A 56175-nucleotide genomic window follows, 5' to 3' on the forward strand; every position below is an offset into this window, starting at 1 on the left:
CCGTGCCGTCCGCCTTCACGCGAACCTTCACGTTATAGTCGATCACGCGCTTGACAGGTACCACTACCTTCATTTGCGTCGGTCTCCTCTGTTGTATGGGGCCGGCCTCAGGAGGCCAGAATGCGCGCCGCGCGCGCCAGCACCGGCTTGTCGATCATCTGCCCCTCGAAGCGGAAGGCGCCGCCCTGCGCCGCGGCGGCCTGCAGCACGCGGCGCGCCCAGTCGGCCTGTTCGGGGCGGGGGGCGAAGGCGGCGTTGACCCTATCGGCCTGTTTGGGGTGGATGCACATCATGCCGCCGAACCCGCAGGCCCGGGCATGGGTGGCAGCGGCGGTGAGCCCCGCCGTATCGCCGAGATCGGCAAAGACCCCGTCGGCGGGCGCCGCGAGACCGGCGGCGACGGAGCTGGCGACCAGATGATACCGCGCACTGTCGAGCATCGCCTGTCCGCCCGGATGCGCGGCGTCGAGGGCCATGTCGAGGGCCAGGTCGATGGTGCCGAGCAGCATCCGCGCGACACCGGGCATCGGCGCCATTCCGTGCAGATCCCGCAGCCCCTGCGCGGTTTCGACCAGGGGCCAGAGGGGGGCGGCGGTGCCGGCGCGCGCACGGGCCAACGCGGCCGCGTTGGCCTTGGGCAGAACGACCCCGGCAATGCCGGAATGGGCGGCAAGCGCGATGTCCTCGCCATACCATTCAGTCTCAGCCGCGTTGATGCGCAGCAGCACGCAGCCCGCCGGACGGCCGCCGAGAAAGGCCGCCACCGCACGGCGCGCGCGCGGCTTGTCCTCGGGGCGCACCGCGTCCTCGAGATCGACGATCACCGCATCGGCGCCGCTGGCCAGCGCCTTGGGGATGCGGTCGTCGCGCTCGCCCGGCACGAAGAGCAGGCTTTTGGCGTTGAGAAATCGGTCCGTCATGGCTGGGTCTCCCGGATCTGATCGCGCGCCGGGCGCGGGTCGTTGCGGTATGGGCAGAGGCCGCCCATAAGGCAAATATCCAAATTCCCTAAGTGATATAACGATCCCGTATACCGGAGCGACAGGGCGTGACCGGGCGCGCCCGCAGGCGAAGCCGCCTTCCCGGCTATCTCAAGTCGTTATAACCGGTTGCGCCCGATGGGATTGGAAAGGGAATTCGCCGACTGACATCCTGACGGCGGCATCGGCACAGATGCCGCGCGGTCCTTGCAGCGGGGGCCGCTGTGGAAATCCGACGCTCGCGTCGCCAAACGTCAGGACAGACTATGGACGATCTCTCGCCGCCGCCTGCGGCACCCCAGGCCGCGATGCAGGCCAATCCCCGAATACCCTACCGGCTGGCGAACCGGCAGAAACCGCTGCGCGGACCGGGCGGCAAGCGCCTGATCGTCCATCTGGTGGTGAACATCGAGCACTGGCCGTTCGACCGGGAGATGCCGCGCAAGCTGCTGACCGCGCCGCATGGGCGCGAGCAGGTGCCCGATGTGCCGAATTTCTGCTGGGCCGATTACGGGATGCGGGCGGGGATGGCGCGGCTGCTGGCCCTGCTGGCCGGGCGCGGACTGCCGGTCTCGGCCAGCATCAACGCCACCGTGATCGACAGCTATCCCGACTGCGCCGCGGCGATCCGCGAGGCGGGCTGGGAATTCATCGGCCACGGCATGCATCAGACCAGCCTGCAGGGCGGCGCGGGCGAGCGCGACGTGATCCGGCGGGCGCTGGAGAAGCTCACGGCGTTCACCGGCAAGCCGGTGCGCGGCTGGCTCAGCCCGGGGCTGCGCGAGACCGGGGCGACGCCGGATATCCTGGCGGCCGAGGGGATCGAGTATCTCTGTGACTGGAGCGTGGATGATGTGCCGCATTGGATGCAGGCCCGGCCGCGCGACCTGATCGCCATGCCCTATACGCTGGAGCTGAACGACTCGGTCGTCTACGCGGTGGAAAAGCACAGCTCGGCCGAGATGCTGCGGCGGCTGGAGACGACGCTGGCCTGTTTCGACAGCGCCACCGAGCCGGCGGGCGCCAAGGTGCTGGGCATCGGGCTGCACCCGCATCTGATCGGGGTGCCGCACCGGCTGCCCTATCTGGCCGAAATGCTCGACCTTTTGCAGGCGCGGGGCGACGTGGCCTTCCTGACCGGGTCGCAGATCGCCGACTGGTTCGCCAGGGAGGCGGTGGAATGAGCCTCTATGAGCCGCCGATCCTGACCAATTTCGCCGCGCGTTTCGCGCCTGCGCATACCGCGCTGCTGATCATCGACATGCAGAAGGATTTCTGCCTCGACGGCTATGCCACCAGCCGGGCCGGGCGGCCACTGGATGCGGCGCAGGGCATTGTCCCGGCGCTGCAGTCGCTGTTGATCGCCGCCCGGCGCGCCGGGGTGCTGGTGTGCCATGTGGGGTTCTGGACGCTGGAGCATCATCTGAGCGACACCGCGCCCTGGCTGGCGCAGCGGCGGCGGGCCACCTATGCCTCGGACCGGATCGCGATGGAGGGCAGCGAGGGGGCGGAGTTCATCCCCGAGCTGGCCCCCGAGCCGGGCGAGCCGGTGATCCGCAAGCACCGTTACAGTGCCTTCAAGGGCACCGATCTGGATATGGTGCTGCGCGCGCGCGGCATCCGCTCGGTGGTGCCCACGGGCGTGTCAACCAACGTCTGCGTCGAAAGCACCCTGCGCGACGCCTTCGAGACCGGCCATTACACCGCCCTGCCCCGCGACACCTGCGCGTCCTGGGACATGGAACTGCACGAGGCCACCCTGAAAACCGCCAACGCCCGCTTCGGGCTGGTCTGCGACAGCGCGGACCTCATCCATGCGTGGAACGGAGAGACCAGATGAAAGACATTAATGTAACAGACCGGTCGCTGACCGGGGACGCGGCGGGCTTTGCCGCCGGGCTGGCCTTTGAGGACATCCCGGCGCACACGCTGCATATCGCCAAACGCTGTATCATCGACGGGCTGGGCGTGATGCTGGCCGGGACCGAGCAGGAGGCGCTGGATGTCGCCGAACGCTATCTCGCCGGGACCGGGGCGACACCTGTCGCGCGGCCGGTGGGGAACCGCAAACTGAAGGTATCGCCGCAACAGGCGGCGTTCTGGAACGGGCTGGCGGGCCATGCGATGGACTGGGATGACACCCAGGTCGCCGAGGGGCCGGACCGGCCATATGGCCTGCTGACGCATCCGACGATCCCGCCGCTTTCGGCGGCGCTGGCGCTGAGCGAGGCGGAGCCCGGTGTTTCCGGCCGGGATTTCCTCACCGGCTTCGTCGCCGGTGTCGAGGTGGAGTGCAAGATCGCCGAGGCGATCAATCCCGACCACTATAACCTGGGCTTTCACACCAGCGGCACGATCGGCACCTTCGGCTCTGCCGCCGCCTCGGCGCGGATCCTCGGGCTGAACGCGGAACGCACCGCGCAGGTGCTGGGCGGGGCGGCCTCGATGGCCGCCGGCATCCGCGCCAATTTCGGCACCATGGGCAAGCCGATGCATGTGGGCCGGTCGTCGGAGAACGGGGTGACCAGCGCGCTGCTGGCGCGAGAGGGGTTCACCTTCAACGACGCCGCCTTGGACGGCAAATGGGGCTATCTCTCGGTCGCCGGACGCGGCGGCGAGCCCGAGCTGGTGCTGGGCCGGTTCGGCGATCCGTTCTCGCTGTCCGAACCCGGGGTCAGCATCAAGCCCTATCCCTGCGGCGTGCTGACCCATCCGTCGATGGACGCGATGAAGGCGCTGATGCAGGAGAACGGGCTGTCGCCCGAGGACATCGACAGCGTCACGCTTTATGCCTCGAACAACATCCTGCATCCGATCCGGTTCCGCACCGCCCAGACCGAGCTGGAGGGCAAGTTCTGCATGGCCTTCCTGCTGTCGGCGATCATCCTGGCCGGGCGCGCGGGCAAGGCCGAGTTCACCGACGCCTTCGTGCAAAGCCCGCAGTGCCAGGCGATGCAGCAGCGGGTGGAGACCCAGTTCGACCCCGATATCGCCGCGATGGGGCATGACAAGATCCTGTCGCGGATCGAGGTGGTGACCAAATCGGGCGGGATCATCCGCAAATTCTCTGACGACCGCTATCGCGGCGGACCGCAAAACCCGCTGTCGGACGCCGAGGTCGAGGGCAAGTTCCTGGACTGCGTCGCGGGCATCCTCACCGACGCGCAGGCGCGCGGAGTGCTCGACGCGATCTGGTCGCTGGAGGATCAGGCCGATGCGCGGGTGCTGCTTGACCGTGTGAACGGCTGAGCCCCGGTCCGGCGGTTTCTTTGCACGGCCCCTGTTCTGGTCTAATGTGGCGCGGGCCGGGTCGCCGACCTGCGCCGCAAACCGTTACAGAGACACAGAAACCGCCGGACCCGTAGCCCCATGGAAATGCGCCAGCTTCACTACTTCGTTGCACTCGCGGACGAGGCCAGCGTATCGCGCGCTGCGGTGAAGCTTTCGGTGGCGCAACCGGCGATCAGCCGGCAGCTGCGCCTGCTGGAGGAGGAGCTGGGCGTGACCCTGTTCCATCGCACCGGGCGGGGGATGAAGCTGACCAGCGCGGGGCGGTTCTTTGACGACCGGGTGCGCAAGATCCTGGGCGATCTGGGCGATCTGGAACATGACGTGCGGGCGCTGAAGGGTGTGGTCGAAGGCAAGGTGACGCTGGGCGTGCCGCCGACCGAAAGCCATATCCTGCTGCCGCCGCTGCTGGAGCGGCTGCGGCACGAACATCCCGGCGTCGACCTGCGCACTGTCGAGGCCTTCAGCGGTGATGTGAGCGAGCTGTTGACCACCGGCCATATCGACGTTGCCCTGTTCTACAAGGCACCGCGCACCCGGCATTATGTCGCCGATGAGTTGTTGCATGAAAGCCTGTTTCTGCTGCAGCCGGCGGGCGCCGCCGCACCGGAGAAGTCCCCGCTGGAGATCGCCGACCTCACGGTCTATCCGATGGTCCTGCCCAGCCGCCGCCACGGGCTGCGGGCGTTGCTCGAGCAGGTCGGCAATGAAATGGGCCGCAAACTGACGGTGGAGCATGAGGTGGATTCGCTGATGACCATCGTCCGAATGGTCGAGGCGGGCAGCGTCTCGACCATCCTGCCGTACAACGCGGTGCAGCGGGAGGTGGCCGAGGGAAGACTTCAGGCGACCCAGATCGATCCGTTGCAGTTGCGGCGGACGCTGGTTCTGGCCACCACCACCCACCATCCGGTGCGCACGGCGATGCGGATCGTCGCCCAGTTGTGCACCGAAATCGTACAGAATATGGCCGCAAACGGGGAGTGGAAGGGCATCATCCCCAAACGCTAGGGGATCGCGCCCTCAGCCTGCCTGCGGACAGGCCAGGTCCATCAGGTTCCGCACATCGTCGAGCCGGTCCAGCGCCGCGATGCCATCGGCCAGGGCCGATGCCTGATCTTCCGACAACGGGATCGCCGCCGCCCGGCAATTGGCGCGGAACTTGTCCAGGCGCTGTGCGTCGGTGACCGGGTTGCCCGGATGACCAAGCGCCTGGCCGACGGTTTCCTGTGCCGTGGTGCCGTCGGCATAGTCCAGCACCACGCGGCTGGGGCCAAAGGCGCTGGGTTCGGCCATGTCGAACGTATCGACCTCGATTTGCGCAGCCAGCGCCAGCGGCTCGGCCTCGGCCAGCGCGGCCGGGGTGAAATGATCGACCCCGACCCGCCCGTCGAGCAGGCAGCGCGCGACACTGTAGGACAGGCAGAGGCGGGCGTAATTGGCGGGCATGTCGGACCTCGCCGGGCGTCCGACCAGCGTGAAGGCCACCGGCGAAACGGTCACCGCGATACGGCGCAACTCGACGGGCGCGGCTGGGCGGCGGGCCAGCAGGCGCATCGCCGCCTCGATAGCGCCATGGGTCGCGCGCCCGGTGGGAAAGGGTTTTTCAACCACCTCCTCGATCCGGCGCACCTGCGGCAGCGCGGCCAGAACCGGGGCGAGATCGACGGCGTCCTCGAACAGGTTGAAATAGCCGAACCGCCCCTCCAGCGTGTGCTGCGTGGCGCGCAGACCCGCGCCGGCAAGGTCCACCGCCTCGACCGCCGCGCGGGCGTTGAAGCCGATCTGAAGGGCGAGCAGCATGGTGCCCTCCTCATGCGCCTGCATCGAGCCGCCGGACTGGGCGTATTGGGCGCCGAAGGCGTTGATCAGGCCCTCGCGGTCGAGACCGGCGATCTTGCCCACCGCCGCCGCCGCGCCGAAGCCGCCGATCACGGCAGGGCGGAAAAACTTCATCGGCGCGGTGCCGGCAAGGCCGATGGCGGCAGCCACGTCGACGCCGGCGACCACCGCCTCGATCAGCCGCGCGCCGGAGATGCCGCCGCGCTGCTCAGCTGCGGCCAGCGCGGCGGGCAGGATCGCGGTGAGCGCATGGACCACCGCATCCTCGTGCAGGCAGTCAAACTCGGAGTTGTGCACGCAATAGGCGTTCATCAGCGCGGCGAGCCCGGCGGGATAGCGCCCGGCGCGGCCAAAGACACGGGCCGGGCCGCCCCGCCCCCAGGCATCGCCCGCGCCGGACAGATCGCCCGCCCACTGGCCGGCGCTGCCCGCCAGTCCGACACCCATCGTGTCGAGGATCAGCCGCCGCGCGGCGGCGCGGGTCTCTTTCGACAGGTCCGCGTGGCGGGTGGCGATCACGTGGTCGGCCAGATGTTCGATGGCATCCATTCTCAAGACTCCAAAACTGTACGGCGGGGTCTAGCGGAGCAGGCCCGGCAACCAAAGCGCAATGTCGGGGACGGCGATGACAAGGCCGATCATCACCAGCAGCATCCCGACAAAGGGAATTGCCCCCACCATCACATCGTTCATCGAGCCGCGCGCCGGACGTATGCTTTGCACCACGAAAAGGTTGAGGCCGATGGGCGGGGTCACCAGCGCGGTTTCCAGCAGCAGCATCAGCACGATGCCGAACCAGACCGGATCGAAGCCCAGCGAGACCACGATGGGGGTGACGATGGGCACGGTGGCGATCATCATCGACAGCGTCTCCATGAAACAGCCCAGCAGAATGTAGAAGGCGGCGATGACGAGGATCGTCTGGTAAGGGCCAAGGCCCAGCGTGGTCACGAAATGCTCCATCGCGTCGGCGATGCCGATGGCGGCGAAGACCAGGTTCAGGAAATAGGCGGCGATGATGATCAGGATGATCATCGCGGTGGTGCGCATGGTGCCCTCGAAGGCGGTCAGCAGGACGCGCAGGCTGAGCGCGCGGAACATCGCGGCCAGGATCAGCGCCGCGATCACGCCCAGCGCCGCCGCCTCGGTCGGGGTGGCGAAGCCGGCATAGATCGAGCCGACGACGACCGCGAAGATGGCGGCGGGCGGCATCAGATGCGGGATGCTGCTCAGCCGGGCGCGCCAGCTCGTCTCGATGCGCCGTCCCCCCCACCTGGGGTTGATCAGGCAGGCCGCCGCGATCAGCGCCATAAACAGGCCCGCCAGCAGCAGCCCGGGCAGGATGCCCGCCAGATAGAGGCTGGGCAGCGAGGTATTGGTCATCACCGCGTAGATGATCATGTTGATCGACGGCGGGATCAGAATACCGAGCGTGCCGCCGGCGGCCAGGGTGCCCAGGAACAACCGCTCGTTATAGCCATGCACCGGCACCTCGGGGAGCGCGACGGTGCCGACAGTGGCGGCGGTGGCGACCGAGGAGCCGGAGGTTGCCGCGAACAGCGCCGAGGTGCCGATATTAGAGTGCATCAGCCCCCCCGGCAGCCAGCCCAGCCAGTGCGACAGCGCCATGTACATCCGCGCGGAGACGCCGGTGCGCAGCAGGATTTCGCCCAGCAGGACGAACATCGGGATCGCCACCAGCAGGTTGTTGGTGCTGGTCGACCAGGCGATGTCGCCCAGCGTGCGCACCAGCGGCATCGGCGAGAACAGTTCCGCCAGCACCAGCCCGAGTACGCCCATGACGGCGGCGACCGGCAGGCTGAGGAGGATCAGGACGATCAGGGTGGAAAGGGCTGTGGCCAGCATCGGTCTTATCCTTGTGTCGCGGGGTCCAGGGGGGAGAGGGCGGTTTGCTCCTCGATCTCATCCTCGACCGATTTGATGCCTGCAATCCGCGAGATGCCGGCAGCATCGCCGCGCAGCAGATAGCTGATGGCGCGCAGGCACAGCAGCACCAGGGTCAGCGAAAAGAACACAAGCCCGCCGAGCCAGAGCGATTGCGGCAGCCAGAGCGGCACCTGTAACGCGGTGTTGGAGGTGGCGCCGAATTTCAGCGTGCTTTTCAGCAACTGGCCCGCCCAGTAGGTCACCAGCAGCATGAAACCCGTCATCGAGGCCAGGCTGATCAGGTCGAGAGCGGCACGCGCCTGCCGGTTTGCCAGATTGTACAGAACGTCGATCCGGATATGGGCCTGCTCGAACAGCGCGAAGGCCAGCGTCCAGGTTACCGCAACCGCAAGCACGTAGCCGGTGATCTCGTCCATACCGCCCAGTGTCACGCCGACAAACTTGCGCAGCAGCACCTCGGCCATGACCAGGACACAAACCGTGATCAGGGCAAATCCGGATACCCAGGTGGCAAAGCGGCCCAGCCTGCCGCACAGGCGCAAGGCCCGGTCCAGAGGCGCGAGCGCCCCTGGTCCCTTGCGAGGGTCGGTCTCGGAGAGAGACATATCAGTTCACTTCCGTCGTGGCGCCAATGATCGGGCCGATCGCCTGGTTGAACTCGGCGACGCAATCGCCGCCACAGCGTTCCGCCCATTTGGGCAGGATGACCTCATGGGTGATCCGGTCCAGCAGCGCCCGGTCGCCGTCCGAGACGGGCACAAGGGTCATCCCGGCCTTGACGCCCACGGTGCAGGGATCGGCGCCCACGTTGCAGTTGATGCCGTCCTGGGTTTCCTCGCCCGCACCCTTCCAGATTTCGTCCTCGAGCGTATTCAGCTCGGCCTGGAGAAAGTCCTGCGTTTCCCGGTTGAGACCGTTCCAGAAATTCAGGTTGGCGGCGGTCACCATCGTGCTCCAGCCCACGGGCAGGGCATAAAGATGGGTGGCGACCTCGAACCATTTTGCGGAATTGCCGGACAGCGTTCCGGTGATCGCGCAATCGACGACGCCGGTTTGCAGCGCGGGAATGACATCGGCAAAGGCCATCGTGACGCCGGTGCCGCCCAGCGCGGTGACGAATTCGGCCAGCGTGCGATTGCCCGTGCGGACCTTTTTGCCGGCGATGTCGGAGAGCCCGTTGATCTCGGTGTTGCAGTAGAAGACCTGCGCCGGATAGGGCCAGGTGGCCAGCACCTTCACCCCGTATTTGCCGGCGAAATAGGAATCGAGAACCGGCTCATAGGCCTCGGCGATGGCGTGGGCCTGTTCGACAGTGGGGGCGAGACCGGCCAGATCCGCGGCCTCGTTGCGGGGATCGTCCGACGCGGTATAGCCCAGCACCGTGGTGCTGATGTCGACCACACCCTGTCCGGTCAGGCGCAGAACCTCGCCGCCCTTCAAGCCCATCTGGTCGAAGCCGCGCGCGGTGGCCCGGATGCGACCGCCCGATACCTCGGGCAAGCGGTCGTTCCAGAACGCCTGCTCGTAGTTCTCGTAGGAAGAAAGGAAGGAGACCGACCCGAGAACGTTCAGATCCACGCTCTGAATCTCAGCCGGGGCCGAGGTTGCGGCCACCGACGCGACGGCTATCGCAGCTCCGACCCTGAACACCGTGTTTCTGTAAGTCATTTCAGCGTACTCTCTGTTGGCTATCCGGCAGCGCAGGCGGTGACCCGGAGGGCATTGGCCGGCTGCCGTTTGTTTCGTTTGTGATCGACTGCGCCATGTTCTGGCGACCATCAAATCTTATCGCCAATCTTATTTTGTGGGTAAAAGAACCAGATATGCCGATTTGTTATATCTCGGCCGGACACGGTCGGACCGGCGGCGAACCGCGAGAGCCTGCCGCCGGAAGCGCGGTCACGGGCCCGGCGAGATACAGGATGTTGGTCCGATGGCCGCGGGCGTCGCAGGCCGCAACGATGATGTCCCCTGGCCCCGCCCAGACCCGGCCAATCGGCGAGAGCGCCGGCGCGATTGTTCCTGAAATCCGCTCGTGAGGTGAGCCGAGGGCCGTTGTGGGCACCGCTTGTGTCCGTCCCGAAACCGCCCTGCCCGCCTCTGGCCAGGGTCATTTGACAGTGCCGTTCGTTCTGACCGCGCCGCGGTCAGGCCGCGCGCCCGGGTGTCAGGGGCAGTGCCTTGAGCGGCAGGGTCGGGTCGGCCACGGCCCCGGCCACCGGCGATTGCCCGGCCTCGATCAGGCGCTTGCCGGTCATATAGGCACGCGGGTCGTTCATCGCGTCCACCGCAAGCAGGTCGGCGCCGCGGAAATACCAGTGGCTCTGGCTGCCGGGCCTGTCTCCGGGGCGGATGACGACACGGTCATAGCCGGTGTTGAGACCGGCAATCTGAAGCTTGGTCTCGTATTGGTCCGACCAGAACCATGGCCGTGCCATATAGGGCGCGCCCTGCCCCAGCATCGTGGCCGCCGTCGCCTCGGCCTGATCGATCGCGTTGGGCACACTTTCAAGCCGGATGCGCCGCCCCTTCCATGGGAAAGAGGCGCAATCGCCGGCGGCGAAGATATTGTCGTGGCTGCTGCGTCCCTGCTCATCCGCCTTGATTCCGTTGTCGATCTCGATCCCGGCCGCCTCGGCCAGGGCGGTGGCGGGGCGCACACCAATCCCGCAGATGACGAAATCGACCCCGATCTCTGCCCCTGTGGTCAGTCGCGCCGACAGATGCCCCTCCGGCGCACGGCTCAGCATCTCGAGCCCGCAGGTCTCGCGAATATCCACGCCATGCGACGTGTGCATCGCGTTGATCCAACCCGCCGTCTCGTCGCACGCGACCCGGGCAAGGATGCGCGGCGCCATTTCCACCAGCGTCACCGCGACCCCCTGCTGTGCCGCCACCGCCGCGGCCTCAAGACCGATATAACCGCCGCCGACGATCAGCGCCCGCCGACCGGGGCGGAATTCATGCGCGGCCGCGTCGGCATCGGCCAGTGACCGCATGGTGTAGACATTGCCCAACTGCCCGCCGACGTCGTCGGGCAGGCGGATCGGGTCGGCCCCGGTGGTCAGGGCGATCATGTCGGCGGCGATCTGCGCGCCGTCTTCCATCCGCAGCGACATGGCCTGCGGATCGAGCGCGGCCACCCGCGCGCCGGTGATCAGCTCGATCCCCTGTTCGGCATAGAACGTCTCGGGGCGCAGAAACAGGCGCTCTGTCTCCAGCGCGCCCAGCATGTATTTCTTCGACAGCGGCGGACGCTGGTAGGGCGGCACCGGTTCGGCGCCAATCAGGGAGAGGCGGCCGTCGAAACCGAGGCTGCGAAGCTTTGCGGCCAGGGCGGACCCCGCCTGACCGGCGCCTATCACGGCGATATGTGTCATGTCGGAAACTCTTTTCAGGCGACGGGCGCGCCGAGGATTGCGCGCCCGTCGCGGGGATCAGTACATCTTGTAGGGCAGGAACTTGCCGTCGAGCACGATCTTCACCCGGTCGCCGGCCGGGTTCTCCTCACGCGAGATGTCCATGGTAAAGTCGATGGCCGACATGATGCCGTCGCCGAACTCTTCCTCGATCAGCGCCTTCATGGTGGTGCCATAGACGTTCACGACCTCGTAGAGGCGATAGATCAGCGGATCGGTCGGCACCGCCGTGGGCAACGATCCGCGATAGGGCACCGTCATCAACAGGGCGGTTTCCTCGTCCGAGAAGTTCAGACCCAGGGCGTTGCACGCCTGTGCGATCTGGTCCTTGCTCAGGGAGATCTGGCCCATCAGCGCGGCCGTCACCCATTCCTTGGACTGGCCGACAGCGGCGGCGACGTCGGCCCATTTGATGTCGTTGAAGGTCTTGTGCGCGACGATTTTCTCGGTCAGCTCTGCGCGGGTTGTCATCGGGTATTCTCCATTCAGTGAGTTGCAAAACTTGGTGGGTCAGGCGCCGAACGGCAGGCCTTCCTCGATCGGCAGGGACGGATCGCGCGACCATTCGTTCCACGAGCCGAAATAGATCGACACGTCCTTCACCCCCGCCTCTTTCAGCGCCAGAAAGGTGTTCGACGCGCGCGCCCCCTTGAAGCAGTAGATCTTCACCGGCGTGTCGGGGGTGATGCCGACGGTGGCGCATTCGGCCAGAACCTCATCCGCGGACTTCAGCATCGGGCCAAGCGCGGTGGGCTTCATCATGCGGTACCATTCGATCCAGACGGCGCCGGGAATGCGGCCCTTGCGCGGGCAGAAATCGACCCCGTAGGGCGAGGAGGAGGTGGCGATCCATTCGTCGATGTCGCGCACATCGAGGATGACGGCGCCGTCGTCCCCGATGGCCGCTTTCATGTCCTCGACATCCATCATGATGGACGCCGCCGACTCGTCGATGTCGAAGCCGGCCGGCGTGGGCGCCACCGCTTCGGTCGACACCGCCATCCCCTCGGCCTGCCAGGCCGCGAAGCCGCCGTGCAGAACCTTCACCTTGGGATAGCCAAGGAAGCTGAGCAGGTAGAACCCGCGGCACGATTGGCCGAAGCCGGTGGTCATCGCGGCCTCGTAGATCACGGCGGTCTTGTCGCCATCGAGCCCCGCCGCACCGAATTCAGCGGCGAATTTCTCCTTCAGTTCCGACATGCCCGAGGCGTCGGACGTGGCCAGAAATGTGAAGATGTCGTGCATGTTCACCGCGCCGGGGATATGGCCGGCGGCGTAGCTTTCGGGATCGCGGGTGTCGATCACCACGGCGACCTCGCCGTCGATCATGGGCTTGAGCTCTTCGGGGGAGACGAGTGCGGAAGTCATTGGCTGGTGTCCTTTTTCTGGTCCCTGTTGGCGAAAATTCTGACAATCGTTATCCGTCCCCGTGGCGCGGCGCGCACGCCACGGGCAAGTCGCGCTCCTCCCTCGAAACTTCTGTTCAGCCCAGTTCGGCCAGCATCTTGCGCAGGTGCTTGGTCGCCGGGGTCACGATGGCGACGAAATAGGCCTCGCGCAGGCGGCGCTGTGCGACACCGTGGCTGACATAGCCGCGCGCCCCGCAATGCAGCATGGCGTAATGCGCGGCCTCCACCGCCAGCTCGCCGCCCTTGAGGCGCGCTTCGAGGACACGCTTCCAGTACTCGGGGCTTTGGTCGTAGGGCGTCTTCGACATCTCCAGCACGTCGGCCACCAGCGCGTCGTATTCCGCCTGGAAATCCTCGGGCTGCTTGTCGAGGAACTTGTTCACATGGCCCAGCGGGCCTTTGACCTGCTGCATCTGGTCGATCGCGCTCTTGATCATGCCGGCGGCCATGCCGCATTGCAGCAGGACGAAACCGCCACGGATGCGCCGGATGAAGGCCGGGGCCGGATCGCCGACGACCTGTTCGTCGGGGATGTACACATCGCGGAACTGCACGTTGCAGGTTGCCGTGCCGCCCATCGCGACAAACTCGTGATCGAGCTTCAGCCTTACGCCCTTGGCCTCGTCGGCATGGGCGATCGCCATCACGCCCTTGGTGGTATCGCCGTCCTCGACCGAGAACATGATGCCGAACCAGCCGTCCTCGGACAGGTTCGAGACCCAGGGCAGCAGCCCCTTTACTGAATAACCGCCCTCGACCCGCTTGCCCTTGAGGCGCAGCGGTTCGATTTCGGCGATGGCCTTCATCGGGTTGGACATTCCGGTGCCACCCAGCACCTCGCCGGTGGCGACCATGGGCAGAATGTTGGACTTGAGCCAGTCATTGTCGGAGCTGGCGATGTACCAGGCCAGCGTATCCTGGCACCACATGCAGAAACCGGTGGACAGGCAGGCCTCGGACGCCTTGGCCATCGACAGGATGGCCTCGGACAGGTCGGTGGCGGCGTCTGTTCCGCCGATGTGGGTGCCATAGGCCCCGGCGGCCCCCATGGCGCGCATGATGTCTTCGGGATAGATGCGCTCTTCGTCGATCTTGCGCGCGATGGGGGCAAGGGTCTGGTACGAAATCCGCTCGATTTCGTCCATTTGGATCACGTTCAAAGGCGTCGCTATATTCATGGCGGGGCTCCTGGGCAGGCGTCGGGGAAAGAGGGGCGATGGTCCTGCCCCCCGGCTTCGCGCGACCGGGGAACAGGGTCCGGATCAGACGGATTCGGCGATCATGTTCACCGGGCGGGAGAAGGTGTTGAACACCGGCGACCACTGGGTCACGTGCTGGATCAGGGCGTCGATCTCTTCCTTCGGACAATCCGCCTCCATATCGACCTTGATACGGACATCGGTAAAGCCGACGGGTTTCTCCGAGGTGTCGCCGGTGCCCCAGACGGCGGTGATGTTCAGATCGCCTTCCAGTTCCAGCTCCAGCTTCTGGATGGCGATGCCGCGGGCAACGGCGTTGGCGTGCAGGCCGACCGCGACGCAGGAGCCCAGCGCCGCCAGCGAGGCCTCCGACGGGTTCGGCGCGGTGTCATCCCCGAGCAGCGCGGGCGGCTCGTCGACGATATAGGGGGCGAGGTTGCGGATATAGCTGGCGTGGCGGAACCGGCCCTCGGCAACGGTCTTGCACTTCAGCGTCTTGATCGCCTGGGGGTTTTCCTTGCCCTTCGCGATGAGGCCTTCAAGGCCGCTCTTGTCGATCGGATCAAGGCCTTCGGGGGCGAGGCAGCCGGTGAGCGCAGTTGCGGGTTCAGACATGGAATATCTCCTTTGTTTGTCTGGTTTTAGGGTCAGTGCGCGGTTTCGCGCACCCAGTTGAACTTGTTGATGGCCAGCATGCAGAGCCAATCGAGCAGGAAGCCGATGACACCGATCACCACCACGACGGCGGCCAGACGCGAGTAGTCGAGGATGTCGCGGGCATCGTTGATCGCGTAGCCTAGGCCGGAGGTGACGCCGAGGTATTCGGCCGGCACCAGCACCACCCAGGCCACGCCCAACGCCAGCCGGATGCCGGTCAGCACATCCACCGCGATGGCCGGCAGGATGACGACAAAGAGCATGTGAAACGGGTTTGCGCCGAGGTTGCGCGCGACCTTGAGCCAGCTCGGATCGATCCGGCGCACGCCCGAGGCGGTGCTGAACAGGATCGGCCAGACCGCGGCCACGGCGATCAGAAAGACGATCGCGCCGTCCCAGGTGTCGTAGACCATCACCGCGATGGGCATCCATGACAGCGGAGAGATCATCCGCAGGAACTGGAAGGGCACGTTGGTGATCTCGCGAAGCCAGGTCGTCCGGCCCACGGCGATCCCCAGCGGCACCCCCAGCGCCGCCGCGATGGCCAGCCCCGATCCCACCCGGTACAGCGACGGCCCGGACATCGACAGAACCTCGCCCGTGGACAGGATGTCCCACAGCGCAGCCAGCGTGGGGCCGGGTGCAAAGTCGGAAAAGGCGAACATGTCCGGGTCGTTGGCCACCGCCCGGCCGCCCAACCACCACAGCCCCATCAGGAGCGCGATGCCGAGGACCGCGTTGAAGAGGCCGCGAAAGCGCCCCAGCCGGGGCAGACGGAATGCGCCTGCGGGGGTGTCGGGGATCGCGGTCACAGCTTCAGGACCTCCTCGCGCGCGAAGGGATCGCCGGCCGAGACCGAGGGGTCGTTCTTCCACTCAGGGAACCGGTCGAGCGCGGCCTTGACGTATTCGTAGTTGACCAGGTCGTCGGCCACGAATTGCGGGTCCAGATCGGCAAGGAAGGTCGCATCGCCGGAGACGACGGTCTTGTTCATCTCTTCGACGATCAGCTTGGTCGCCGAGGGATAGGGCCAGGGCTGGAAGTCGATGCGCCCGTTTTTCCATTCAGCGGCGTTCTGGTTGGCGCCGCTTTCGGTATAGGCCGGATCCTCGTAGTGGGTCATCGCGCGTTTCACGACGGCGGCCGGCGCCGGCAGGTAACCCCAGCCGTCCTTGGACAGAAGCCCTGCGACCTCCTCCTTGTTCTGCGACGAGTAGATCGCGCCGCGGACGACCGCGTTCATGACCTTTTGCGTCCAGACCTTCTTTTTCTCGGTGACCTCTTCATGCATGCAGACCACGCAGCAGGGGTGGTTTTTCCAGATGTCGCCGGTAAAGCGGAGCATCCGGGCGCCCGCCTTCAACTCGCCCAGCGCGTTGAACGGCTCGGCCACGATATAGGCGTCGATCTTTTTCGCCGCGAGCGCGGGCGGCATTTCCGGCGGCGGGAGCACCTGGAGGTTGCATTCGTCGGGCGCCAGCGCCTCGCCCTGGGCCTTGATGACGGGGGTCACGCCCGATTGCCGCAGCGCGTACTGGAGCACCACGTTGTGCATCGAGTACCAGAACGGAACCGCGACCTGTTTGCCGCCCAGCTGGCTGAAATCCGTGATGTCGGTATGCCGGCCCACCACGAGTCCGGAGCCATTGGTATGCGCCCAGGACATCACCTTGACCGGAAACTTGTTGTTGTAGCGCATCCAGACCGGGATCGGCTTGAGGAAATGCACCAGGTTGAACTTGTTGGCGGCGAACCCCTCGATCAGCGGCGACCAGCCCCGGATCAGCGTCGGCCTCTCCGCCTCCAGACCTTCGTCCTCGAAATACCCCATGCCATGGGCCACAAGCAGCGCGGTCGCGTCGGTGATCGGCAGGTACCCGATGCGCACCACCTCGTCCTCTTGCGCGTAGGACATGTTCGGCATGCCGCCGAGCATGGTGGCCAGCGAAGCGAAGAGGCCACCCTTGGCCAGCATGTCGAGCGTCTGCCGGCGGGTGAAGTCGGAGGCAAAATACTCTTCGTCGTCCCAGGTGTTTTTCGTCATGATCTCAAATCCTCTGTGTCGGGTGGTCGGGGCGTGTTGGGTCGTGTCAGCCCAGCGGCGTGGTGGCGTCGCCGTGGGCCACATCGGTGTAGAGCTGCATCAGCCGGGCCTGTTCCTCCTGGAAGGCGTCGGAGCCCGCGCGGCGGGCATCCTCCTTCAGCGTGATTGTGACATCGTGCGCCACGCGGCCCGGGTTGGCGTCCAGCACCAGAACCCGGTCGGCCATCAGAACCGCCTCGGAGACGTCATGTGTGACCAGCACCATCGTCAGGCCCAGGCGCCTGGCGATCTCGCGCACATCCTGCTGAAGCGAGCGGCGGGTGAACGCGTCGAGCGCCGAGAAGGGTTCGTCGAGCAGGAGCATCTCGGGCCGGGTGGCCAGGGACCGGGCCAGCGCGACCCGCTGTTGCTGCCCACCCGACAGGTCCTGGGCGTTTCGTTCGGCAAAGGCGGCCAGATCGACGAGGTCCAGAACCTCTGGCACGCGCGTGGCTATCTCATTGGTCTTGCGGGAAAACCGCAGCCCCAACGCCGCGTTCTGCGCCACCGTCATCCAGGGGTACAGCGAGGGCGCCTGGAACATCATCACCCAGCGCGGGCTGGGCGCGCGGACCCCGCGACCGTTGATGACAACCTCTCCTTCGCTGGGATGGGTCAGTCCGGCCATCATGTGCAACAGCGTGGACTTGCCGCACCCGGATCGGCCGAGAAGCGCGACAACCTCGCCCTGGTGGATCTCGAAATCCATGTCCCGCAGGACCGGCCCATCGGAGCGCCGGTAGGTATGCGAGAGGGCGCGGATGGCGACATGCGCGCCCCGGATGGGCTTCACCGTGGACTCTGCGGAGGCGGCTGCAACCTGATCTGCGCCAGTCTCGTTCAATCGCGTCACGATCATTTCATCCCCTCTCGCATCAGGTCAATCAAGCGGCACTGAACATACCGTTCTGTCTATCTCAGCGAATCCTCTCGACCTGCGTCAATCTTGCGCCGCGCGAAATGCGCGATAATCTCGGTTTGCTGGTTATTTTGGCAAAAACTCAGGTAGAATGCCCGCATTACAGCGGTTTTTCGTCCTATCCTGTGCCGACGCCACCCTATCGCCAATCACGACGGCGCCGGCAGGAGCGCGCAGGAGCAGCAGGACGACTCATCAAAATGCCTCGAAAAATAAGACAAATCTGTCTTGATTTTCGGCCTTTTATATGGGAGGCAACATATAAGAGACGTCTTGTTGCCGACTTGGGATCCGCCGGATCGCCGGACATCATGGGACGCATTGGGAGAGACGTTGCCGATATGGACGATGGTTTGAACGACATTTGCCTGCGGGACACTTCCGGCTGGAGCTTTGCAGCCCTTCCTGCGGTGTCCGCGCGTGACAAGATCATGAGCGCGGCGTCCCACCTGTTTTGCAACCACGGCTTCGCCGCCACCGGGATCGACACCATCCTGTCCCGGGCCGGCACCGCGAAGGCCACGCTCTACCATCACTTCCGCTCGAAAGAGGATCTGATCTCAGCTGTGCTCGAGGTCGAGGGGAAAACCTGGCGCAACTGGTTCTTTGGTCGGCTGGCCGAGGTCGACGGCCCGGCGCAGGCGCGCCTTCTGGCGGTATTCGACGTGCTGGAAGAGTGGTTTTCGGATCCGGGTTTTTACGGCTGCCCGTTCATCAATGCCGTCGCCGAATTCGACACCGGCAACGACGCGGTCCGCCGCGCGGCGGATCTGCACAAGGAATACCTCATCACCTGGCTCAAGGCTCAGGCCATGGAGATGAAGATTGCCGATGTGACCGAAACCGCCCGCAGTCTCGCCGTGCTCATCGACGGCGCGATCGTTGCGGCCCAGCATTCGCGGGATCCCAGCTTTGCCAGAACCGCCCGGCGGCTGGCCGAATGCCACCTCGCCTCTGTGCAGAGCGGCGCGGAAGACGGCCGAAGTGCGAAACGACTGAAATAGGCCGGAGCCGCCCCGGTCCGGGTTCGGAGCGGTCTTGCGCCAGTCTGTTCGCAAGAGTCGCTTGGATGATCTCCGGGCTCGACTTGAAGAAACGGTATCGGCCGGCTCGCCTCACCGGATGACGCATCTTTGCCCCTGCCCCCCCCGACTGCGCCCGCGGCGGGGTTGTCGCACATCCGGCATGGCGGCGGTTTCTTATCGTGACGCCGTCAGGCAACAAGCGGGGCTGCCTCCGCCGGAATCCCCGGGACTGCGGTCCGGATGACGAACGCCCCCCGCCCGGCGGATCAGCGGATCGTCGGATCGAGCTTGTCGCGCAGCCAGTCCCCGACCAGCGAGATAGAGAGCGTGGTCAGCATGATCGCGGCAGCCGGCGCCAGCATGACCCAGGGCGCGGTGGTCAGGTATTCGCGGCCGAAGCCGACCATGTTGCCGAGGCTGGATTCGGGCGGCTGCACCCCGAGGCCGAGAAAGGACAGGCCCGATTCCATCAGGATGATCTCTGGAAAGGTCAGGGTCATCGACACGATCAGGGTCGAGGCCACGTTGGGCAGAATGTGGTGCAGGTAGACCCGTCGCGGGGTCGCGCCAAGCTGAACCACCGCGGCGGCATAGCCCTGTGCCCCGGCCGAAATCGCAAGGCCCCGGGCGATACGGGCATAGCGCTCCCACCCGTAGAAGCCCATGAGGCAGACCAGCAGAACCATGGACGAGCCGAAGAAGGCAAGAACAGCCAGCGACATGATCAGGAACGGCAACGCCGCCTGGAAATCGGCCAGCATCACGACGAAATGCTCCACCACGCCCCGGAACTGCGCCGCGAGAAAGCCCAGGGTCGTGCCGAAGACCGCCGAGAGGATCGTGGCGCCGAAGGCAATCACCAGAGACACCCGCACCGACTGAATCAGGCGCGAGAGCACATCGCGGCCCAGCTCGTCCGTGCCCAACCAGTGCCCGGACGTGCCGGGTGGGGCGAGGCGCGCGCCCAGGTCCATCCGGGTGATGTCATACGGGCGGAGCAGGTCGGCGAAGGCGGCGCAGATCACCATCAGCGCCAGCCAGAACAGGCCGAAGGCAACCGCCGGGGGAACCCGCGCGAACAGCTGCCGGCGCCGGGCGCCGGAGGCGGCGGTATTCAGGGGGTTGGCGAAAGTCATGGGCGTATCCTTGCGTCAGTGTGCGGCGCCGGCGCGCAGGCGGGGATCGAGCCAGCCATAAAGCAGGTCGACTGTCAGATTGGATACCACCATCACCGCCGCGATCAGCAGCAGGATGCATTGCACCACGGCCAGGTCGCGGTTCGAGACCGACACGATCAGCAACCGCCCGATGCCGGGCCAGGAGAAGATCGTCTCGACCACGACGGCCCCGGCGATCAGAGCCCCGACCATGAAACCGACGATGGTGACGATGGGAATGGCGGCATTGGGAAGGGCATGGCCGCGCACCACGTCGCGCCATTTCACCCCCTTGGCCGAGGCGGTGCGGATATAGGGCTGGCCCATCACCTCGATCATCGCTGAACGCGAAAAGCGGGCGAGGATGCCGATGCCGCCAATGGACATGGTGAGGGCGGGCAGGATGGCGTGCTGCCAGCCGCCAAAGCCGCCCGAGGGCAACAGGTTCCACGTCACCGCGAAGATCAGTACCAGCACCAGCCCCATCACGAAGGACGGGATGGTGAACCCCAGAATCGCCAACAGGATCACCCCGCGATCGAGGGCACTGTCACGGTGGAGCGCGGCGTAAATGCCCGCGGGAATGCCCAGCCCGATCTTGAGCAGCAGCGCCGGCACGGTCAGCATCAGCGTCGCCGGAACCCGTTCCAGCACCAGTTCCAGCGCCGGCGACCTGTCGCGCATCGACTGGCCGAAATCGCCACTGAAGATGGCCTCTATATAGGCCAGGTATTGCCGCCAGATCGGCTCGTCCAGGTGCCACTCGGCGCGGAACGCATCGACGACATCCTTGGGGACGTCCGGCCCCAGAAGCACCGCGGCCGGGTCGCCGGAGAGACGCAGGACCACGAAGGCGAAGGTCATTACCGCAAGCACCGTGATGGCGGCGCGCAGCAGACGGATCGAAACGAAACGGATCATCGGGTGCTCCTCAGGCGGCTCGGGCGGTGTCCGCCCCGTCGCAGTGGTGGCAGGCGGCGGCGCGGTGCGGACCGGCGGCGCGCAATCGGGGAACGGTGCTGCGGCAAATATCCGTTGCCAGCGCGCAGCGCGGGTGAAAGGCACACCCCGGGGGACGCCGGGCCGGGTCGGGCGGTTCGCCCTGAAGGATCACCCGGCCGTCAAGCGGTCGGCCCGGTTCGGGCACAGAGGAGATCAGCGCGCGGGTATAGGGGTGGCGGGGAGCCGCGAAGAGATCCTCGGCCGTACCCTCTTCGACCACGCGGCCGAGGTACATCACCGCGACGCGGTCGCAGAGGTTGCGCACCACCTTCAGGTCGTGGCTGATGAAGACCATGCCCAGCCCGCCCCTGGCCTGCAGGTCGCGCAGCAGGTTCACCACCTGCGCCTGGATCGACACGTCCAGCGCCGAGACCGGTTCGTCGCAGACCAGCAGGTCGGGCCCGGTTGCAAGTGCGCGGGCGATCACCACCCGCTGGCGCTGGCCGCCCGACAGCTCATGCGGATAGCGGTCAGCCTGGTCGGGGCGCAGGCCCACCGCCTGCATCAGCTGGTCCACGCGGACGGCGCGGGACGCCGCATCGCCCACACCGTGAATATCGAGCGGTTCGCGGATCTGGGTGGCGATGGTCAGCCGCCGGTCGAGCGCGGCAAGCGGATCCTGGTAGACCATCTGCATCCGCGCCCGAAGGGCACGCCACCCGGCGGTATGGGCCCGCGGCAGGGGCGCGCCGTCAAAGCGCACCTCGCCGCCCTGCAAAGGATCGAGCCCGAGCAGCATCCGCCCCAGCGTCGACTTGCCCGAGCCGCTTTCGCCGACGATCCCCAGTGTCTCGCCGCGCCGGACGGACAGGCTGATGCCGTCAACGGCGCGCACCGGCGACACCTTCCCCAACAGTCCGCGGCGGGCGGAATAGATGCGCACGAGATCCCTGGCGACGAGAAGATCGGTCATTGCAGCACCCCTTCCTTGCGGTCAGCTCTGGCCGGGTCGGCACCCGGCAGCGGAAAGGCGCAGGCCAGCTGCCGACCGTCCTGCTGGTCCAGCAGGTCCGGCCGTTCGTCCCGGCAGAAGGGGCGCGCCTGCGCACAGCGCGGTGAAAAGGCGCACCCCCGGGGCAGCCTGCGCGGATCCGGGACCGTGCCGGGGATCGGCACGAGCGGCTCGCGCGGGCCGTATAGCCGGGGGATCGCCTCGAAAAGGCCAAGCGTATAGGGGTGGCGCGGCCGCTCGAACAGCTGTGTCACCGCGCCCTGTTCGACGATGCGGCCGGCATACATGACGCAGACCCGCTCGCAGATCTGCGCGACCGCCCCCAGATCGTGGCTGATAAAGACGACAGCCATGCCGGTTTCGCGCCGCAGCCGCGCAAGCAGATCGAGGATCTGCGCCTGGATGGTGGCGTCGAGAGCGGTGGTCGGTTCGTCCGCGATCAGCAGGTCCGGTTCGCCCGCCAGCGCCATCGCGATCATCAGCCGCTGGCACTGGCCGCCCGAGAACTCGTGCGGATAGTTCCCGAACCGCCCCCGCGCATCGGGAATGCCGACGAGGTCCATCAAACGCAGCGCCTCGGCCCGGGCGGGGGCGCCGGTCAGGCCGCGATTGACGCGCAGCGCCTCGCAAAGCTGCCTGCCCACCCGCTGCACCGGGTTGAGCGAACTGGACGGGTCCTGGAAGATCATCGCGATCCGCTTGCCGCGCACGGCTTCGAGCTGCGCCCGGGGCGCGCCGGACAGATCCGCCCCCTGGAGCCGCACCGATCCGGTGACGTGTGCCTTGGAGGGCAGCAGCCCCAACGCCGCCAGCCAGGTGACGGATTTCCCGCAACCGCTTTCCCCGACAAGGCCCAGGGCCTCGCCCGGGGCGACATCCATATTGATTCCGTGCAGCACCGGCATGCCGTCAAAGGCGACGCGAAGCCCGCGGATCTCGACTAGATTGGCCATGTGTAGTCCTTTCGTTCCAGATCGCAGCCGTTCCGCCCGGCGGGAACGGAAAGCCCCGGCGGCCGGAGCGGCCGCCGGGGCGAGATCGGGCCGGGGTGTCAGCCGTCGTTTGTCGCCCAGTTCGGGCCGCGAAAGTCCATGGCGAAGGCCGGGGCGGCCTTCCAGTTCAACTCCGAGCGCATTCCGGTGAACACCGCATTCTGGTGCAGCATCTGGTAGGCGGGATCCTCGCGTTCGGCGATTTCCAGCATCCGGGCGATCGCCTTCTTGCGCTTGGCGTGGTCGGTCGAGGTCTCCATGACCTGCGACAGCTCGTTCAGCTCGACGTTGGTCCATTCCTTGTATTGCTGGATCGAACCGTTGGGGCCGAACTGCACCACCATGGGGGTGATCGGGTCGTTGATCGTGTTGGAGGCCGACCAGTCGCGGATGCCGCGGGTGGTCGAGGCGTCGAGGATCTGGCCCCAGTTCTCTTTCATTTCAATCTCGACGTTCAGGCCGACCTGCTTCCACATCTCGACCATGATCTGACCGTTGGAGACCTGATTGATGTAGTAGTTGTTGAGCAGGCGGAAGGGGATCGGGTCGCCCTTGTAATTCGCCTGTTTCAGCAGGCCGCGGGCCAGCTCCGGGTTGTATTCCGGCGCGGTCCAGCCCTCGATGAACATGTCCGAGCTGCGAAAGCTCTCGAATTGCAGGCCGGCCGGCACCTTGGTCATACCGCCCCAGAGCGCGGCGACAATGGCGTCGCGGTCGATCGAATGCGTCATGGCGCGGCGCACCAGCGGATCGGCCAGGACCGGATGTTCGGTATTGAAACAGGAGACCCGGTGATTCCAGATGGTCGAGCTTTGCACCTCGAAGCCGGGGGCGTTCATGACGCCGCCGATCTGGTCGGGCGGCAGGTCGCAGGCGAAATCGTATTCGCCGGACAGCAGCCCGTTCACACGGCTCGACACTTCGGGAACCTCGACGAAGGTGATCCGTTCCAGCGGCGGGCGGCCGCCCCAGTAGTCGTCGAAAGCGCGATAGGTCAACGACACGTCGGGGCGGTGATCCTCGACGAAATAGGGGCCGGTGGTGATCGGCCTGGTCGCCCATTCGTTATACGTGGCGGCCTCATCCCAGGCGCGGCGGTTCAGGATCTGGCTGCCGCCGGCATAGAGGCGGCCCTCCATCGTCACGTCGGGCGTGGCGTTGTGAAAGCGCACGGTGTACCTGTCGACGATCTCGACCCCGGCGAGGGCAGGCCATTTGCGGCGCCCGACACCCGGCAGCGAGGCCGGGATGTCCTTGGCGGTCTCGGGCGTGTAATTCTCGGAATAGATGGTTTGGCCCCCGGCGGGCTGGGTATCGCCGAACACGCGCTCGGGCGAGAAGGAAAAGGCGACGTCCTCGGCGGTCATCTCGTCGCCGTTGTGGAACTTGACGCCCTTGCGGAGCTTGAGTTCCAGCGTCTTGTCGTCGATGCGGTGCCATTCTGTGGCCAGGCCGGGAACCGGTCCCTGATCGCCCATCCAGTCGCGCAGGATCAGCCCCTCCCAGAGATTGGGGTAGAGCACCCGCTCGCCGACGTTGGACTGTTCGCGCCAGGGGTCGAGCGTGTTGTTGATCGTGATCTTCTGGACGGCGACCGTGACAGAGGGGCGGGCGCCCTGTGCACGCAGATACCCGGGCAGCACGAGCCCCCCGGCGGTTGCACCGAAAAGGCTGATCGCCTGGCGGCGGTTGAGGTTGAGCATGTCGAGATTCCCGTTCGTTGTCAGCGATGAAACAAACCGCGGCGGTGCATGGGGCGCGGCCACCGGATGACGTTTGCAGCCGCTTTAAACCGCGCTCAGATGACAGTCGGGTGACCGTTTCCTGAAGAGAGAATGACATGCGCCCCAGGGCGAAATCGGATGGAAAATGTCATACCGCTGTCATGCCCGACGCCTAATTCCCAGCCATCTGCAAAGACGCGCCGGCGGCGCAATCAACACGACAGGATGATCCCCAAATGACCGATCTGCCACTTCTCGGCGCAGCCATACCGCTTGCGTCCCTCGAACTTTACAAGGACTGGATCATCGCCGATCAGCGCGACCTGGAAATCCAGGATTTCGTGATGGTCGATGTGCTGAACGGCGACTGGGAGGCGCGCGTGGACCGGGCCAAGGCGCTGCTGGACGGCTATGCCGGCCGGCTTGGCATTCATGGCCCCTTCTGGGGCTTTGGCCTTGCCAGTCAGGATCCGGACATCCGCGCCATCGTCACCCGGCGCATGGAACAGGGCCTGGCGGTATGCGAGGCCCTGGGCGCGACCCAGATGGTGATCCACAGCCCCTATTCCACCTGGCACTACAACAACCGCGACAACCTGCCGGACGCCCGCCAGCAGGTGGTCGACCTGACCCATGCCACGCTTGACCCGGTGATCGCGCGGGCCGAGTCGGCGAACGTGACGATGGTGCTCGAAAACATCGAGGACAAGGACACCGATGACCGTTGCCTGCTGGCCGAAAGCTTTGACAGCCCGGCGGTCAGGGTCTCGGTCGATACCGGCCATGCGCACTACGCCCACGGTTCGACCGGGGCGCCGCCGGTCGACTATTACATCACCCGCGCAGGTGAGCAGCTTCACCATGTGCACCTTCAGGACGCCGACGGTTTTGCCGACCGGCATTGGGCGGTCGGCAAGGGAACGGTGAACTGGCATGCGATTTTTGCCGCGCTGGCACCACTGGGCGACCGACCGCGCCTGATCCTGGAGTTGCGCGACAAGGGCGGCATCCTGCCCTCGGCCGCCTATCTGCAAGAGCTGGGTCTGGCGCGCTGAGGCACCGCCCCGGCGGGTCAGGCGACCCGGTGCGAAAAACGATGAGAAGGCACCTGTGACGTGCCTCCTCCGAGCGCGGTTCCGGCCGAGAGGAAACCGGCGTCACCGCCGGGACCTGCAGAACAGAGCAGCCCACGCGCACCGGGATGCTTGGACACGGTGGTGTCGGATGGACTCGAACCTGTCTTGGCCAGGACCGGGCGGCCACCGGCGCGACGCCCGAACGGGTGGCGCGCCTCGGCGCCGGCCTGGTGCCCGAAGGCCGGCAGATCTTCCAGAACCTGACGGTGCGCGAGAATCTCGTGGCGACCGCGGCGAACCGGCATGATCGCGAAAACCCATGGACGCCGCGGCGGGTCAATGACCTGTTTCCCCGGATGGAAGAGCGCGCCTCGCAGCGCGCCGGCACGCTCTCGGGCGGCGAACAACAGATGCTTGCCATCGGCCGCGCCCTGATGACGAACCCCCATCTTCCGATCCTCGACGAGGCGACAGAGGGGCTGGCCCCGGTGATCCGCAAAGAGATCCGGGATGTCATCACCCACCTAAACAGGACGGGCAATCGATCCTGCTGATCGACAAGAACCTGGCTGTCCTCAAGCGGCTGGCCGATCGTCACTATGTCCTGGAAAAAGGCCGTCTGGCCTGGTCCGGTGACAATGCCGCGCTGGACCGGGATCAGGAGCTGATCCAGGGCTGTATCGGCGTCTTACATGGAAAACCGGCCCCAGATCCATCCGCACGGCGGCTTCGATGCCGCGATCGATGCCGCGCAACTCGATACCGACTACGACGCCCGCGCGACGGTCAGCCAGGGGGCATTCGACGACATCATCGCGCGCTATCTCTCCTGTTCGCAAGCGGCGGCGTCCGAGCACATGAGGCGCGCCAATGTGGTCTATGACCCCTGTGGCGAAGGTTTCGACCTGCTGGGCCCTGCGGATGGAAACGCCCCGGCGGTAATCTTCATCCATGGCGGGTATTGGCGGGCGCTGTCGCGGCGGCATTCCCATTTTCCCGCCCCGATGCTGGCGCGCCACGGCATTGCCACCATCACGCCGGACTATACGCTCGCCCCCCGGGCGACGCTGGCCGAGATCAACCGCCAGATGCGGGCGATGCTGGCCCATGTCTGGCAAGAGGCCCCGGCGCTCGGCCTTGATCGGCAGCGCATCCATGTGGTCGGCAGCTCGGCGGGCGGCCATCCCGCCGCCGCGCTGGCCGCAGGTGGTTGGCAGGCTGAGTTCGATCTGCCCGACCGCCCGCTGGCCGGTGTCATGCCGATCAGCGGCTTGTTCGACCTGGCGCCGATCCGCCGCGCGCCCCCGCAATCGTGGCTGAATCTGAGCCCCGAGGACGAGGCGGCGCTGAGCCCGCTGCGCCACCTGCCCCGCGATCCGGCGCCGATGTTCGTCGCGCGTGCGCAAACCGAGGCGCCCGGATTCATCCGTCAATCCGATGCCTTTGCCCAGGCATGGGGCGACAGCGGCGCGCGGACGCGCCGCCTGTGCATTCCGGGGCGCAACCATTTCGATGTGATCCTCGACCTGTGCGACGACAACACCGCGCTGTCGCGCGCCCTGCTCGACCTCATCGCGGTCTAGGCTCACATCGCCTTTGCGATCTCCTGCAGCTGCGCGATCAGCGCGGTGCCCGCAGGAGAGAGCCGCTCGGCCTTGCGCAGCGAAATCCCGACCGGCCCGGCACCGAAAGGTACCTTCCAGTTGATCTTGGCAAGCAGCCCGCTGGCGATGTCCTGCGCCACCACGTGAGAGGGCATCAGGCCGATGAAATCTCTCAGTTGAAGAAAGGTCCGGTTCGCCAGATAGGACACCGACTCGATCGACACCGAGGGCGCGTATTGTCCCTGGTTGATGAAGAACTGGTCGATCTGGCGCCGCAGCGAGGTTTCGAACGGCGGCAGGATCCAGCCAAAGGGTTTGAGGTCGTCGAAGCCAACCTCTTGGCGCCCGGCCAGCGGATGGTCAGGGCCGGCCACCGCCAGGATCCTTTCGTCAAACAACGCGATCTGGTCGATCTCGCTCCGGTGCCGATGGGTCGGCAGCCGCCCGACGACGACATCGATCTCGCCCGAGCGCAGCGCCGGCATCAGCGCCTCATTGGTGCCCTCGACGATCTTCACCGCCACTTTCGGCCGCGCCTCGATCAGACGCTCGATGGCCAGCGGCAAAAGATGCGATGAGGCCGCCAACAGCGTGCCCACCACGACCCGGCCCTCGTTCCCCTCCTTGAGGTCGTCCAGTTCCTGCGCCGCGTTCGACACCTGCGCAAAGATCAGCTTGCCGTGACGGATCAGCGCCTCGCCATGCGGTGTCGGCACGACCCCCCGGTTGGTGCGCTCGAAGAGCTGCACCTCGAAGTCGAGTTCCAGATCCTTGATCATCTTGGTCGCCGCCGGCTGCGAGACGTTGAGCTCGCGCGCGGCGTTCTGGATCGACCGGTGCTTGCCGACAGCGACCAGCAGGCGCAGCTGCTTCAGCTTCAGCCGCGTCAAGACCCGCTCCACGATCCGGGTATGTCCAGTGGCCATGTCGTCCTCCTAGATCACGATGGTATCCCGGGCGCCGCGCAAGGCGGCCACGATACTCATCGCCGCCAACGCCGAGCTGCGGGGGTTGTCCGGTAGCGGATTGCCGGAAATCGAGAACGAGAACGACCCGAAATCGCCGCAGGCGTGCACTTCGTGGACATTGCCGCCAACCGTCGGATCCGCCACCAGTTCCACCTGCGTGGCGTCGAAGCCGATCCCGGCCAGCGCCACCGCCGCCGCCACATTGGCATTCTTGGGATAGCGCAGCGCCGCCGTCCCCGCATCGCCGCGGAAATGGACCTGCGGATTGCCGCCGAGGTCGGCAAGGTTCAGCACCTCCTCGGCCATCGACCCGCGCCAGCCCAGCGGCGGTTTGCGGCCGACGTAGCGAACCTGCTCCAACCTGCCCTGACGGGCCGCGCGCAACGCATCCAGCGCGCCGATGGCGCCCGAGGCGACATGCAGCCGGCTGTCCCCCGCTGCAGCGGCTTCCCTGAGGCTGTCCCTCAGATCCCTGTCAGCCAGCGCCCCGGCCGAGACGGTGATGACATCCAGCCCCCGGCGCAGCGCCGCCGCCCCATGCTGACGCAGCCCCTCGTGGCCGGCGCAGTCAACGACATGGGTGACCTCTCCGGGCAGATCCGCGACCGATGCGACCGCCGGAACACCGGCAGGGCGTCCGGCCCCGGCCAGACGCTCAGGCCGCAGCACGATGGCCGCGAGCGGCAAGTCCTGTCTTGCCATCGCCGCCCGGACATAGCCGGCAATCGCCCCGTCGCCGATCAAAGCAATTTTCATCGCGCCCTCCGCTTTGCGCCCAAACATATTTAACATCAGATCGATTTCATATCGGCTTTGGTTATACCCACTTGCCTTCTTTGTATTTGGTTTGCGGGGGCGGATTTGGTCCAATGCCGGTCGAACGGAATTCAAAGGCGCTGCATCCAACCATGCGCAATCCCAAGGAAAAATTCGTCGGATCGCCACTGGCGCGACGTGAGGATCCGGCGCTGATCAGCGGGCGCGGCACCTATACGGACGACGTGCGACTGACCGACCCGCTGCATCTGGCCGTCGTGCGCAGCATGGTTTCCGCCGGCACCATCGACGCCATCGAGACCGAAATGGCCGCCGATCTGCCCGGTGTCGCCGGCGTGCACACCGGCGCGGATCTGACCGGCCTTGGCGCGCTGCAGGTCAATCCGGTTATCCCGATCAGGCATCTGCCCGACTATCCGGTCCTCGCCGGGAAACAGGTTCATTCGGTCGGCCAGCCCATCGCCGCCATCCTGGCCGGGGATCTGGAGCTCGCACGCGACGCGTGCGAGCAGGTCCGGGTGGAGATCGACGACGCCCCCCTGCCCGATCCGCGACTGGCGGCCGAGCAGACCTGGTCGGCGGGCGATGTGACCGGCGCCTTTGAACACGCAGAGCGCATCGTGGAATGCGAGGTCCGTCACCCGCGCCTGGCCCCCTCGCCGATGGAACCACGATCCATCGCCGTCGCCTTTGATGCTGCGACCGAGACCGTCACAGTCTGGCTGTCGACCCAGACCCCGCACCGCAGCCGCAACGACATCGCCGCGATCCTCGGACTCCCGCGGGCGCGCATTCGGCTGATCTCGCCCGATGTGGGCGGCGCCTTCGGAATGAAATCCTCGGTCTATCCTGAGGAGGTCTTTGCCGTCTGGGCCGCCTTCCACCATCGGCGCGACATCAGATGGACCTCGACCCGGTCCGAGGAGTTCCTGTCGGCGACGCACGGTCGGGCGGTGACCAGCAGGGGCCGGCTGGCGCTGGACCGCGAGGGGCGGTTCCTCGCGCTGAGCGCAGAGGTCGCCACCCCGGTCGGGCATTGGCTTCCCACCAGCGGGCTGATCACGGCCTGGAACGCGGGCCGGGTTCTGCCGAGCGGCTATCGCCTCGACACCCTGACGGTCACCACGCAGGCCTGGATGCACAACACCGGCCTGACCGGCATCTATCGCGGCGCCGGCCGGCCGGAGGCGAACTGTCTAATGGAGCGTCTGATCGACAAGGCCGCGGCCGAGACCGGGATCGACCCGTTCGAGCTGCGCCGCCGAAACCTGCTGAGGCCGGAGGATCTCCCGTTCGAGACGCCGACCGGAAATACCCTGGATTCCGGAGACTACGCCGCCGCGCTCGACCTGCTCGAAGCTCAGGTCGACTACGCCGCCCTCTGCGATGACCGGGACCGGCGACGGGCGGCGGGCGAACTGGTCGGCATCGGGATCGGCTTTTATGTGGAGCCCTCCGGCAGCGGATGGGAAACCGCGCGGGCGACCCTGAACGCTGACGGCAGCGCATCGGTTCAAAGCGGCAGTTCCTCGCAGGGGCACGGGCGCGCGACCGCCTTTGCCCAGATCGCGGCGGATGCGCTCGGCATCGAGCCGGGGCGGATCGAGGTCACCTTTGGCGATACCGCGACCTGCCCCGAGGGCATCGGCGCCCTGGCCAGCCGCAGCACCCCCATCGGCGGCAGCGCGGTTCTGCTGGCCTGCGAAAAGCTTGCGGCGCGGCAGCGGGCGGGCGACCCCCTGCCGATCACCGAAGAAATCCGCTACGCGAACAAGGGGCAGGCCTGGGGTTACGGCGCCTTTCTCATTGTCCTCTCGGTCGACCGAGACACCGGAGCGCCGACGCTCGAGCGCGCGGTCTGCGTCGACGATACCGGCCTGATCATCAACCCGATGATGGTCGAGGGGCAGCTGACCGGCGGCTTCGCCCAAGCCCTGGGCGAGGCCCTGATGGAGCGGGTCGTCTATGACGAAAATGGCCAGCTTCTGACCGGCTCCTTCATGGATTACGCAGTTCCGCGCTGCAGCGACGTGCCGCCGCTGACGCTTCTTAAAACGACCACCCCCAGCCCGATGAACGCGCTCGGCGCCAAGGGCGTCGGCGAGGCCGGAACCATCGGCGCGCCGGCGGCGATCCTCAACGCGGCAATCGACGCGCTGCGCCCGCTGGGCGTGAGCGATCTGAACCTGCCACTGACAAGCGAAACCCTGTGGCGTGCTATTCGAGCGGCCGAAGAGGAGAAGACGTCATGAAATATTCGAAACTCGACGCCAAGGATTACGCCCGCGAACATATGCGCGGGATCTGGGCCGCCGCCCTCAACCCGTTCCATCAGGACGGCACGTTCAACGAGGAGGGGCTGCGCAGCAACATCCGGCACTGGGTCGATGACCTGGGCATCCAGGGCCTGTTCATCGCCGGAAAGCAGGGCGAATTCTTTTCGATGAGTCTGGAAGAGCGCAAGCGCAACTTCGAGATCGCCGTCGAGGAATGCGACGGCAAGGCCGGCACCATCATGTCTGCCTCGGACCAGAATTTCGACACCGTGGTCGAGCTGGCCCGACACGCGCAGGACTGCGGCGCGGACTACGTTGTGGTGCATGCGCCGGTGCTGCATTTCATCTCGGACCAGGACGACACGGTGTTCAACTACTACAAGGAGCTTTGCGACCGGGTCGACATCGGCATCGCGATGTGGAGCCACCCCGACAGCGGCTATCTGATGAGCCCCGAGCTTTGCGCGCGGGTGGCGGAGCTGCCCAATATCGTCGCCATCAAATACTCGGTCCCGCGCGAAATGTACGTTCGCCTGTCCAGAATGGTCGGTGACAAGATCCAGGTCTCCACCGCCTCCGAAGAGGAATGGCTCGACAACATCGAGGAACTGGACTGGAAACTCTATCTCTGCTCGGCGCCGCCCTACCTGCTGCAGACCAAGGCGGACCGGCGGATGCAGGCCTACACCGAACTGGCCTTTGCCGGCCGTTTCGAAGAGGCGCGCAAACTGCGCGACAGCCTCGATCCGGTCCGCGAGGCAATCAGGAGCACCCGCCCCGGCGGCAAGCCGCAGGCGCACAGCAAGTACTGGCAGGATCTGCTCGGTCAGGTGGGCGGACCAGTCCGCGCGCCCCTGCTGCAACTCACCGACGAGGAAAAGGTCCGCACCCGCGAGGCGTTCGACGGCTGCGGCCTCAAGCTCTGACCCGGAAGGAAAACGGCATGGAAATCTCCGGCGAATACATCATCCGGCCCCCCCGCGAGGTGGTCTGGACCGCACTGAACGATGCCGAGGTTCTGCAAGCCTGCATTCCCGGCTGCCAGGAGGTGATCAAGAGCTCGGACACCGAGATGTCGGCCAGGGTCCGGCTGAAGGTCGGCTCGGTCAAGGCGCTGTTCTCCGGCGATGTCGCCCTGACCGACATCGACGCGCCGGCAGGCTGCACCCTTGTCGGGAAGGGCAACGGCGGCGTTGCCGGCTTTGCCGACGCCGACAAGGTCGCCGCGACGTCCTGAAAGCAACCGGCCGGAGCGCAGAGACATGACAGGCGAAGCGCTGGCTATCGTCTCGGCGGCCTTCTACGGGCTTGCCGGCGCCGCCATCGCGCGCGGCGGACGGACGGCGCGCGCCGACAATGGGTTGTTTCTGTCCATCCTCGTTACCGCCGCCGGATCCCTCGCGCTCTGGCTGCTCTTCGGTCGCCGGGTTCTTCCCGACCTTCCCTTGCAGCAGGCGGCGACAGCGATCATCCTCTTTCTGTTGTCGGGCGTCGCCTCGATGGTCCTCGGGCGATATGGGATGTATGCCGCGTCGGTGCGGATCGGAGCGATCCGAACCAGCCTCTACCGTCGCCTGATCCCGGTCTTTGCGCTGCCGGTCGGGTTTCTGCTCTTGTCGGAGTTGCCCGATCCCGCCGTCTATCCCGGGGCGGTCCTGATCCTGGGCGGCGTCCTGCTGAGCCTGACGCCGCGCACGCCCGGCACCGCCGCCCGGCCGGATGCCTCCCGCGTCTCGGGACATGCCATCGCCGTGGCCTCTGCGGGTGCCTATGCCCTCGCCTATGCGCTGCGCCGCCTCGGGCTGGACCTTTGGCCGGATCCGCTTCTGGGCACCTTCCTCGGCGCCGCCGCCGGGGCGCTGTGGTTCCTCGGCGCGCGAATGTTCCGCGCCGCGCGCCCGTCAACGCGTCCCGGGCTGCTGGAAGACCGGGGCCCATGGCAATGGACCGCCGCCGTGACGCTGGCCGCCGGGCAGACGCTGCAATTTCTCGCCCTGCTCGAAACCGAGGTTGCCACCGTCGCACTGCTGGGGTCTCTCGACATCCTCTTCACCGTCGCGATTGCCGGATTTCTGTTCCGCACCGAGGCGCCGCCTGGTCCCCGCATCGCCCTGGCGGTGCTTGTCGCATTCGCCGGAACCGCAGTGATCTTCCATTGAGCGGCCGTCAGGTATTCCACAAATGGATAGCCGTATTCATTACCATCGATGTTCCTGATGGCTGGTACAGGGTATTCAATGACAGCGCCGAAACGACGCACTGAAACGAGGGAGACGACGTCCATGAACCAGCACCCCAAGCTGCATGCCTTCAATTTCAAGAAATGGGTCGAGGAAAACGCCAGCCAGTTGAAACCGCCGGTCGGAAACAAGCTGCTGCATACGGATTCAGAGATGATCGTGATGGTTGTCGGCGGCCCCAACACCCGGATGGATTTCCACGATGATCCGGTCCCCGAATGGTTCTTTCAGCAGAAGGGCGACATGGTTCTGAAGATCGCCGACGGCGGCGAGATTTACGACGTCCCGGTGCGCGAAGGCGAGGTCTTCATGCTGCCGCCGCATGTGCGTCACGCGCCGCAGCGGCCACAGGAAGGCTCCATCGGGATCGTCGTCGAGGCGCCGCGCCTGCCGGGCATGACCGAAGGTTTCGAGTGGTACTGCTTTGACTGCAACGCGCTGGTGCATCGCCACGAGGTCACGCTGGAATCCGCCTCTGGCATCGTCAGCGAACTGCCCAAGGTCTACGACGCTTTCCACGAGGACATCGAGGCCCGCACCTGCCCGAACTGCGGCAGCGTTCACCCCGGCAAGGGCAAGCCGCCCGAGGGCTGGGTCCAGCTTTAATACCGGCGCACCAGGCCACTCCCGGCAATTTACCTTCAGACGGTCGGCAGACGCTGATCCCGACCATGAAACGACGCCTGGCCGGGCGGCCGCCTGAGAAATGCGACACGGGTTCAGGACCGGGAGCCGGGCGCCTTCCGCCGCCGCGCCGCCCGGTTTCCAAGCCCGGCCCGCGTGCGCAAACTGGCCGTGACCCGGCGCGAAACCGCCAGGCCCTCGGCGGTCAGCCGCGCCGCGATCTGCCCATCCGTGAGCGGCGCGCCGGGCGGTTCGTCCGCGACAATCTCGGCGATGCGCGCCATCAACGCCGGGGCGCTGGCACCGCCGTCCCCGCCCCGGCGCACCTCATGGCAAAAGAACCGGCGGAGGGGCAACGTGCCCGACGGGGTCGCCGCAGCACCGACATCGACCATCCGGCCCACGGTGCTTTCGTGCAGGCCCAGTTCGCGCGCCACCGCGCGTCTGGTCAACGGGCGTTGCGCGATCGCCCCCTCGCTGAGGAAACCCGCCTGTTCGCGCGCCAGGACCCGCCCCAGCGCAAGGAGCGATGCGTTGCGCCGCTCCAGCGCGGCAATCAGGCTGCGCGCCTCGCCTCGGGCCCGGGACAGCGCCGAGCCCCGCGGAACCGCCGCCGACCCCGGGTCCGCAAGGCGGGCCGACGGCGTGGTTTCCGGGTTCAGTTCCGCGCACCAGCCGTTGCGGGCCGGCCGAAACAAGAGATCGGCAACCCGCACCCGAGCAGGCGCGCAGACAAAGGCGCCGGCCGGTCGCGGATCGAGCCTGCGCAGCCGGGCCAGCAACGCGGCCACTTCCCCCTCAGGCAGCCCACTGTCCCGCGCCAACGCAGCCGGTCCGCCGCGCGCGAGCGCCGGCAGCGCGTCAAGCAGCCGGCGCATCCGGTCCTCCCGCGCCTCCACGTCCGGTAACTGCAGCGACAGGCATTCGGAGAGCGAGCGGGCGAACAGGCCGCGCGGCTCTATCCGCTGCAGCTGTGCCAGCACCGCCTCGACCCGCGCCGACGGAACGCCGCACCGCTGCGCAATCTCGGGAAGAGGGCGGCAGAGAAAGCCGCTGTCGTCCAGCTCCTCGGCCAGCGCCAGGGCGATGCGGCGATCCGCAGTCGCGGGCACCAGTCCGGGCATGTGCGCCAGAACATGGGCGATCAGAGAGACCCCTTCGGCCGCCGCCACCGCATCCGGCGCACCGCGGTCCAGCACCGGCGGCAGCCGCAAAGACAACCACGGGTTCTCTGCCGCGGCCTCCTCCAGACAGCGCGCCAGTTCGAGATTGTCCATCGCCATGAACCCGATCGCGCGCTGCAGCTCCTGACCCAGCTTGAGCTGGGTCCGCTGGCGCAGTACGAGGGTCGGGCCGAGTTTCATGCCATTCTGAATACCCGCGCGCGCAGCACATCCGCAACGCCGCGCGCCACCCGGTCACCGTCGAGCGGCCCGCCCAGCCCCGCCCTGGCCGTCAGCGCCTGTTCGCCGGGCAGCCGGCCGCCGGCGAAAAGATCGATCAGATCGCCCAGATAGGCCGGGCCGAACTCCGGGTGGAACTGCACCGACATGGCCGGAAAATCGGTGTAGAGCAGCGCCCCGTTGGGCGAGAGCCGGTCGTTCACCAGCCGCCGCGCGGTCGGCGGCAGCTCCACCACCTGATCCTGGTGGATCGACAGCTGCCAGAGCGGCCCCTCGCCGAACAACGCTTCGCCCTCACCGGTCAGTTCCTGTTTCAACCGGCCCAGCACCCAGCCGCCGTCGGATTTGCGCGCGGCGCCGCCAAAGGCCTGCGCCATGATCTGGTGGCCGAAACAGACCCCCGCCAGTGGTTTTTTCGCCGCCCGCAACCGCTGCAAGAACGCGATCAGCGGTGCGATCCAGGCATGATCCTCATAGACCCCTGCGCGTGAGCCGGTGACCAGATAGGCATCAAAGCGCCCGACCTCCTCGGGCAGCGGCGCGCCGCCGCAGACATGGACGCGAGTGAATGCGGCCTCCGGCAGCACCGGGCGCAGCCAGCGCTCGAACATTTCGGCATATGTGCCGTGCGCCGGCAGCAGCGCGGCGTTCGGCCGGTCAGTCTCCAGAATGCAGATACGCATCGTTTCCTCCGGTCAGCGGCCTCAGCCGAGCTCGACCCAGACGGATTTCGTCTGGGTATATTGGGTGATCGCCTCCAGGCACTTGTCCCGCCCGTTGCCCGATTGCTTGAATCCGCCCCAGGGTGTGGTCGCATCCCCGGCCTCATAGGCGTTGACCCAGACGATCCCGGCCTCGATGTCGCGGGCAAACCGGTGCGCCCGCTTCACGTTCGAGGTCCAGACCGAGGCGGCCAGCCCGTAGATCGTGTCGTTGGCCACCTCGATCGCGTGATCCAGATCGTCCACCGGAATAATCGAGGCGACAGGGCCGAATATCTCCTCCTGCGCGATGGTCATGCGGTTCGTCACCTCGGTGAACAGGGTGGGTTCCACATAGCAGCCGGAATTGAGCGCGGCCGGCACGCCGCCACCAAAGGCCAGCGTCGCCCCCTCGGCCTTGCCCGTCTCGATATATCCCAGCACGCGGCTTTGCTGTTCGGGGGTGACCAGCGGCCCCATCGTCGTTGCCGGGTCCAGCGGATCGCCGGGCTGATGCATGGTCTTGGCCGCCTCGGTGAACAGCGCGACATAGTCATCATAGACCGACCGCTCCACCAGCAGGCGCGAGCCGGCAGAGCAGACCTCGCCCTGGTTGCCGAAGATGCCGGCGACGCCATAGGTCGCGGCCTTTTCCAGATCCTCGCAATCGGCCAGCACGATCTGCGGCGACTTGCCTCCGCATTCGGTGGTGACCCGCTTCATGTTGGACTGGCCGGCGTAGATCATCATCAGCTTGCCCACCTCGCCCGAGCCGGTGAAGCCGATCTTGTCCACATCCATGTGCAACGCCAGCGGCTTGCCGGCTTCCTCGCCGTAGCCGGTGATCACGTTGAACACGCCGTCCGGTCCGCCCGCCTCGGAGAAGAGCCGCGCCAGGAGCAGCGCCGAGAGCGGCGATTGCTCGGCCGGTTTCAGCACCACGGAGTTGCCGCAGGACAGCGCCGGCGCCAGTTTCCACGCCGCCATCATCAGCGGATAGTTCCATGGCACCACGATGCCGCAGACCCCCAGCGGCTGGCGCAGGATGTAGTGCAGCGCATCGGCATTGGTCGCCGTCACCGCGCCTTCGATCTTGTCGATCGCCTCGCCGAAAAAGCGGAAGGCGGACAGCGATCCGGGGATGTCGATCTCCATCATGTCCGTGATCGGCTTGCCCATGTCGAGCGTGTCCAGCAGGGCGAATTGCTCGGCGTTTTCCTCGATAAGGTCGGCAAAGCGGCGCATCACCGCCATCCGCCCCTGCGGCTCCATCCGCGACCAGACGCCGGATCTGAACGCCTTGCGGGCGGCGGCGACGGCGCGGTCCACATCCTCCGGCCCGCCGCGGGCGACCTCTGCGATCACCGCGCCATTGGCCGGGTTGATCGTTTCAAACCGGGCGCCCGAAGCGGCCTCGACGAACCTGCCGTCGATGTACATCCGGGTTTCAGGCGCCAGCGCAGCGGCGCGCTCTTTCCATTCGGAATAGGTGACAGTCATGACTTGATGCTCCCTGATATTATTTCTTGCGCTCGCGGGTGGCGATCACCGCCCCGATGATGAGGATGAGCGAGAACAGCACGATCAGCGTGCCCACGGCGTTGATCTCTGGCGTCACACCCCGGCGCATCGTCGAGTAGATGTACATCGGCAGCGTGTTGTCGCGTCCGGTCAGGAAGAAGGTGACCGGGATCTCGTCAAAGGACAGAACAAAGGACAACAGCCCCGCCCCGATCACCGCCGAGCGGATATTCGGCAGCGTGACATGCAGGAAGGTGTGCAGCGGCGGCGCGCCCAGATCGGCCGAGGCCTCCTCGAGTGATTTCGGCAGCCGCTCCAGCCGGGCCGAGACCTGGGTGACCACCACCGCCAGCAGCGCCGTGGCGTGGCCCAGGATCACCGTTTCCAGGCTCAGGTTGAAGCCGAGAACCCGGAACAGGTTCAGCATCGAGATACCCGTCACCACCCCGGGCAGGGTGATCGGCAGCACCACCAGGCGGCGGAACACCTTCTTGCCGGGAAAGTTCACCCGGTGAAGCGCCAGCGCCGCCGGTACGCCGACGAGCAGCGTCAGCACAGTGGCGCAGCTTGCCACATAGAAGCTGTTGCCGATGGCATCCTGAAGCTGGCTGTTGTTCCAGAGCTTCTCGTACCACTCCAGCGTGAAGCCGGTAAGCGGCCAGGTCAGCGACCGGGAGTCGTTGAAACTGAAGACGATCAGCACCCAGATCGGGATGTAGAGGAACGCCATCAGGATCGCCACGAAGGTCATGAAGGCGGTGTCGGCGGCATAACGCTGCATCATGCCGCGCCGGGCCTTGGGCGCGGCTTTGTCCGCAGGGGTTGTAAGGGCCATGACCATCTGTCTCACGCCTCCTTTGGGCTAAAGGCGCGCTCGACCCGATCCGAGAGCGAGAGCACGGCAAGAACGATGACCAGAACAAAGATCGCCAGCGCCGAGCCCATCGGCCAGTTGAGCGCGGTGCCGAACTGGGTGACGATGACACTGGCCACCAGGTTTCCGTCCGGCCCGCCCACCAGGAACGGGGCGACAAAGTCGCCGAAGGTCAGGCAGAAGGTCATGGTAAACCCCGCGGCCACCCCCGGCATCGACAGCGGCAGCGTGATCCTGAGGAAGGTCGGGATCGGGCGCATGCCCAGGTCGGCCGAGGCCTCGACCAGGTTGCGCGGGATCTTTTCCAGCGAGGTATAGACCGGCATCACCATGAAGGGGATGAAGATATAGGTCAGCGTCACCACCATCGCGAACTGGTTGTAGAGGAAGATGTCCGACGGCTCGGACAGGATACCGACGCTCATCAGGAAGGAGTTGAGGATGCCCTCGGTTCCCAGGATCGTCTTCCACACGTAGGCGCGCAAAAGGTAGCTGACCCAAAGCGGCGCGATCACCGCCATGTAGAGCCAGGTGCGCAGTGCCTGCGAGCGGCACCGGAAGGCCAGGAAATAGGCGAAAGGATAGCCCAGCAGGAACGCGAAGAACGACACCAGCAGCGACACCTTCAACGTCCGGATCAACACCTTGGAATACTGCGGATCGGTGAACAGATTGAGGTAATTGCCGAACTGGAACGCCGGCACGAAGGTCGGGTACTGCTTGATCCAGAAGCTGTAGGTGGCAATGATCGCGTAAGGCAGCAGCATGAACACCGCGATCCAGATCAGTGGTATGCCAAGCACCGCCGCCCCGCCCAGACGCTCGCGCAACAGGGTCATCACGCCACCTCCGCATCAAAGAGGAAAATATTGCCCGGCGACAGCGCCATGCGCACCGGCTGCCCCACCGCCGGAACCGCGGTATCGGCCAGCCGGTCGGGCAGCAGGCTATCGACATAGACACGCCCGCCGCCGGCCACTGCCACCGCGAGGCGCAGGCCCAGACCGTAATAGACCACCTCGGCAATCTCGCCGGGGATCTCGTTTTCGCCGCTCTCGCCCTCGGACAACAGGCGCACCTTTTCCGGGCGGAAACCAAGCGTGATCGCCTCGCCCGCCCGTCGGGGGCTGTCGGTCACCGCTTCCAGTTCGACCCCGGCGACGGAGATGCGCGCGGTCCCCTCCGCGGCGCGGGCAATCTGACCGTCCAGGAAATTGGTGGTGCCGATGAAATTCGCCACATAGGGCGTGCGTGGATGATCGTACAACAGATGGGGGCTCCCCTCCTGCGCCACCCGGCCCTTTTCCATCACCACAACACGGTCTGACATCACCAGCGCCTCGGTCTGGTCATGGGTCACCATGATGAAGGTAATGCCGACCTTTTCGTGCAGGTGCTTGAGTTCCAGTTGCATCTGTTCGCGCAGCTTGGCGTCCAGAGCCGAGAGCGGCTCGTCCAGCAGCAGAACCTTGGGCTGGCGCACGATGGCGCGGGCCAGCGCGATGCGCTGGCGCTGGCCGCCGGACAACTGATGCGGCCGCTGATCGATCTTGTCGTGAAGCCCCACCAGCTCCAGCGCGTCGGTTACCCTCTGGGCGGTCTCGGTCCGGCCCAGTTTCATCAGCTTGAGGCCATAGGCGATATTCTCGCCGATGGTCATATGGGGGAACAGCGCATAGTCTTGGAACACCATGTTGACGTCGCGCCTGTAGGGCGGGGTCCAGGTCACGTCCTGTCCGGCCAGACGGATGACGCCGCCGCTGGGTTCCTCAAAGCCGCCGATCATGCGCAATAGCGTGGACTTGCCACAGCCCGACGGCCCCAGCAGTGTGACGAATTCACCATCTTCCACCGAAAAGGAAACGTCATCCACGGCGGCGATGCTGGCATAGTGCTTGGACAGTTTGTCGAGTTCGATAATGGAGGCCATTGTGCCTCTACCCCCTGTTGCTGTGCGGAACGCAGCACCTGCGTTCCGCTAAGTTTGGGTTCGCGGGCGCTATTACTGCGCCTTCACCGCGTTCCATGCGTTCAGATAGGCCTCGAACCGCTCGCCCAGCGGCTGCCAGATCAGCAGGCTGTCCAGATAGTCCGGGTCGTCCTGGTGCAGTGCCGCGTATTGCTCCGGCGTCATGCAGGACTTGGCCGCAACCCCGTTGGTGGCAGAGTAGCCGTTCACGTTGGCCACGCCGCACTGGCCCTGCTCGGAGAGCTGCATGTTCAGGAACTTGTAGGCGCATTCCTTGTTCGGCGTGCCCTTGACCACCATCCAGGCATCCATCCAGCCCTCGGCCCCCTCTTCGGGGATGAACTCGGTCACCTTGATCCCCTCATCGGCCAGAAGCGAGGATTGATACCCCGCCCAGGTGTTGGAAATCACCACCTCGCCCGCCTTGTAGAGATCGACCAGCTCACCGGCGGTGGACCAGTATTTGCGCACCAGCGGCTTTTGCTCGATCAGCTTCTGCTTGGCCGCCTCGATCTGCGCGTCGGAAAGGTTGTAGATGTCCATGTCCCCGTTCAATCGGGCGGCGACATAGATCGAGCTCTTGTCGTCCCAAAGCGAGATCTTGCCGGAGTTGGCCTCGCTCCACAGCGCGGCAAGCGAGGTCGGCGGCGTGTCGAAGGCATCGTCGCGGTACATGAAGGCGATCGCGCCCCAGCTGTAGGGCATGCCGTAATACTTTCCGTCCTGCTGGATGCCGTCGAGCGCCAGGAACTTGGGATAGATGTCGTTCCAGCCTTCGATCGCCGCGGTATCCAGCGGCTCGACCTGTCCGAGGTCGATCATCAGCTGGGTGGTGTCGATAGAGGGCGCGATCAGGTCGTAGACCCCGCCGCCGGCCATCAGCTTGGGCGCGAAATCGTCGTTCGAGCCGACGTAGGTCGCGTTCACCTCGCAGCCGCTCTCCTCGACGAATTTGTCGATAAAGGAGGAATCCGCATAACCCTCCCAGGTCAGAACGTTGATCGTGCCCTCAGCCACTGCCGGGGCGGCGGCCAGAGCCAGGATCGCGGACATCGTCAATCTCAGTTTCATCAGTAGTCTCCTCTGTTGGGGTCTTCGGTTTTTTTGGTTTTTCGTGAGACGGTGCCGATATCGACACCAAGGGCGGCAGCGGCCTTGCGTTTGCTGCCATGGATACGGATCGCCTCTTGGATGATCCGCAATTCGTATTCGGCGACGGCCTCGCGCAGGGTCTTGTCCCCGCGCAGCGGCTCTGCCGTTTCCGCGACCTTCCCCCGCACCGCCGGATGCCCCGCGGCCAGCGCCGCATCGGGCACCGCGCGCAACCGGCGTGGCAACTCGTCCTCATCCTCGCCCAGCACCGAAATCTGCTGCATCAGGTTCCAAAGCTCGCGGATGTTTCCGGGGTAGTGATAGGCCAGCATCCGCGCGCGCAGATCGTCGGACAGGCCGAAGGGCACCGAACGGCGCTTGTTGATGGCGCCCAGAAAGCGGTCGATCAGATGATCGAGGATCTCGGGCATTTCCCGCAGCGGCCGCATCGGCATGTTCACCACCGCCAGCCGGTAATAGAGATCGAGGCGGAATTCGCGCGACTCGGCCATCGCCAGCAGATCGCGGTTGGTGGCCGAGATCACCCGCACATTGGCCCGCCGCGGCTGGGTGCCGCCGATCCGGGTGATCACGCCATCCTCCAGGAACGACAGCAGCTTGGCCTGAAGGGTCAGGGGAATCTCGCCGATCTCGTCTAGGAACAGCGTGCCCCCCTCGGCGGCTTCGATCAGGCCCTTCTTGCCCTCGGTCGAGGCGCCGGTAAAGGCGCCCTTCTCGTAGCCGAAAAGCTCGCTTTCGAACAGGCTTTCAGGAATGGCGGCGCAGTTGACCGCGATAAAGGGGTCGGTCGCGTTTGCCACAAAACTGTGCAGATGCCGCGCGATCTCGGTCTTGCCGACACCGGACTCGCCGGTGATGATCACCCGCGCGCCCTGCAGCAACGCACGCTCGCCGCGCGACAGCATCCGGTCGAGCCAGGCAGAGATGTTGCGTTGCCGGGCGAAATCGGGCCGCAGCCGCCGCTCGGTCGCCCCGGCAAGCGGCGCGGTCTGCCGGCGCCCCTCGGCCTGCCTGCGCACATAGTCGAAGACCGCCAGATCGCGCAGCTGGATCAGATAGCCGCTGGTGGCATCTGCCGGATCCACCCGGCGCAGCGAGACGAGGACCGTCCCGACCGGATCACCGCGCAGAATGACATTGCCGTTGCGGCCCGCCTCGAGCATCTCTTCGACCGGCGTCCAGTTCAGCGCGGTTTCACGGCAGAACCGGTCGAACGGCATGCCCTGCGTCTGCTGCGTCTCCACCCCGGTCATCGCCCCCGCCTCGCGGGTGCAGAAAACGACTCGGTGCGAAGGATCAAGCAGGATCAGCCCATCGGCCAGCGCGTCGAGCGCGGCGGCCAGGATGGCGCCGTGGGACATATCGGAACGTGTCATCGCCTGTCCCCCCATCCCCTATCCTTGCCCCTGCGCGGCCGCGGCGCCGCGCGCGGCCCCGGCCATCTCGGCCACGCCGAGACGCAGCCGGAAGCTCGCCGCCAGACAATCTTCGCCGTCCAGGGTCAGACCCCGCACCGCCAGAGCGGCCTGGGCGCTCTTGCCCGCGACGCGAAGTTGCATCGGCAGGACCCGGGCCGGATGACCCGGCACATGGGCCGCCGCGATGTCGCACAACTCCTGGATCGCCAGAGGTTGTGCGATCAGGTCGGGCAACCTGTGTTCCATCAACACTTCGCGCGGCATCGCGAAAAGCTCTTCGGCCGCCAGGTTCGCGTGGATCACCTGGCCGTCCCGGTCCAACACCAGCAGCGCATCGGGAAGCCCCTCCAGCACCGCCTCCAGCATGCCGATCCGGTCGCTCAGCACGGCGGTGCGGCGCGCGTATTTCGAAACGTCGCGCACCGTGCCCCACATGCGATAGAGAAGGTTGCCGCGGATATGGCCGCGCACGTCGTTCTCGACCTCGATGAACACGCCGTCATAGCGCAGATCGCGCGAGGGCGAGCCGTTCACGTCGAAATCCGCATGGATCAGGCGCCGCACGAATTCCTCATTCTCCCGGGTCCGCGGGAACGTCTCATGCACCGGGCGGCGGTTGAAATCCTCTCCCTCCGGCGTCCGATAAAGCCGCGCCATCGCCCCGTTGCAGAACCGCCATCGCGGGCCGTTCTCGAACACCTGGCGTATGATCTCCTGCTCGGGCGCGGAGAGGTCCACCGGTTCCTTCCACTCCATGCACCAGCCGGCATCGTTCGACGCCTCCTGGATCGACGCGCGCACCGCATTTTCCTCGGCAAGTTGCGCCAGATCCTTGAGCGCGCCGGTACAGGGCCATTTCACCGTGCGCAGGCAGGGCGTGCCCTCGGCGTCGGCCGCCAGCGTCACAATCGCCGTGGTCGTGATCTGTCCCCCGCCGGACCGGCGCAGAGTCAGCGTCAGGACATGCGGACCCGGATCGGTCTGCGCAAAGACCTGATCAAGCTGCTCGCGCGCGTCGACGGGATAGATCAGCGACCAGGGTTGCCCGGCCGCGCCCCCGGGGGCGAGGCCGAGCCGGGTTTCCTCGGCTTCGCAGGCATGAACGATCCGCCCGTCCTGACTGAGCAGGTCGGTCATTTCGGTGATGTCGGTTGGGCGGTCGATCATACGGAGTCTCCTTGCAAAGCCGGGTGTCAATCAGGGCACACAGTGCAGGTACCGCTCCACATCCCAATTGGTGACTTCGCGGAGGAAGCGGGTCCATTCGTCCTGTTTGTACTCGTCATAAACCTCATAAAGCCGGCCGGGCAGCGCAGAGCGGATCACCTCGTCGGCCTTAAGCGCATCGAGCGCGTCGCGCAGGTTGAGGGGAATCAGATCCACATCGCCGCCCGACTGCCAGACTTCGGTCACGTTACGCGATTCCGGCGCGCCCGGGTCGATCTTGTTGCGAATTCCGTCGTCCATCGCCTTCAAAAGTGCGCCACAGAACAAATGCGGGTTCACCATGCTATCCACTGCGCGGAATTCGAACCGGTCGGGCGAGGAAATGCGGATCGTACAGGATCGGTTCTGAAGTCCCCAGTTCGCCCCGATCGGCGCCCAGAGCCCATAGTCGTTGAACCGGCGGTAGGAATTCACCGTGGAGGCACCGATCGCGGTGAGCGCGCCGATGTGCTTGAGCGAGCCGCCCAGCACGTGATGCCCCAGTTCGGTGGGAATCCAGCCGCCCTCGGTGTTCTCGAACTCGTTGGTGCCGCCCTTGGAGTACATGAAGTTTTCTTCCATGCCAGGCAGCTCGCCGGGGATCAGATCCTGCACCTCGCGCGATCCGCCGGTCCAGACCGAACAGTTGTGGTGGCAGCCATTAGCCGCATAGCCCATGAAAGGCTTGGCCATGAAACAGGCGATCAGCCCGCGCTGGCGCGCCACCTCGGCGCAGATCTGGCGATAGGTAGTCATCCGGTCGCAGGTCGTCAGCACGTCGTCGAACTGGTAGTTCAGCTCGATCTGACCTGGCGCATCCTCGCAATCGCCCTGGATCATGTCGAGGCCCATCGCCCGGCCATAATCTGAAACCTGCATCCAGAGATCCCGGGCCCTTTCGAACTGGCCGATGTGATAGGCCAGCGGCTCGGTGATCCCTTCATAGGGTTGAACCTCGCCGTCCTTGGGTTTCAGCCAGAGCATCTCGGGCTCCAGCCCCACCCGCAGGTGCAGGCCGTTATGGGCCTCGCGGAATTCGCGGTCGAACCGCTTGAGGTTACCGCGGGTGTCGTACTCGTAGTAGGCACCGGGGGAATTCGGGTCTTCGAGGCTATAGAACAGGGTGCAGAACACCCGCGCCACGCGCTTGTCCCAGGGAAGTTGCATGAAGGTATCGGGATCGGGCAGCGCAATGCATTCCATCGCGTTGGCGTCGAACCCGATCAGGTTGCCCTTGAAATCGGGCAGCACGTTGGTGACGCCGCCCATCCAGGTCTGCACGCCCTTGCGCGCCTGGGTCTCCCAGTGGCGCGCCGGAGCCGCCTTTCCCATCACCCGGCCGGTGATCGAGATGTACTGATAGTAGATGTAGTCGACGCCGAGCGCGTCGATCTTCTTGCGGACACGTTCCACCAGGTCCGAACGGCCCGGGGCCTCCAGCTCGCGGTGGTAATCGGTATCCGTCGTATGCGCCACTTTCGTTGTACTGCGGATCTGGGTATTCATCTTGTTCTCCCTGTTGATGTGCTTGGTCTCAGCCTTCGAGGTATCGTCCCCGTTCCTGCGCGCTGACGGCGGTGGCGAGGCTGGCGTATTCGGCTCGGCAGGCGGCCGAGAAGTTTTCGGTGAAAGCAGATCCGAAGATCCGTTTCGCATGATCCGAGGCGGCCAGCCTTTCGGCGGCCTCGGCCAGATCACGCGGGAAGCGCTGTGCGCCCTCAGGTACGAAGTCGGGATCGGCGGCCGCGGCGGCAGGCGGCGCGGTCAGATCGCGCTCGATCCCGTCGAGCCCGGCGCCCAACATCAGCGCCATGGTCAGATAGGGGTTGCAGTCAGCGGGCGGCACCCGGAACTCCAGCCGTGCGCGGGGGCCGGCATGGGGAACCGAGCGGACCGCGACGGTAAAAGGATACTCCGCCCAGGTCAGCGATTTCGGCGCCCAGCTTCCCGGCGCGAGACGTCGGTAGGCATTGACCGAGGACGTACACATCGCAAAGGCCTCGGGGACCACCTCCATCATCCCTGCGATGAACTTGAGGGCGAGATCATTGGTCTTCCCGTCCGGCGAGGCGAACAGGTTCTGCCCCGTCGCCTTGTTCTTAAGGCTCAGGGTGCAATGACCGCCGATGCCCGGATAGTCGTTGCCCAGATAGGGCATGAAACTTGCGGTCTTGCCCTGCTTGCGCGCATAGGACCGCGCGGCCATGCGCAGGAAGCTGGCGTCATCTGCGGCGCGCAGCCCCTCGCTTGCGGCCTGTGTCGCCTCGAGACAGCCTGGCCCAAGCTCGACCCCCAGCCCGTACAGGCCGACGTCGTGGCCGAGGATCTCGGCCTCCATGCCGGCGATGAACGCCGCATGGGTATTGGCGGTGCTGCCCGACCAGCACTTGTTGTCGGGGGCGAACTTGGCCAACCCCTCGAACCCCTTGTCGCGGGCCGAGACCGCATCCTCGTCAAGCACGATCAACTCGAACTCGAAACCGGCATCCACCGTGAAGCCCATCGCGGCCGCGCGTTCGAGCTGCGCCCGCAGCACCTGCCGCGGCATCAGCGCACGCGCCGCGCCCGACAATTCCGCGATCACCGTCACCGCGCCCGGCTCGGACGGGTTACGGCGCATCGAGGATGGATCGATCTGCACCGTCTCGGTGTAGAATCCATCACCACCGAACAGATTGTCGCCGCTGTCCCAATAGGCCAGCACATTGGCGAACCGGGCATCTTCGGCCCAGTCGAGAAACTGTTCGCGGCGCAGCCGGCGTTCGCGGAAGGCCGAGCCATAGTCGAACTGGCCGACGTGCACGACCTCGGCATCGAACTTGTCCAGGGCCTGTATCAAAGCATCAGTCATATTGGTCCTCATGCGGAAACGGTTTCGCTTAGCGCCTTGGTCAGGCGGGCGCTGTGACGGGCGATCATCGCGGGCGGGGCGCCGATGCCGGTGACCGCGACGGGGCGGCCCGCGCGGGCGTATTCGACCAGGATCGGCGCGCGACCGATCTGGCTCAGATCGCCCTCGATGACGGTCTGGCTGTCGGCCAGCGCCGGGGCGCCGAAGGATTGCAACCGCAGGCCGTACTGATCGCTCCAGAAGCTTGGCATCGGCGCGAAGCACACGGAGGGTTGCCGACCCGCGCTCAGCGCGGCGATGGTTTCGGCGGCGCGTTTGGCGGTCTGGCCTGGCACGCACCAATGTTCGATCCGGCGCGGGACCGTATCGAAGAGCGGATTGGGAAAGCGGGCGATATCGCCCACCGCCAGCAGGTTGGGCACGCCCTCGGCCAGCATGTGCCCGTCGGTGAGCACCCCATCGCTCAGATCGGCGCCGCTGCCCTCCAGCCAGCCGGTATTGGGCAACGAGCCGAGCGCCTCGACGATGACCTCGGCTTCGAGCCGGTCGCCGTCATCCAGAACGACATGATCGGGTCCGAAGGCCGACACGCTGCGCCCGGCGTAAAGGCGCACGCCGTTGGCGCGGTGCAGCGCCGCCATCGCCGCGGCGACCCGCGTACCCAGCGCCCGCAACATCGGCTGCGGCGCAGGTTCCACGATCGCGACCTGCAAGCCCAGCTTGCGGGCGGTCGCGGCGATCTCGCATCCGATGAAGCCGCCGCCGATCACCACCAGCCGCGCGCCGGGACGCAGCGCCGGGGAAAGCCGCTGCGCATCCTCGAAACTGCGCAGCACATGACGGCGCCCCTCGGCCCCTTTCAGCGGCAGGCGGCGCGGGCGCAACCCGGTGGCGGCGACGACCCAGTCGGCCTTCAGCCGGGTGCCGTCGGCCAGGATCACGCGGCCCTCGTCAAGGCCGGTTGCGGCACATCCCAGACGCATCTCGATATCGTCGGCGCCAAGCTTGCTGCGCAGCAACAGCTTGTCGAACACCGGCTGCGCGGCATCCTGGCCCTTGGCCAGCCCCTCCATCGCGTCCTTCGACAGCGGCGGGCGGTTATACGGCCGGTGGGGTTCGTCCCCCGCCAGCACGACACGCGCATCCGGCATCGCCGCCTTCACCGCCTCGGCGCAACGCAGCCCCGCAAGCGAGGCGCCTACGATCACGATCCTGGGACGCGCCATGCTCTGTCTCACGCGATAACGATGGCCTGCTCGGGGCAGGCGTCCGCCGCCGCCTCGGCGTCGTCCCGCAGCCCCTCGTCGGGCGCGGCCACCCAGACCAACCCGCCGTCATCGTCAAAGGAGAATATCTCGGGCGCGGCGATCACGCATTGTCCGTGCAGCAGGCAGGCTTCCATATCCACAGTGATTTTCATTGTCTTGTCCCGGTTGATGTCGTGGAGATTTCGTCGCGGCGTCGGGCGACGGTTCAGGCGGCGTCAAACGCGATCGGCAGGGTGATCGCGCCGGTATTGCCGCTGTCGGGCAGCCATTTGACCTCGCCGTTGAACCGCGGGTTCTTCAGCCGCTGCGACAGCAATTTCAGCGCCTCGGTCATGTCGCCGCGGGCGATGAAATGACCCAGGCAGTGATGCGCCCCGCCGCCGAAACCGAAATGCGGCTTGCGCGCTGCGGCGATGTCGAACCCCGGCTCGGGGAACACCGACGGATCGGAGCCCGCCGATTGCGAGAACAGGTGCAGCGTGGTGCCCTGCGGGATCTCGGTGTCATTATAGGTAAAGGTCTCGGTCGCCTCGCGGGTGACCCAGGTGATCGTCGGGCGCACCCGCATCACCTCTTCCACCGCCGCGCGGGCAAGCTCGGGCTGTTCGCCCAGCAGCGCCCACTGATCGGGATGCTCGACAAAGGTGGCCATCGCCAGCCCAAGCTGGTTGCGCGTGGTGTCGATGCCGCCGAAGATCGCCAGAACGATCATGTCCAGCAGTTCCTGATCCGACAGCTGATCGGTTTCGGCATTGGCCCTGACAAGCATGCCGATGAAGTCGTCCGAAGGCTCGGCCCGGCGCAGCGCCACCAGCTCTTCGGCGTAGTCGAAGATGCGCCGGGTGGCGGCGTCGATGGTTGTCAGATCCTGTTTGAAGGTCACCCCGAGGGCGAGGCCCATGTCCGCCGCGATGTCGGCCAGCTCGCGCCATTTCTCGAACGGCAGGCCCAGCAGGTCGCAGATCACACCGGTGGCATAGGGTTCGGTGAACTCGGCGATGAAATCGCATTCGCCCCGGTCGGCGAAGCGGTCGATCAGCATGTTGGCCAGCTCGGTGAATTTCGGTTGCAGCGCGCCGATCAGCTTGGGCGAGAAGGCCGGGTTGGCCATGCGGCGCAAGCGGGCATGGGTATCCCCTTCCTGGCTCAGCAGCATGTTTTCCCACCAGCGGGCAAAGAGTCCGGTTACCCCGTTGTGGCTGGGCCAGCGATATGAGCCCTGGCGCAGTTTGGGGTGGCGAAGCAGCTTCTGCACATCATCATAGCGCAACACCGCCAAACCGTAGGGCGTGCGCGCGCACCAGCTTGCGTCCCGGGCGTCGGCCACCGCCTCGGATCGAATGGAAAATGCCGGATCGGACACGTCCAGATAGGGCATTGCTTCCGCGTTAAGAACGGTATGGGACATTGGAAACACTCCGCGTCGGTTTCGAGTTTCCTAAAATACATGCAAGTTCTGTTCCAAAACCTCCGATCATTTCCAACAAAATGTTTTAAAACGATTTTTTATTCCATTTTTTATCCTGCGCGACAAAATACCGACCACAAGCCACGCCGGTCTGGCTGCGCGCTGCAATTCCGCAGCGTTCCTGCAAAATTTCATCAGCTGTGTGCTCCATCGCGCGCCCAGCGCAGAGATGGCTTTCGGCGGCATAGACATTCTCGTGAACACCATGGGCAGGTGCTGTCAGACGGATGAGAACCGGTCTCACAAAAGGCAGGATCGTTCCTCCTTATCCCGCGCAGAGACCGCGCCACTCGGCGAGAGCCGCGTCGCGGTTCAGCTTGAAATTGGCGCGGGAGTAGAGGTGGCGCTCCTGGTTGAAATGATTGAGGACGGATGCGTGGGCGGCGGCGAACATCTGCAGACTTCGTGCGCTCCTGAACCTGAGCATGCCCGTTTCCGTCGTCGAAATGGCAGATGTGAATTCTCGGCCCGATTGTTGAGCCAGAGGCCCGTCTCCTGCCGGTCCGCAGCCCCGATCTCCCTCAGCGCGGCGCCGGAGGACCGGAGTTTGTCGGGTACGAACACCGCAGCCTTGCCCTACCGCTTCATGGATTTCTTCAATAATTTCAAGGCCGCTTTCTTATCCCGGGTCTTCGTCACGTAGCTTTCCAGCACCTCACCCTCGTGGTCGATGCCACGCTCATGCAAAAGGCCCTCGACGTTGCGCAGGGACAGCGGGAACCGGATGTAAATCATCACCGCCAAGCGGATGATTTCGGGCGACGTTTTGAAATACCTGAACGGGGAACGTCGGGTCATGCCCACAAACTATGCAGACGCCCTACCCACCTCAACAAATTTTCCTCTGACACTTCCGACAGAGCCGTTTCGGGCGCCCGGACCTTGCCTTAATCGAATCATGGTGTATGATGCATCATATATTTAGGACGGTGTGAGAGATGAATGATCAGGCCAATGCGCAAATTGCGTCCAGTTCAACAGCGGCGATCCAAGTGCTCTCTGCCCAGAAAAGGTTTGGCCAATTCACAGCGCTGGACAAAGTAAGCCTCGAGATCGGAGCAGGCGAATTCTTCACTCTTCTCGGGCCTTCCGGCTGCGGGAAAACCACGCTGCTACGGCTGATCGCGGGGTTCGAGGATCTGACATCCGGCGACATCTTGCTCTACGGGGCGACGCAGGCCGGACTGCCGCCGAACCGGCGCGAAATCAACACCGTCTTCCAGCAATACGCGCTGTTCCCGCTGATGAGCGTCGTGCAAAACGTCGAATTCGGGTTGCTCCGCAAGGGCATAGCCAAGGTTGAGGCGCGCAGGCGCGCGCTTGCGGCGCTTGAGATGGTCCATATGGGAAGCTTCGTCGACCGGTCTCCGGTGCAGCTTTCCGGCGGCCAGCAGCAACGGGTCGCCCTTGCCAGGGCCCTCGCGCCCGAGCCGAAAGTCCTTCTGCTCGACGAGCCGTTGTCAGCGTTGGATCTGAAACTGCGCCAGAAAGTGCGGCTGGAACTGACGACGCTACAACGCAACACGGGCATCACCTTCATCTTCGTCACCCACGATCAGGAAGAAGCCCTGACCATGTCCGACCGTATCGCGGTGATGTCTCATGGCCGCGTGCAGCAGGTGGGAACGCCCGAGGAAATCTACGAACATCCCCGCAACCGGTTCGTCGCCGACTTCATCGGCGAAACCAACCTTCTGGCCGCCGAACAACTAGAAGGGCAAGGGACCCAGGCGACGGTCCGGGTCATGGGCGGTCGTCCATTCCGCGTCGAGCGCTCCGCCGATCTCGGGGTCGGCGCCTCGCATGTTTCGATCCGCCCCGAGAACCTGATCCTGACCGACGCCGAAGAGGCGAACATCAGCGGGACCGTGTCCCAACATGTCTATCTTGGCACCGACGTGCAGATTGCGATCAGCGCCGCCGACGGGACCGAAATCATGACCCGCGTGCAGTCAGGGAGCGCCTCGACCCTGCCCGCGCCGGGCTCGACCTGCCACCTCAAGGTGCGGGAGGGGCGCGCGCGCCTAGTTGACGACTGATGGCCGGGGACATGCAATCCGCACGCGGGACAAGCCGCCTCTATCAGGGCAAGGGGCCGTGGCTGTTGCTCCCGGCCTGGGCTGTCATCGGCATCTTCCTGCTGCTGCCGGTCTGTCTGATCGTCGTGTATTCCTTCCTGACGAAAGAGTTCCACGGCGGCGTCATCCCGGAGCCGTCGCTGGCGGCCTATGACCAGTTCTTCTTCGATCGCGGCATTTTTGGCGATGACCCGCCGAGGATCGAATGGAACTATATCGAAATCTATCTTCTGTCTTTTCTTCAGGCCGGGCTGGCAACGCTGTTCTGCCTGGTGATCGGCCTACCGTCGGCCTGGTACATCGCCACACGGCCGATCCGACTTCGCCAGATGCTGATCCTCGTGATCACCGTGCCCTATTGGGTTAACCTGCTGATACGGACGATCTCGCTGAAATTCCTGATCCGCGACGAAGGCCCGATGAACGCGTTCCTGCAATGGACCGGCTTGCTGGATCATCCGTTGCATCTGGTGAACACGAGCTACGCAGTGCAGCTGGGACTGTTCTATTCCTACCTGCCGTTCATGGTGTTGCCAATTTTCGCTTCGGCCGAGCGGTTCGACATCGCCTTGTCTGAAGCCTCGGCCGATCTCTATTCCACCAAGTGGCAGACGTTCCGGCTCATAACCCTGCCGACGATCTGGCCCGGGGTCGTCGCCGGATCGATCCTAGTCTTCGTGCCCTCGCTTGGCGCCTTCCTGGCGCCGAACCTCCTTGGCGGCGCGAAGACCTACATGATCGGTTCGCTGATCGACGAGCAGTTCAAGGGTGCGGCGGGCAATTGGCCGTTCGGGGCCGCGGCGGCGACGATCCTCATGTCGGTCGTGCTGGTTGTGCTGATCCTCAACGCCCGCTCGCAAATCAAGTTGAAGGGAGCCGGATGATGCGCCGCTCTGGGCTTCGGGACATGCCGGGTTTCGCGCAGATATTCGGACTGTGCGTGTTCCTCCTCTACACGCCACTGATCGTCATCGCGGTCTATTCGTTCAACGCCTCGAGCTCGATCACCATATGGTCGGGTTTCACCTTGGACTGGTACAAGGAAGTGTTCACCGGCATCGACAGCCAGAAATACCGCGATGCTGCGGTGAATTCGTTGCTGGTTGCGGTCATCGCGTCGGCACTGTCGACAGTCATGGCTCTGGCGGCCGCCGTGGGCATGTTGCGAGCTGGGTCCTTTCGTGGGCGATCGATCAGCTTCGGCCTGATCGGCCTGCCGCTGTTGGTCCCTGAAATCGTCACCGCCGTGGCGAGCCTGATCTTCTTCAGCTTCCTTGGCCTCAGCGGCAGCTTCTTGACGGTGCTCATTGCCCACACGGTTTTCTGCATCCCGTTCGCCTACCTGCCGATATCGGCGCGGATGCAAGATATTCCCGACCTGTATGAAACCGCGGCAACGGACCTCTACGCGACAAAATGGCAGGCATTCCGTCTGATTCTGCTGCCGATGCTGCTGCCTGGCATCGTGTCGGGTTATCTCCTGTCATTCATCGTCTCGTTGGACGACTTCCTGATCACCAACTTCGTCAAAGGTAACGGTTTCGAGACCCTGCCAACAGTGATCTTCGGCGCGGTCCGCACCGGTATCCGCCCAAACATTATGGCGATGTCTTCGCTTCTGCTCCTGATCTCGATCGTTCTCGTTCTGCTGTCCTATCTCATCGGGCGCCAAGGCCGGGAGAAATTCCGGATATGACATTCACGAAGGCCAACTGGAGGATATAATGAAACAAACAAGAATCTCGCTGCTCGCGCTGGGCATCGTCGCGCTTTCTGGTGGCGGTGCGCTCGCTGAAGGCGATGTCGCCCTGTACAACTGGGGAGAATACATTGAGCCGGAAATCCTGATCAGGTTCGAAGCGGAAACCGGCATCCATGTCACCATGGACACCTATGACTCGAACGAGGCCATGCTGGCCTCGCTGAAAGCCGGAAAACTGGGCCAGTACGACCTTGCGATTCCCGGCGATTACATGGTCGACATCATGCGCAACGAAGGGATGCTGGATACGTTCGAGCCATCCGATCTTACGAACTTCGGCAATATCCTGCCGCAGTACATCGACGTTCCCTTCGATCCGGGTCGCCACAGCACGATCCCCTACCTGACCGGCACCACCAGCTTCGCGGTGGACCGGAACAAGTTCAAGGGTGACATCAATTCCCTGGCGCTTCTGTTCAATCCGCCAGAGGAACTGAAGGGCAAGATCAACGTACTCGACGCCCAGAACGACGTCCTGGCGCTGGCGTCGATGTATCTCGGCATCCCGCAATGCACCTCGGACCGCGACCAGCTGCGGGCACTGAACGACATGCTGCAGAATGCCAAGAAGGACTGGGCCTCGTTCGGTTCGGACAACTCGCGCGAAGTGCTGGTCTCTGGCGACGTGACGCTGAGCATGACCTGGTCGGGTTATTCCGCGCGCGCCCGCGACGAGGGCGCCAACGTCGAGTGGGCCTATCCGAAGGAAGGCTACATCATGTGGATGGACAATGTCGTGCTGCTCAAGGACGCACCCAACCGCGAGAACGCGCTCAAGTTCATGAATTTCCTTCTGGAGCCCGAGATCGGCGCGGCGAACACCAATTACGCAAAATACGCCCCGGTGCTGAAGGGCGAGAAACCCTTCCTTGACGAGAAGATCGCCAACGCGCCAGAATCGAACCCGCCGGCCGACCATCCGGGGACCTTCGTGCAATCGTGCTCCGAGGAAGTCCAGGTCGTCTATGACAAGATCTGGGCAAATCTGAAGAAATAGGCCAAGTATCGCCCCGGTGCCTGGTCTGGCATCCGGGGCGAACCCATCGCTGCGGAGAGAGATATGACGAACGTGAGCTACGCGAATACCGGCGAAATGAGGGTCTATGCCCTGTTCTGCGGTGGCGATTTCATGGACATGGCGGTTTTCGACCCTTTCGACGAGAACGTCGGAACCAAGGTCTTCAATCCGTATTTCTCTTATTTGATCACCCATCCCAAAGGGAACGTGCTGTTCGACACCGCCGGGCACCCTGACCTGGCGACCGATCCGCACAGCCGAATGGGCGATGCGGCCGACGCCTTCGTCGTCAAGATGGGCCCCGACGACTGGGTTGTCCCGCGGCTGAAGCAACTTGGGCTGGAACCGGCCGACATCTCGACCGTAATCCAGTCGCATCTGCATTTCGATCATACCGGTGCCCTGGGATGGTTTCCACATGCGCGCGTGCTGGTGCAGCGGACGGAACTGGACTTTGCGATGAACCCGCCAGTCTACCAAGCTGGGGCGTTCATCAGTGCCGATTTCGATAGCGGCCTGAACTGGGACCGGCTCGACGGCGAGCGCGACGTCTTCGGGGATGGCACCATCCGTTGTATCCCGACGCCGGGGCATACGCCTGGGCACCAATCTCTGCTGATCGACCTGCCGTCACGGCCGTTGTTTCTGCTTGCCGATGCGCATTACCTGCTGAGCAAGCTGCGGCAGCGGGTCATGCCGGGATTTCTGTGGAGCCCGGATGCGCTGTTGGAGAGTTGGGACCGGATCGAAGAGATTGAGCGCCAGACCAACGCGCGCCTTGTCGTCACCCACGAACTCGACTTCGAAACCAGCGTCCCCAAGTCCCCAGGTGAGTTCTATTCATGACTGACAGTGTCGAACCGCTGCCCAAGCTCGCGCATTCCTCGCTGTCCGAGTCCGTCTACAAGACACTTGTCGACTCGTTGTTGCAGGGCCATTTCAAGCCCGGCGACCGGTTGCGCATCCGTGATCTGGCCGAGCAGTTGAACACCTCGGTTACGCCGGTCCGCGATGCGGTTCACAGGCTGCATCATGACGGAGCGGTGCAATTCCAGACAGCCCGGAACATACGGGTCGTGGAACTGACCAGCGAAGGCTACCAGGAAATACGCGAAATCCGGCTGCAATTGGAAAGCCTGAGCGCCGGAAAAGCTGCCGAGAAAGCCTCGGCAGCGGATATCCGGGCAATCGAGAATATGCTGGCGGAAAACGAGGACGCCATTAGCCGCGGCGACGGCATCAGGGGTGCGGAACTGAACCAGAAGTTCCATTTCTTCTTGGTTGAAATTGCCCGGCTTCCGGTACTTGAGGCGGTGCTCCGCCCGCTCTGGATGCGCACCGGCCCGCTGATTGCGCAGGGCTACCTTGAGGGCGGCCGCAAGATGATTGAGCAGCACTATCACA

Annotated in this window: 54 protein-coding genes and 1 pseudogene (1 of these 55 only partly in view); 19 read left to right on the top strand and 36 right to left on the bottom strand. The window is 65.3% G+C overall.

Annotated elements, in window-relative coordinates:
* Positions 1-107 precede the first annotated feature (107 nt).
* A complete protein-coding gene (locus E1832_RS03365) occupies positions 108-920 on the bottom strand; it encodes an HpcH/HpaI aldolase/citrate lyase family protein (RefSeq protein ID WP_133358324.1) in 813 nt (270 codons plus the stop codon).
* Positions 921-1246: 326 nt separating this feature from the next.
* Here E1832_RS03365 and E1832_RS03370 point away from each other — a divergent pair, with 326 nt between their 5' ends.
* The 4 genes from E1832_RS03370 to E1832_RS03385 all read left to right on the top strand — a co-directional run bounded on the left by E1832_RS03370 (position 1247) and on the right by E1832_RS03385 (position 5279).
* Positions 1247-2164 carry a polysaccharide deacetylase family protein gene (locus E1832_RS03370; RefSeq protein WP_245513795.1) on the top strand — a complete coding sequence of 306 codons (918 nt, stop codon included), beginning with the start codon at positions 1247-1249 and terminating at the stop codon, positions 2162-2164.
* Positions 2161-2820 (top strand): cysteine hydrolase family protein, encoded by a 660-nt coding sequence (locus E1832_RS03375; protein ID WP_133358325.1) that lies wholly within the window; start codon positions 2161-2163, stop codon positions 2818-2820. Before E1832_RS03370 ends, E1832_RS03375 begins: the two co-directional genes overlap by 4 nt.
* Positions 2817-4229, top strand: coding sequence for an MmgE/PrpD family protein (locus E1832_RS03380; protein WP_133358326.1), 1413 nt, complete (start codon positions 2817-2819; stop codon positions 4227-4229). Before E1832_RS03375 ends, E1832_RS03380 begins: the two co-directional genes overlap by 4 nt.
* A gap of 120 nt (positions 4230-4349) precedes the next feature.
* Complete coding sequence (locus E1832_RS03385; protein ID WP_133358327.1) at positions 4350-5279, top strand: LysR family transcriptional regulator; 930 nt, start codon at positions 4350-4352, stop codon at positions 5277-5279.
* 12 nt (positions 5280-5291) lie between these two features.
* Here E1832_RS03385 and E1832_RS03390 read toward each other — a convergent pair whose 3' ends face one another.
* The 12 genes from E1832_RS03390 to E1832_RS03445 all read right to left on the bottom strand — a co-directional run bounded on the left by E1832_RS03390 (position 5292) and on the right by E1832_RS03445 (position 17638).
* Positions 5292-6659, bottom strand: a complete 1368-nt coding sequence (locus E1832_RS03390) for an MmgE/PrpD family protein (protein ID WP_133358328.1) — start codon at positions 6657-6659, stop codon at positions 5292-5294.
* A gap of 30 nt (positions 6660-6689) precedes the next feature.
* The gene (locus tag E1832_RS03395; RefSeq protein WP_133358329.1) at positions 6690-7976 is read right to left on the bottom strand and encodes a TRAP transporter large permease; all 1287 of its coding nucleotides are present in this window, start codon (positions 7974-7976) and stop codon (positions 6690-6692) included.
* Between the two features lie 5 nt (positions 7977-7981).
* A complete protein-coding gene (locus tag E1832_RS03400) occupies positions 7982-8623 on the bottom strand; it encodes a TRAP transporter small permease subunit (protein ID WP_133358330.1) in 642 nt (213 codons plus the stop codon).
* A 1-nt stretch (position 8624) separates the two neighbouring features.
* Positions 8625-9596: a TRAP transporter substrate-binding protein gene (locus tag E1832_RS03405; RefSeq protein ID WP_206020992.1), complete on the bottom strand. Its 972-nt coding sequence runs from the start codon at positions 9594-9596 to the stop codon at positions 8625-8627.
* Between the two features lie 569 nt (positions 9597-10165).
* Complete coding sequence (locus tag E1832_RS03410; RefSeq protein WP_133358332.1) at positions 10166-11398, bottom strand: NAD(P)/FAD-dependent oxidoreductase; 1233 nt, start codon at positions 11396-11398, stop codon at positions 10166-10168.
* A gap of 57 nt (positions 11399-11455) precedes the next feature.
* Entirely contained in the window at positions 11456-11908 is a 453-nt protein-coding gene (cynS, locus tag E1832_RS03415; RefSeq protein WP_133358333.1) for a cyanase, read from the bottom strand.
* A gap of 39 nt (positions 11909-11947) precedes the next feature.
* Positions 11948-12805: a sulfurtransferase gene (locus E1832_RS03420; protein WP_133358334.1), complete on the bottom strand. Its 858-nt coding sequence runs from the start codon at positions 12803-12805 to the stop codon at positions 11948-11950.
* Positions 12806-12920: 115 nt separating this feature from the next.
* Complete coding sequence (locus E1832_RS03425) at positions 12921-14024, bottom strand: acyl-CoA dehydrogenase family protein (protein ID WP_133358335.1); 1104 nt, start codon at positions 14022-14024, stop codon at positions 12921-12923.
* Positions 14025-14108: 84 nt separating this feature from the next.
* Entirely contained in the window at positions 14109-14660 is a 552-nt protein-coding gene (locus E1832_RS03430; RefSeq protein WP_133358336.1) for an OsmC family protein, read from the bottom strand.
* 32 nt (positions 14661-14692) lie between these two features.
* Positions 14693-15514: an ABC transporter permease gene (locus tag E1832_RS03435; RefSeq protein ID WP_206020993.1), complete on the bottom strand. Its 822-nt coding sequence runs from the start codon at positions 15512-15514 to the stop codon at positions 14693-14695.
* Positions 15511-16746 carry an ABC transporter substrate-binding protein gene (locus E1832_RS03440; RefSeq protein WP_165978787.1) on the bottom strand — a complete coding sequence of 412 codons (1236 nt, stop codon included), beginning with the start codon at positions 16744-16746 and terminating at the stop codon, positions 15511-15513. The genes E1832_RS03435 and E1832_RS03440 overlap by 4 nt, the downstream gene beginning before the upstream one ends.
* 46 nt (positions 16747-16792) lie before the next feature.
* Positions 16793-17638, bottom strand: a complete 846-nt coding sequence (locus E1832_RS03445; RefSeq protein WP_206020994.1) for an ABC transporter ATP-binding protein — start codon at positions 17636-17638, stop codon at positions 16793-16795.
* Positions 17639-17745: 107 nt separating this feature from the next.
* Between E1832_RS03445 and E1832_RS03450 the strand changes: the two genes are divergently transcribed.
* A complete protein-coding gene (locus E1832_RS03450; protein WP_133358337.1) occupies positions 17746-18708 on the top strand; it encodes a TetR/AcrR family transcriptional regulator in 963 nt (320 codons plus the stop codon).
* A 287-nt stretch (positions 18709-18995) separates the two neighbouring features.
* Here the strand turns inward: E1832_RS03450 and E1832_RS03455 are convergent, their stop codons facing one another.
* From E1832_RS03455 to E1832_RS03475, 5 genes are all read right to left on the bottom strand, one after another.
* Positions 18996-19865, bottom strand: a complete 870-nt coding sequence (locus E1832_RS03455) for an ABC transporter permease (RefSeq protein ID WP_133358338.1) — start codon at positions 19863-19865, stop codon at positions 18996-18998.
* A gap of 15 nt (positions 19866-19880) precedes the next feature.
* Positions 19881-20807 (bottom strand): ABC transporter permease, encoded by a 927-nt coding sequence (locus E1832_RS03460; RefSeq protein ID WP_133358339.1) that lies wholly within the window; start codon positions 20805-20807, stop codon positions 19881-19883.
* A 10-nt stretch (positions 20808-20817) separates the two neighbouring features.
* Positions 20818-21801: an ABC transporter ATP-binding protein gene (locus tag E1832_RS03465; protein WP_133358340.1), complete on the bottom strand. Its 984-nt coding sequence runs from the start codon at positions 21799-21801 to the stop codon at positions 20818-20820.
* On the bottom strand, positions 21798-22793 hold the full coding sequence (locus E1832_RS03470; protein WP_133358341.1) for an ABC transporter ATP-binding protein: 996 nt from the start codon (positions 22791-22793) through the stop codon (positions 21798-21800). The genes E1832_RS03465 and E1832_RS03470 overlap by 4 nt, the downstream gene beginning before the upstream one ends.
* 98 nt (positions 22794-22891) lie before the next feature.
* A complete protein-coding gene (locus E1832_RS03475; protein WP_133358342.1) occupies positions 22892-24535 on the bottom strand; it encodes an ABC transporter substrate-binding protein in 1644 nt (547 codons plus the stop codon).
* 257 nt (positions 24536-24792) lie between these two features.
* Between E1832_RS03475 and E1832_RS03480 the strand changes: the two genes are divergently transcribed.
* The 3 genes from E1832_RS03480 (at position 24793) to E1832_RS03490 (ending at position 27215) form a co-directional block, all read left to right on the top strand.
* Positions 24793-25611 carry a sugar phosphate isomerase/epimerase family protein gene (locus E1832_RS03480; RefSeq protein WP_133358343.1) on the top strand — a complete coding sequence of 273 codons (819 nt, stop codon included), beginning with the start codon at positions 24793-24795 and terminating at the stop codon, positions 25609-25611.
* Between the two features lie 227 nt (positions 25612-25838).
* Positions 25839-26186 carry an ATP-binding cassette domain-containing protein gene (locus E1832_RS03485; RefSeq protein ID WP_342635557.1) on the top strand — a complete coding sequence of 116 codons (348 nt, stop codon included), beginning with the start codon at positions 25839-25841 and terminating at the stop codon, positions 26184-26186.
* A 138-nt stretch (positions 26187-26324) separates the two neighbouring features.
* Positions 26325-27215 (top strand): alpha/beta hydrolase, encoded by an 891-nt coding sequence (locus E1832_RS03490; protein ID WP_133358344.1) that lies wholly within the window; start codon positions 26325-26327, stop codon positions 27213-27215.
* A 2-nt stretch (positions 27216-27217) separates the two neighbouring features.
* Here E1832_RS03490 and E1832_RS03495 read toward each other — a convergent pair whose 3' ends face one another.
* Both E1832_RS03495 and E1832_RS03500 read right to left on the bottom strand, forming a co-directional pair.
* On the bottom strand, positions 27218-28162 hold the full coding sequence (locus E1832_RS03495) for a LysR substrate-binding domain-containing protein (RefSeq protein ID WP_133358345.1): 945 nt from the start codon (positions 28160-28162) through the stop codon (positions 27218-27220).
* Between the two features lie 9 nt (positions 28163-28171).
* Complete coding sequence (locus tag E1832_RS03500; RefSeq protein ID WP_133358346.1) at positions 28172-28960, bottom strand: aspartate dehydrogenase; 789 nt, start codon at positions 28958-28960, stop codon at positions 28172-28174.
* 152 nt (positions 28961-29112) lie between these two features.
* Between E1832_RS03500 and E1832_RS03505 the strand changes: the two genes are divergently transcribed.
* From E1832_RS03505 to E1832_RS03525, 5 genes are all read left to right on the top strand, one after another.
* Complete coding sequence (locus tag E1832_RS03505; RefSeq protein ID WP_133358375.1) at positions 29113-31233, top strand: xanthine dehydrogenase family protein molybdopterin-binding subunit; 2121 nt, start codon at positions 29113-29115, stop codon at positions 31231-31233.
* Positions 31230-32183: a dihydrodipicolinate synthase family protein gene (locus tag E1832_RS03510; RefSeq protein ID WP_133358347.1), complete on the top strand. Its 954-nt coding sequence runs from the start codon at positions 31230-31232 to the stop codon at positions 32181-32183. The genes E1832_RS03505 and E1832_RS03510 overlap by 4 nt, the downstream gene beginning before the upstream one ends.
* Before the next feature lie 17 nt (positions 32184-32200).
* Positions 32201-32494, top strand: coding sequence for an SRPBCC family protein (locus E1832_RS03515; protein WP_133358348.1), 294 nt, complete (start codon positions 32201-32203; stop codon positions 32492-32494).
* Between the two features lie 25 nt (positions 32495-32519).
* Complete coding sequence (locus tag E1832_RS03520) at positions 32520-33416, top strand: DMT family transporter (protein ID WP_133358349.1); 897 nt, start codon at positions 32520-32522, stop codon at positions 33414-33416.
* A gap of 123 nt (positions 33417-33539) precedes the next feature.
* The gene (locus E1832_RS03525) at positions 33540-34103 is read left to right on the top strand and encodes a 3-hydroxyanthranilate 3,4-dioxygenase (protein ID WP_133358350.1); all 564 of its coding nucleotides are present in this window, start codon (positions 33540-33542) and stop codon (positions 34101-34103) included.
* A 113-nt stretch (positions 34104-34216) separates the two neighbouring features.
* On the opposite strand, the gene E1832_RS03530 is transcribed toward E1832_RS03525, so the two are convergent.
* The 16 genes and pseudogenes from E1832_RS03530 to E1832_RS03605 all read right to left on the bottom strand — a co-directional run bounded on the left by E1832_RS03530 (position 34217) and on the right by E1832_RS03605 (position 50711).
* Positions 34217-35485: an RNA polymerase factor sigma-54 gene (locus E1832_RS03530; RefSeq protein WP_133358351.1), complete on the bottom strand. Its 1269-nt coding sequence runs from the start codon at positions 35483-35485 to the stop codon at positions 34217-34219.
* Complete coding sequence (locus E1832_RS03535; RefSeq protein ID WP_133358352.1) at positions 35482-36207, bottom strand: type 1 glutamine amidotransferase; 726 nt, start codon at positions 36205-36207, stop codon at positions 35482-35484. The genes E1832_RS03530 and E1832_RS03535 overlap by 4 nt, the downstream gene beginning before the upstream one ends.
* A gap of 21 nt (positions 36208-36228) precedes the next feature.
* Positions 36229-37725: an aldehyde dehydrogenase gene (locus tag E1832_RS03540; RefSeq protein WP_133358353.1), complete on the bottom strand. Its 1497-nt coding sequence runs from the start codon at positions 37723-37725 to the stop codon at positions 36229-36231.
* A 19-nt stretch (positions 37726-37744) separates the two neighbouring features.
* Positions 37745-38581 carry an ABC transporter permease gene (locus tag E1832_RS03545; protein WP_245513796.1) on the bottom strand — a complete coding sequence of 279 codons (837 nt, stop codon included), beginning with the start codon at positions 38579-38581 and terminating at the stop codon, positions 37745-37747.
* 11 nt (positions 38582-38592) lie between these two features.
* Positions 38593-39459 (bottom strand): ABC transporter permease, encoded by an 867-nt coding sequence (locus E1832_RS03550; protein ID WP_133358354.1) that lies wholly within the window; start codon positions 39457-39459, stop codon positions 38593-38595.
* Positions 39459-40550 carry an ABC transporter ATP-binding protein gene (locus tag E1832_RS03555; protein ID WP_133358355.1) on the bottom strand — a complete coding sequence of 364 codons (1092 nt, stop codon included), beginning with the start codon at positions 40548-40550 and terminating at the stop codon, positions 39459-39461. The genes E1832_RS03550 and E1832_RS03555 overlap by 1 nt, the downstream gene beginning before the upstream one ends.
* Before the next feature lie 72 nt (positions 40551-40622).
* The gene (locus E1832_RS03560) at positions 40623-41660 is read right to left on the bottom strand and encodes an ABC transporter substrate-binding protein (RefSeq protein WP_133358356.1); all 1038 of its coding nucleotides are present in this window, start codon (positions 41658-41660) and stop codon (positions 40623-40625) included.
* Entirely contained in the window at positions 41660-43078 is a 1419-nt protein-coding gene (locus tag E1832_RS03565) for a sigma-54 interaction domain-containing protein (RefSeq protein WP_165978788.1), read from the bottom strand. The genes E1832_RS03560 and E1832_RS03565 overlap by 1 nt, the downstream gene beginning before the upstream one ends.
* Positions 43079-43096: 18 nt before the next feature.
* Positions 43097-44287 (bottom strand): PAS domain-containing protein, encoded by a 1191-nt coding sequence (locus tag E1832_RS03570; protein WP_133358358.1) that lies wholly within the window; start codon positions 44285-44287, stop codon positions 43097-43099.
* Positions 44288-44317: 30 nt separating this feature from the next.
* A complete protein-coding gene (locus E1832_RS03575; protein WP_133358359.1) occupies positions 44318-45832 on the bottom strand; it encodes a glutamine synthetase family protein in 1515 nt (504 codons plus the stop codon).
* Between the two features lie 28 nt (positions 45833-45860).
* Positions 45861-47177 carry a type I glutamate--ammonia ligase gene (locus tag E1832_RS03580; RefSeq protein WP_165978789.1) on the bottom strand — a complete coding sequence of 439 codons (1317 nt, stop codon included), beginning with the start codon at positions 47175-47177 and terminating at the stop codon, positions 45861-45863.
* A gap of 8 nt (positions 47178-47185) precedes the next feature.
* Positions 47186-48403, bottom strand: a complete 1218-nt coding sequence (locus E1832_RS03585; protein ID WP_133358361.1) for an NAD(P)/FAD-dependent oxidoreductase — start codon at positions 48401-48403, stop codon at positions 47186-47188.
* 8 nt (positions 48404-48411) lie between these two features.
* Positions 48412-48597: a ferredoxin gene (locus tag E1832_RS03590; protein WP_133358362.1), complete on the bottom strand. Its 186-nt coding sequence runs from the start codon at positions 48595-48597 to the stop codon at positions 48412-48414.
* Positions 48598-48650: 53 nt separating this feature from the next.
* Entirely contained in the window at positions 48651-49853 is a 1203-nt protein-coding gene (locus tag E1832_RS03595; RefSeq protein ID WP_133358363.1) for a cytochrome P450, read from the bottom strand.
* Between the two features lie 85 nt (positions 49854-49938).
* The gene (locus E1832_RS03600) at positions 49939-50157 is read right to left on the bottom strand and encodes a hypothetical protein (protein ID WP_133358364.1); all 219 of its coding nucleotides are present in this window, start codon (positions 50155-50157) and stop codon (positions 49939-49941) included.
* A 21-nt stretch (positions 50158-50178) separates the two neighbouring features.
* Positions 50179-50711 (bottom strand): annotated as a pseudogene (locus E1832_RS03605) (DDE-type integrase/transposase/recombinase).
* A 140-nt stretch (positions 50712-50851) separates the two neighbouring features.
* Between E1832_RS03605 and E1832_RS03610 the strand changes: the two are divergent.
* From E1832_RS03610 to E1832_RS03635, 6 genes are all read left to right on the top strand, one after another.
* A complete protein-coding gene (locus E1832_RS03610; RefSeq protein ID WP_133358365.1) occupies positions 50852-51952 on the top strand; it encodes an ABC transporter ATP-binding protein in 1101 nt (366 codons plus the stop codon).
* Positions 51952-52875, top strand: coding sequence for an ABC transporter permease (locus E1832_RS03615; protein ID WP_133358366.1), 924 nt, complete (start codon positions 51952-51954; stop codon positions 52873-52875). The genes E1832_RS03610 and E1832_RS03615 overlap by 1 nt, the downstream gene beginning before the upstream one ends.
* Positions 52875-53687, top strand: a complete 813-nt coding sequence (locus E1832_RS03620) for an ABC transporter permease (RefSeq protein WP_133358377.1) — start codon at positions 52875-52877, stop codon at positions 53685-53687. Before E1832_RS03615 ends, E1832_RS03620 begins: the two co-directional genes overlap by 1 nt.
* A gap of 28 nt (positions 53688-53715) precedes the next feature.
* A complete protein-coding gene (locus E1832_RS03625) occupies positions 53716-54750 on the top strand; it encodes an extracellular solute-binding protein (protein ID WP_133358367.1) in 1035 nt (344 codons plus the stop codon).
* 63 nt (positions 54751-54813) lie between these two features.
* On the top strand, positions 54814-55617 hold the full coding sequence (locus E1832_RS03630; RefSeq protein WP_133358368.1) for an N-acyl homoserine lactonase family protein: 804 nt from the start codon (positions 54814-54816) through the stop codon (positions 55615-55617).
* Positions 55614-56175, top strand: partial view of a GntR family transcriptional regulator gene (locus E1832_RS03635; RefSeq protein ID WP_133358369.1) — the 5' portion only. 164 nt of this gene lie beyond the right edge of the window; 562 of the gene's 726 nt are visible here — the first part of the coding sequence; the start codon lies at positions 55614-55616; its stop codon lies beyond the right edge, outside the window. The genes E1832_RS03630 and E1832_RS03635 overlap by 4 nt, the downstream gene beginning before the upstream one ends.

Origin of the sequence: Antarcticimicrobium luteum (assembly GCF_004358185.1) — a bacterium.
GTDB classification, from domain to species: Bacteria; Pseudomonadota; Alphaproteobacteria; order Rhodobacterales; family Rhodobacteraceae; genus Antarcticimicrobium; species Antarcticimicrobium luteum.

Bases quoted from the DNA above. Each gene is read 5' to 3' on its own strand.
- E1832_RS03365 (WP_133358324.1), bottom strand. From the start codon at position 920: ATGACGGACCGATTTCTCAACGCCAAAAGCCTGCTCTTCGTGCCGGGC.
- E1832_RS03370 (WP_245513795.1), top strand. From the start codon at position 1,247: ATGGACGATCTCTCGCCGCCGCCTGCGGCACCCCAGGCCGCGATGCAG.
- E1832_RS03375 (WP_133358325.1), top strand. From the start codon at position 2,161: ATGAGCCTCTATGAGCCGCCGATCCTGACCAATTTCGCCGCGCGTTTC.
- E1832_RS03380 (WP_133358326.1), top strand. From the start codon at position 2,817: ATGAAAGACATTAATGTAACAGACCGGTCGCTGACCGGGGACGCGGCG.
- E1832_RS03385 (WP_133358327.1), top strand. From the start codon at position 4,350: ATGGAAATGCGCCAGCTTCACTACTTCGTTGCACTCGCGGACGAGGCC.
- E1832_RS03390 (WP_133358328.1), bottom strand. From the start codon at position 6,659: ATGGATGCCATCGAACATCTGGCCGACCACGTGATCGCCACCCGCCAC.
- E1832_RS03395 (WP_133358329.1), bottom strand. From the start codon at position 7,976: ATGCTGGCCACAGCCCTTTCCACCCTGATCGTCCTGATCCTCCTCAGC.
- E1832_RS03400 (WP_133358330.1), bottom strand. From the start codon at position 8,623: ATGTCTCTCTCCGAGACCGACCCTCGCAAGGGACCAGGGGCGCTCGCG.
- E1832_RS03410 (WP_133358332.1), bottom strand. From the start codon at position 11,398: ATGACACATATCGCCGTGATAGGCGCCGGTCAGGCGGGGTCCGCCCTG.
- cynS (WP_133358333.1), bottom strand. From the start codon at position 11,908: ATGACAACCCGCGCAGAGCTGACCGAGAAAATCGTCGCGCACAAGACC.
- E1832_RS03420 (WP_133358334.1), bottom strand. From the start codon at position 12,805: ATGACTTCCGCACTCGTCTCCCCCGAAGAGCTCAAGCCCATGATCGAC.
- E1832_RS03425 (WP_133358335.1), bottom strand. From the start codon at position 14,024: ATGAATATAGCGACGCCTTTGAACGTGATCCAAATGGACGAAATCGAG.
- E1832_RS03430 (WP_133358336.1), bottom strand. From the start codon at position 14,660: ATGTCTGAACCCGCAACTGCGCTCACCGGCTGCCTCGCCCCCGAAGGC.
- E1832_RS03440 (WP_165978787.1), bottom strand. From the start codon at position 16,746: ATGACGAAAAACACCTGGGACGACGAAGAGTATTTTGCCTCCGACTTC.
- E1832_RS03450 (WP_133358337.1), top strand. From the start codon at position 17,746: ATGCGCGATAATCTCGGTTTGCTGGTTATTTTGGCAAAAACTCAGGTA.
- E1832_RS03455 (WP_133358338.1), bottom strand. From the start codon at position 19,865: ATGACTTTCGCCAACCCCCTGAATACCGCCGCCTCCGGCGCCCGGCGC.
- E1832_RS03460 (WP_133358339.1), bottom strand. From the start codon at position 20,807: ATGATCCGTTTCGTTTCGATCCGTCTGCTGCGCGCCGCCATCACGGTG.
- E1832_RS03465 (WP_133358340.1), bottom strand. From the start codon at position 21,801: ATGACCGATCTTCTCGTCGCCAGGGATCTCGTGCGCATCTATTCCGCC.
- E1832_RS03470 (WP_133358341.1), bottom strand. From the start codon at position 22,793: ATGGCCAATCTAGTCGAGATCCGCGGGCTTCGCGTCGCCTTTGACGGC.
- E1832_RS03475 (WP_133358342.1), bottom strand. From the start codon at position 24,535: ATGCTCAACCTCAACCGCCGCCAGGCGATCAGCCTTTTCGGTGCAACC.
- E1832_RS03480 (WP_133358343.1), top strand. From the start codon at position 24,793: ATGACCGATCTGCCACTTCTCGGCGCAGCCATACCGCTTGCGTCCCTC.
- E1832_RS03490 (WP_133358344.1), top strand. From the start codon at position 26,325: ATGGAAAACCGGCCCCAGATCCATCCGCACGGCGGCTTCGATGCCGCG.
- E1832_RS03495 (WP_133358345.1), bottom strand. From the start codon at position 28,162: ATGGCCACTGGACATACCCGGATCGTGGAGCGGGTCTTGACGCGGCTG.
- E1832_RS03500 (WP_133358346.1), bottom strand. From the start codon at position 28,960: ATGAAAATTGCTTTGATCGGCGACGGGGCGATTGCCGGCTATGTCCGG.
- E1832_RS03505 (WP_133358375.1), top strand. From the start codon at position 29,113: ATGCGCAATCCCAAGGAAAAATTCGTCGGATCGCCACTGGCGCGACGT.
- E1832_RS03510 (WP_133358347.1), top strand. From the start codon at position 31,230: ATGAAATATTCGAAACTCGACGCCAAGGATTACGCCCGCGAACATATG.
- E1832_RS03515 (WP_133358348.1), top strand. From the start codon at position 32,201: ATGGAAATCTCCGGCGAATACATCATCCGGCCCCCCCGCGAGGTGGTC.
- E1832_RS03520 (WP_133358349.1), top strand. From the start codon at position 32,520: ATGACAGGCGAAGCGCTGGCTATCGTCTCGGCGGCCTTCTACGGGCTT.
- E1832_RS03525 (WP_133358350.1), top strand. From the start codon at position 33,540: ATGAACCAGCACCCCAAGCTGCATGCCTTCAATTTCAAGAAATGGGTC.
- E1832_RS03530 (WP_133358351.1), bottom strand. From the start codon at position 35,485: ATGAAACTCGGCCCGACCCTCGTACTGCGCCAGCGGACCCAGCTCAAG.
- E1832_RS03535 (WP_133358352.1), bottom strand. From the start codon at position 36,207: ATGCGTATCTGCATTCTGGAGACTGACCGGCCGAACGCCGCGCTGCTG.
- E1832_RS03540 (WP_133358353.1), bottom strand. From the start codon at position 37,725: ATGACTGTCACCTATTCCGAATGGAAAGAGCGCGCCGCTGCGCTGGCG.
- E1832_RS03545 (WP_245513796.1), bottom strand. From the start codon at position 38,581: ATGGCCCTTACAACCCCTGCGGACAAAGCCGCGCCCAAGGCCCGGCGC.
- E1832_RS03550 (WP_133358354.1), bottom strand. From the start codon at position 39,459: ATGACCCTGTTGCGCGAGCGTCTGGGCGGGGCGGCGGTGCTTGGCATA.
- E1832_RS03555 (WP_133358355.1), bottom strand. From the start codon at position 40,550: ATGGCCTCCATTATCGAACTCGACAAACTGTCCAAGCACTATGCCAGC.
- E1832_RS03560 (WP_133358356.1), bottom strand. From the start codon at position 41,660: ATGAAACTGAGATTGACGATGTCCGCGATCCTGGCTCTGGCCGCCGCC.
- E1832_RS03565 (WP_165978788.1), bottom strand. From the start codon at position 43,078: ATGACACGTTCCGATATGTCCCACGGCGCCATCCTGGCCGCCGCGCTC.
- E1832_RS03570 (WP_133358358.1), bottom strand. From the start codon at position 44,287: ATGATCGACCGCCCAACCGACATCACCGAAATGACCGACCTGCTCAGT.
- E1832_RS03575 (WP_133358359.1), bottom strand. From the start codon at position 45,832: ATGAATACCCAGATCCGCAGTACAACGAAAGTGGCGCATACGACGGAT.
- E1832_RS03580 (WP_165978789.1), bottom strand. From the start codon at position 47,177: ATGACTGATGCTTTGATACAGGCCCTGGACAAGTTCGATGCCGAGGTC.
- E1832_RS03585 (WP_133358361.1), bottom strand. From the start codon at position 48,403: ATGGCGCGTCCCAGGATCGTGATCGTAGGCGCCTCGCTTGCGGGGCTG.
- E1832_RS03590 (WP_133358362.1), bottom strand. From the start codon at position 48,597: ATGAAAATCACTGTGGATATGGAAGCCTGCCTGCTGCACGGACAATGC.
- E1832_RS03595 (WP_133358363.1), bottom strand. From the start codon at position 49,853: ATGTCCCATACCGTTCTTAACGCGGAAGCAATGCCCTATCTGGACGTG.
- E1832_RS03610 (WP_133358365.1), top strand. From the start codon at position 50,852: ATGAATGATCAGGCCAATGCGCAAATTGCGTCCAGTTCAACAGCGGCG.
- E1832_RS03615 (WP_133358366.1), top strand. From the start codon at position 51,952: ATGGCCGGGGACATGCAATCCGCACGCGGGACAAGCCGCCTCTATCAG.
- E1832_RS03620 (WP_133358377.1), top strand. From the start codon at position 52,875: ATGCGCCGCTCTGGGCTTCGGGACATGCCGGGTTTCGCGCAGATATTC.
- E1832_RS03625 (WP_133358367.1), top strand. From the start codon at position 53,716: ATGAAACAAACAAGAATCTCGCTGCTCGCGCTGGGCATCGTCGCGCTT.
- E1832_RS03630 (WP_133358368.1), top strand. From the start codon at position 54,814: ATGACGAACGTGAGCTACGCGAATACCGGCGAAATGAGGGTCTATGCC.